Below are 56,464 nucleotides of genomic sequence, written 5' to 3'. Positions count from 1 at the left end.
ATCGGTGGTGTGGAGCCCGTGCATGTGCGCGAACTCGGCGCCGAGCAGATTCAGCTCGACTGCCAGTGCACGCAGTCTGTGCACGGTCCGTATTCCTTCGTTTGGGTCCACGCCATGCAATCTAGTGCGGCTCTTCCTTCGATTGTCTAGTATCTCGATTGTCGAGATAATTCAAGATAATTCTAGGAGGGCCGGATTGTGATTGCTGACGACTTCTTCCACGCCTACGACGCGTTGCTGGACGCCTGGCCTGTGGAGGTGACCGCGGTCGACGTGCCGACGCCCTTCGGGTCGACGCGCGTCAATGTCTGTGGGCCGGAGTCTGGAGAACCGATCCTCCTGCTGCCCGGTGGCGGCGCGACGTCGACGGTGTGGGTGAACAACATCGAGGCGCTATCTCGGCGGCACCGGGTGTACGCGGTCGACGTCATGGGTGATGTGGGCCGTAGCGTGAACGAGGGTGCACCACTACGCACCGTTGACGCACTGTTCGGTTGGCTGGACGAGATACTCGACCACTTCGGGTCGGCTTCGGCGACTGTGGTCGGTCATTCGTACGGTGCGATGATCGCACTGGCATACGCGTTGCACGATGCCCACCGTGTCGATGGCCTGGTGTTGCTGGACCCGACGTCCTGCTTTGCGGGAATGAGCCCGAGGTACCTGCTCCGGGCCGTGCCGTTGTTGATTCAGCCGACCGAAAAGCGGCAACGGAGCCTCATCGACTGGGAGGCCGCCGGCGTCGGCGTCGACGAACGCTGGCTCGACGTCACCACGCTCGGGGCGGCAACCTTCGGGCGCACCGGCCTTGTCGTGCCGCGACGTCCGAGCGCCCGTGCGCTGGAGGGCTTGACGGTCGACACCACGGTGATTCTGGCCGGAGGTAGCCGGGCGCACGATGCAGGGCGGGTGGGGGAGAACGTGCGGCGGACGGTTCCCGCGGCGACTGTCACGACGATCCACGGAACCACCCACCATGCGCTGCCGATGGTTGCGTCGACCGCGGTCGACGCGGCGATCCTGCGCGCGGTGGGCTGACTGGGATCGTGCGCCGGGCGCTAGTATGAGCGGCCGGTAGCTCATCGAGGTTCTACGGAGGTTACGGCGTTGGCGAAGAAGCGGATTCCCGTCGTCATCATTGCTGGGTTCCTCGGTTCAGGGAAGACCACGTTGCTCAACCATGTGCTGCGCAACAATCGCGGTGTCCGGGTCGGCGTCATCGTCAACGATTTCGGGGCCGTGAACATCGATTCGATGATGGTTGCCGGTCAAGTCGACTCCGTGGTGTCGCTGAGCAACGGTTGCATGTGCTGCGCCGTGGACGTGACGGACATGGACGAGATGCTGGACCGTCTCGCGAATCCGACGTCGCAGATCGATGTGATCATCGTGGAGGCCAGCGGACTTGCCGAGCCACGCAATATGATTCGGCTAGTCCTCGGTAGCGCGAACCCGCGCGTGATGTTCGGTGGTCTCGTCGTGATGGTCGACGGCGAGCAGTTCGAGGAGATGTCGGCGCAGCATCCTGACCTCGGCAAGCATGTGACCCTCGCCGATCTGGTGATTCTCAACAAGGCGGATCGGATCGAGGACGATCGCCGAACTGCCGTGCAGGCGATGGTCCGCGACCTCAACGATCGGGTCCCGGTGCTGACCACCGAACACGGGCGGGTCGAGCCCACATTGCTGTTCGACCGCGAGGACGGTCGAGAACCCGCGGCGGGGGAGCAGCTTACCCTCGACCGGCTGCTGTTGGATCAGCCCGACGACTGCGACGCCCACGGTCATTTACATTCCTCCTATGAGGCAGTCGATTTCGATTCGGTCTCACCGATCGACCCGCGGCGCCTCGTCGAGTTCCTCGAGACCAGGCCGGTCGGGATCTATCGCATCAAGGGGTTTGTGCACTTCGCCGTCCCCGGACAGTCGCGCAAGTTCGAGGTGCAGACCGTTGGACCGCACATCCGGTTCACGTCGACGAGGTGGGAGCCTGGTGAAGATCGCAAGACCCGATTGGTTCTCATCGGCGTCGACATCGAAGCCGAGAGCGTGCGAACCCGACTTGCGGGCTGTGTCGTGTCGGCCGGCGAAGAGACGGACCCCGGCGCCATGCTGGGTGTTCATCGCTATACGGTGACGGCGTGACCGAGTCCGCGGGAAGTGCTGAATCGAACGTCGAGCCCGGGCTGTCCGTCTACGACGCGATCCGTCGTCGCCGGGATGTGCGAGCCGAGTTCACCGGGATGCCGATCGCGGCGGACGTCCTCGAGCGCGTCCTGGGTGCCGGTCACTGCGCGCCCAGCGTCGGCAACACGCAGCCATGGGATTTCGTGGTCGTGCGGGACCCCCGCACCCTCGACCGTTTCGCCGACCATGTGGCGGATGCGCGACTCCGCTTCGCGCGGTCGCTGCCCGACGAGCGCAGGCAGACGTTCGACCCGATCAAGATCGAGGGTATCCGTGAGAGCGGAATGGGCGTCGTTGTCACCTACGACCGCAGCCGCGGCGGCGAACACATCCTCGGCAGGCACACGGTCGACGACACCGGGCTGTTTTCGGCGGTCCTCGCGATCCAGAATCTGTGGCTTGCCGCCACCGCAGAGAGTGTGGGTGTCGGGTGGGTGTCGTTCTACGACGAGTCCTACCTCACCGAACTGCTTGGCATCCCCGAGCCGGTGCGCCCCATCGCCTGGTTATGCGTGGGTGATGTCGCTGAGTTCCAGCAGGTGCCGGACCTCGAGCGTCTCGGGTGGCGGGGGCGCCGGCCGCTGGCCGACGCCGTCCACCTCGAAAAGTTTTAGCCCTGGCGGCGGCGTGAACCGCCGGCGGACCGTGAACCGCCGGCGGACGCAGTGTGGGCTCCACCGCCCGCGGGCGAGCCTCCACGTGTGCGCCCGGCTCCTCCCGGGCGGGTCCGACGAGCCCCTCCACCCTGACTGTGGGCGCGCCCGCCCTGGGCGCCGTCCGGTCGTCGGCTTCGTCCGCCGCCGTTCGTAGCCGGAACCGGCTTCGGAGCCGGGGCCACGTGCGCGGCGATGTCGCCGACCAGGTCGAGCACGTGCGCGGAGTCCGCGGTGCTGCGGACGGGTGTCACCTTGATCGCGGCTTTGCGCATCAGGACGGCAAGGTCCTTGCGCTGCTCGGGCAGGACGACCGTGACGACGTCGCCGGCGCTGCCCGCGCGGGCCGTGCGGCCGGAGCGGTGCAGGTACGCCTTGTGTTCGGCGGGCGGATCGACGTGAACGACCAACTCCACGTCGTCGACGTGGACGCCGCGTGCCGCGACGTCGGTGGCCACCAGCACGCGTGCTTCGCCTGCGGAGAACGACGCGAGGTTGCGGTCGCGGGCGGCCTGCGACAGGTTGCCGTGCAGGTCGACCGACGGGATACCCGACTCTGTGAGCTGACGAGCAAGCTTGCGGGCCTGATGCTTGGTGCGCATGAACAGGATCCGGCGTCCGGTGCCGGAAGCCAGGCGCTCGACGAGTTTGCGCTTCGATTCGACGCCGTCGACATCGAACACGTGGTGCGTCATGGCCGCGACGGGCGAGTTCGCCTCATCAACCGAGTGCAGCACCTCATTCTTGAGGAATCGCTTGACCAGCTTGTCCACGCCGTTGTCGAGAGTTGCGGAGAACAGCAACCGCTGCCCTTTTTGGGGAGTCGCCGTGAGGATGCGCGTGACGACGGGCAGGAAGCCGAGGTCGGCCATGTGGTCGGCCTCGTCGAGAACAGTGATCTCGACGGCGTCGAGACTCACGAACTTCTGCTTCATCAGGTCTTCGAGCCGTCCGGGGCAGGCGACGACGATGTCGACGCCGGCCTTGAGCGCGCTCACCTGACGATTCTGGGAGACGCCGCCGAAGATGGTGGTGACCCTCAGGTCGTACGCGGCGGCCAGGGGCTCGAGGACGGCCGTGATCTGCGTGGCGAGCTCGCGGGTGGGAGCTAGAACCAGACCCACCGGACGGCCCGGACGGCGCTTTCCGCCCGACAGTTCACCGGCGAGGCGGGACACCATCGGGATGGAGAAGGCGAGCGTCTTACCGCTGCCCGTCTTGCCCCGGCCGAGCACGTCGCGGCCGGCGAGGGTATCCGGGAGGGTGTCGACCTGGATGGGGAACGGGGAGGCGATCCCCTTGGCAGCGAGGACTCGTACCAGCGGTTCGCGGACTCCGAGGGCTGCGAACGTCGTGGTGGGGGCAGTCGTGTCAGACAAGTAGTCAGGCCTTTCGGGCACAGGGGTGTGCCCAAAGGCCGATGCGGAAGGTCTCCGTCGGGCTCGAGCACAGATTGGCGGCGTTACCGGGTGGCACGCTTCTTCGCCGTAAGAAGAGCGGATGCGGATGCACATCCAACAGGATTCGGATTACCGAACTGAATGCGTTCTACGACGCTGGGTGACCGTTCTGGTCACCTAGTAATGGAGACTCTACCCGGTGTGAGCGGATTGTCGGACCACGCGGTCACAGACCGACCCATTCCGAGGCGCCGTCGGCGAACCTCTGGCGCTTCCAGATGGGTACCTCGTTTTTGATGCGTTCCACCAGTTCGGCGCATGCCGCGAAGGCTGCGGCGCGGTGGGGAGCGGCGACCGCGGCAACGATCGCCAGGTCGCCGATTGTGAGAGATCCCACCCGGTGAACCGCGGCCACCGGTAGTCCGGTCGAGGTCGCCACCTCCTCGCAGACGGTGCGGAGGAAGCGCTCGGCTTCCGGGTGGGCCTGGTATTCCAGCGCCGAAACAGAGTGCCCACCATCGTGATTGCGGACAACTCCGGTGAACACCACAATGGCACCGTGTTCAGGCCCCGCCACGGCGGCGTCGACGGCAGTGGGGTCGAGAGGTTGGTCCGAGATCTGGGCGAGAATGTCACGCATCGTGCGCGCCTCCACCCGCGACCTGAGCGAGGAGGTGGTCGACAAGGGGATCGAGTACGGCCAAACCGTCCCTGACGCCGCCCGGGGAACCGGGGAGATTCACGATGACTGTGCCGTTCGACACACCGGCGAGCCCGCGGCTGAGCGAGGCGTGTGGGGTCACTTCGGTTCCGCGGTTTCGGATGGCGTCTGCGACGCCGGGCAGTTCGCGGTCGAGTACGGCCCTCGTCGCCTCCGGGGTGGCATCTGTAGGTGAGACCCCGGTGCCGCCGGTGCTGATGATCAGCGCTGGTTTTCCGGACAATGCGGCGTCGAGGCCGGCAGCGATCTCTGCGTCGGCGTAGACCAGTGGGCCGCGGATGGTGAAGCCACGCTCCTCCAGCCATGCGGCGATGACCGGGCCGGTCGTGTCTTCTCGCGTCCCCTTTGCGCCGCCGGTCGAGGCGACCAGGACTGCCGCAGATCGCGCTGAGATGGAGGGGATTTCGGAACTCTGATGCTCGCGCGTCCAATGCCCGCGTTTGCCGCCATCCTTGGTGAGCAGGCGGACGCCGTCCAGTGTCGCGGCGGGATCGACGGCCTTGACCATGTCATGCAAGGTCAAGCCGGCCACGGCAACCGCGGTGAGGGCCTCCATCTCGACGCCGGTGGGGCCCTTCGTCTTCGCCGTGGCTTCCATGGTGATTGCGTTGTCTGTGAAGCCGAACTCCAACTTCACCGAGGACAACGCCAGTTGGTGGCACAGCGGAATCAGTTCGGACGTCTTCTTCGCCCCTGAGATCCCGGCGATCCGGGCCGTCGCAAGAACGTCGGCCTTGGGAAGGTCGTCGGCTCGAACAAGTGCAATCACCTCGGGTGTGGTGACCAATTGGCCTGCAGCAACTGCGATCCGGGTTGTCTCTGCTTTCGCGCTCACATCGACCATGCGGGCGCGGCCCTCGTTGTCGAGGTGTGTCAGTTCGCTCACAGCGGAATCACCTTCACGAGTTGGCCGGCGTCGAGCGTGGTGAGGTTGGCGGGAACGTCGACGAGGACGTCCGCCCATGCCATGGCGGCGACGAGATGGGAACCGGGGCCGGAAACGAGTTCGACCCCGGCGTCGGTGCGGCGGGCGCGCAGGAACTGCCGTTTGCCGGGTATGGAGGTGATGGCCGCGGCGAGCGGCAACTCCTCGGGTTCTGTCGGGGGGAGTCCCCCCGCGCGGCGGATCTCGGGACGCGCGAAGACCTCGAACGATACGAGTGTGCTGACGGGGTTCCCGGGGAAGTTCAGCACCGGAACTCCGTCCACCACGGCGGTGCCCTGCGGACCACCGGGTTGCATTGCCACGTGGCCGAACTCGGCACCCAGAGGGGTGAGGGTGTCTCTTACCACCTCGAAGTCGCCCATCGACACCCCGCCCGAGGTCAGGACGAGGTCGGCCGTGGTGGTTGCCTCGGCGAGGAGGGTGCGGAACTCGGCCGTGTCGTCGCCGCTGCGGGTGATCGAGACCACCTCGGCGCCGTTGGCCCGCACACTCGACGCGAGTGCGATGCCGTTGGAGTCGAATATCTCCCCCGGTCTCGGTGTGCTGCCGGCATCCACGAGTTCGGCGCCGGTGGTGATGACGGCGACACGAGGACGGGGACGTACCGGAACTCGTTGTAGTCCAACCGCGGCGAGCACGGCGATGTGCCGGGCCGCGAGGATGTGACCGGCGGCGAGGAGGAGGGTGCCCGTCTGCACATCGCTACCACGCTCGCGCACGAACTCGCCTGCCTCCCGAGTACGAACGATACGGACCTCGCCGTCCGCGGTCTCTGTGTCCTCGACGGGCACGACGGCATCGGCACCGTCGGGGATCGGGGCGCCCGTCATGATCCGGTAGGCGGTGCCGGGGACATGGGTGGCAGGAGTCACCGGGCCTGCCGCGATCACCCCTCGCACCGGCAGAAACGCCGGCACGGCGGTGATGGACGCCGCATCGACTGCGTATCCATCCATCTGAGAATTGCGGAACAGTGGCAGATCGACAGGCGAATGCACGTCCGCGGCCAGGACACGACCGAGGGCGTCGCCGAGAGGAATGTCTTCGGCGGATCGCGTGTGGAGTGCGGCGAGGAGTGCGGCGACGTGCCGGGCATGATCCTCGACCGAGCGTGCGGTCATGATGTTCCTCCGGGCATGGTCACCAATCCTAGGCTGCGGTCGGACACCGACAACCCCATCGCGGCATACTGGACCGATGGAGGTTAACGGCAACTCGATGACGACGGTGGCGATGGGAATCCCAGCCATGCCATCGTCGGCTTCGATCGAGGACAGGCCGGGCGTCGACCACCTCGTCGATCGATTCGGTCGTGTGGCGCGGGATCTGCGCGTCTCCATCACCGAGAAGTGTTCGCTGCGCTGCACGTACTGCATGCCCGAGGAAGGCCTACCCCCCATTCCGGCGCAGAATCTCCTCACCGCGGCGGAGATCGTGCGGCTGGTCGATATCGCCGTAAACCGACTGGGTGTGCGTGAGGTGCGGTTCACCGGGGGAGAACCGTTGATGCGCCCCGACCTCGAGCGGATGATCGCCGGATGCGCCGAACGCGCTCCCGGTGTGCCGCTGTCGATGACCACCAATGCCGTCGGGTTGGAACATCGCGCCCACAAGCTCGCAGAGGCAGGTCTGTCCCGGATCAACGTCTCCCTCGACTCGATCGATCGCGAGCACTTCGCGCGACTGACGCGGCGCGACCGACTGCCCTCGGTGATCGCCGGGATCCGTGCCGCAGCAGAAGCCGGGCTGGCGCCGCTGAAGATCAACGCGGTACTGATGCCCGAAATGCTCAGCGGTGCAGCAGATCTACTGGAGTGGTGCCTGAATGAGGGTGTTGCGCTTCGCTTCATCGAGGAGATGCCGCTAGACGCCGACCATGAATGGGCGCGCGACAACATGGTCGCCGCCGACCGAGTGCTGGCCGTACTCTGTGAACGGTTCACGCTGGTCGAACACGGCAGGGAAGACCCCTCGGCACCGGCCGAGGAGTGGCTCGTGGACGGCGGTCCTGCGACGGTCGGGATCATCGCGTCCGTCACTCGATCGTTCTGCTCGGATTGCGACCGCACCCGGCTCACCGCCGAGGGAACGGTACGGTCGTGCCTGTTCAGTGATCACGAGATCGACCTGAGGGCGGCATTGCGCGGCGGCGCCAGCGACGAAGAACTGGCGCAGTTGTGGCGCGGCGCGATGTGGAACAAGTGGGCAGGCCATGGAATCAACGCGGACGGCTTCGCGCCGCCGCAACGCAGTATGGGAGCAATCGGTGGTTGAGACGTCGGTGACGGGTGTGTCGGTCCGGTACTTCGCGGCAGCAGCGGATGCCGCTGGACGTACCAGGGAAAGCCTCGAACTCCCGGTGACCGCCGATCTCGGCCAGGTGAAATCGGTCTTACTGGCCAAGTACGGCCCCGACATGGAGCGCGTCCTCAAGGTCGCCGCGTTCCTGGTGGATTCCGAGTTGACGCGCGATCTGTCCCGCACGGCGGGCGCGCAGGTGGATGTTCTTCCCCCCTTTGCCGGCGGCTAGATGAGTGGTCAGCGAGCGGATTCGGCCAGCCACTGCTCGAACGTGATCGTTCCGAACTCATTGTCGGGAACTAGATTCAACCCCTCCCGCAGGAATTTGCCCAGCGCCCCCGGAAGTCGGATCTTCGTCACGAACCCGTGGGTACCCGTGGACTTCTTCCACGCCGTGGCGAGGTCATGGGCCGTGCGAACCTCCGGACCTCCGATGGTGATCGGGTCTTGCGGTGCCGTTTCGGTGGACAGAGCGACGTCGACCAGTGCGTGGGCGACGTCTCTGGTGTCGATGGTCTGGAAGCTGGTCTTTGTGAAAGCGGGAATCAGCCCGGTTCGGCTCGCAGGCCCGGCGATCATGGGGATGAAATCGTGGAACTGTGTGGCCCGCACGATCCATGTGTCGATCGGCGAATTCTGGTAGACCAACTCCTGCTGTCGCTTCGCCTGATAGTAGGTGAACGCGCCCCGATCGACGTTGACGATGGAGAGTAGGACGGCGCGTCCGACACCTGCGCCGTCCGCGGTGGCGAGCAGATTTTCGGCACCCCTCTCCAGTACGGCGCGGGTACCGCGGGTCTTGCCATCGGTGGTGTCGACCAGGACATCGACGCCGTCGAGTGCCTCGGCGAGCCCTTCACCGGTGATGAGATCGCCGTGGAAGTGCTCGATCTGTGTTCCCGGCGCACCTCCGTGCCGGCTCAGGACTCGAACCGAATGCCCGCGTGCGAGGAACTCCTTGACCACGTGCCTGCCTGCAACGCCGGTGCCGCCAGCTACTAGTGCCTGAACCATGATGTCACCGCCACCAGGTGTCGAGGGGTGTCACCGGGACCGTGCGTTTGTGTCGGGTGCTCAGGAACATGGTCTCGAGCTTGTGCGCGACGGTGTCCGGCACGTCCTTGCCCTCGAGGTAGTCGTCGATCTGCGAATACGTCACACCGAGCGCCTCCTCGTCGGGGAGTGCAGGCCTGTCGTCTTCGAGGTCTGCGGTCGGAACCTTCTTCCACGTGCTCTCGGGTGCGCCGAGTTCGCGGAGCAGTGCGGCGCCCTGTCGCTTCGACAGGCCAGTGAGCGGAGTGACGTCGACGCCGCCGTCGCCGAACTTGGTGAAGAACCCGGTGATCGCCTCGGCGGCGTGGTCCGTGCCGACGACGAGGTAGCCGAGCTGGCCGGCGATCGAGTATTGGATCACCATCCGCTCGCGGGCCTTGATGTTGCCGCGAACGAAGTCGCGCAACTCACCCCCGTAGTCGAGGATGTCCCGCAACGCCTCTGATGACTCCTTCGTCGTCGCGTCTGCGCCGGGTTTCACATTCACGACCACCGACCGGTCGGGTTCGATGAACCCCAGCGCGATCTGCGCGTCCGATTCGTCCGCCTGCGTGCCGTAAGGCAGTCGGACGGCAACGAACTCGGCGTCGTGACCTTCCTCGCGGAGCTCGGTCGCCGCGAGTTGGGCGAGGCGACCGGTGAGGGTGCTGTCCTGTCCGCCGCTGATACCGAGGACGAATCCCTTGGCCTGGGAGGACAGTAGGTAGTCCTTCAGAAATCCCACACGCCTGCGGATCTCGTCCGCCGCGTCGATAGTGGGCCGGGCACCGAGCTGTTCGAGGATCTGCGCACGTGGATTCGCCATGACCGAACTGTAGCTAGCGTGCATATCGGTCGCGGCGTACGGTCGCGGTTATGAGCCGATCCGACATTCTTGTGGTGGTTGCGACCGAGCCCGAAGCAGCGCATGTTCCGCCCGAGTTCGAGGTTCTGATCACCGGTATGGGCAAGGTGGCCGCCGCCGTGGCGGTGGCGTCCGCGCTTGCCGACTACCCGTCCACGGACAAGCCTCTCGTCGTCAGCATAGGCACTTGCGGCACGTTGCACGAGCAGCGCACTGGCCTGTTCACACCGTCGACTGTGCTGAACCACGACTTCAGCGCTGACGTCCTCAGGTCGTTCGGACACGAGGTGACTGACGTCCTTCACGTGCCGGACGGCGACGGTTCCGTTCTCGCGACCGGGGACCTGTTCGTGTCGGACGCCGGGGTGCGCGACGTACTCGCCGCCAGAGCCGACCTCGTCGACATGGAGGGTTTCGCCGTCGCGTATGCCAGCGCCAACGTCGGCGCGCGGTGCCGACTGGTCAGGCACGTCACCGACGCGGCAGACGACTCGGCAATGGACTGGCCCGACCTCATCGATGCGAGTGCCAAGGAACTCGGGCGCTGGCTCGCGGACCTCTAGTCCGCGGCCCCTCAGCCCGAAGCCAGCAGTATGAGCCCGGACCCGTCTGCGCGGGTCAGGCGCAACGTGTCCGAATGGACGGTGTAGTCCGTCCGTCCGCTCAACGCAGCGAGTACCGCACGCTCGAGGTCGGCCACGTCGGGTGCACATGCCATCCTGGTCGTGGCCCACGGCCCGAACGTGATCGAGCTTTCTTGCACGTCTGCTGTGCCTGTCATCTCGTTGCACCCTGCAAACCCGGAGGCGGAACCGTCCTCGGCGATCAGCAGTCGAGGCGCGACCGTATCCAGTGCGGGGGTCGTCGTGGTCGTGCCTGCTCTGATCAGGCCGGTCACTGTCCAGGTGGTCCCGGTGACCGGCCGGTCCGGTCGTGCGACCTGCTCGTCGGTCAGCGTCACGGACGTGGTGGGGGTGGTCAGGGTCAGGGTGCTCCCGTCGGTGCTCTCGTCTAGGGTCCAATTCGGTTGCGCGTCCAACAAGCGTGCTGCCCAGGCATCCGCACCCGCGGCCTCTCCGGGGCACGCCATTTCAGTCATCACGAGGGGTCCCGCCACGATCTTCCCGTGCGCGAGTTCGACGTCGGCGCTTCCCTGGTTGCAGCCCGCGTCCATCGAGAGACGTCCGGCGTCTGAGAACCCGAGCACGAGTGGCCCGCCACCCGGAATGGAATCGCCCACAACGGAGGTGGAGACGAAGGTGCGGCCCGTCGGGTCCGCCGGTACGGCCTGTTCGTCACCGCTGCACGCGGTGAGCGAGGCGAAGGTCAAGAGTCCGAGGGCGGCGGCGGTGGTACGCATTCTCCTCAGGCTAGACAGGTTGTGTGTCTTCAGGTTCAACATCGGGTGACGCGTCGGACCAGATCCTCCCAGGCAGCCTGGAGTCGCTCGATCGACGCTCCGAGGTCACGCATCTGGTGGAGGACGAGGGTGGCCTCGAGCGGTGCCAGGAGCGAGCAGGCGAGCAGTTCCAGGTCGCCGTCCACCCCGGCTGCACGCAGCAGCGACATCACGTGTGCGATCTGGACGGCCCGGGCGGGGACCGCGAACCGGACTTCGGGTGAGTTCTCCGCGGCCCGTTGCACCTCGCCCTGCACCTCTACCATCGCGATCCGGGCGTATCCGAAGGCGATCAGCCGATCGGCTGGGTCGGCGCCGGGACCAAGCGGTGGGGGCCCGAACATGAACCCCTGCTGCATTTCTTTCTCGGTGTGGTCGAGCAACGATTGCATGAGCCCCGACCGGCTGCCGAACCTCCGGAACACGGTGCCCTTCCCCACACCGGCTGCGCAGGCAACGGCGTCCATCGTGACGGCGTCGACGCCCCGTTCGGCGACCAGACGTGCGGCGGCGTCGAGGAGAAGCCGCCGGTTGCGTGCGGCGTCTCCTCGTTCGGGAGGGCCGATCCCGATCTGAGGGAGAAGCGTCCTGCTGGTCATTTACGCATCTTACCGTCCGCGGGAATATAAGTGGACCGTGGTCCGTTTAGGGTGGTATACATGGCGGCGAACCGCCAATGCCACACACCCCGAAGGAAATAGGAGATGTCAAAGACCACCGTTCTCGCACTCGTCGGCAGCCTGCGTGCCGCCTCCGTCAATCGGCAGATTGCCGAAACTGCCGTCGCCGTCGCCCCGAAGGGCGTCGAGGTGATCGTCTTCGACGGACTCGGAGACGTTCCCTTCTACAACGAGGACATTGACGGCGTGGCGTCGATTCCGGCCGTCGAGGCGCTGCGTGAGGCCGCCGGTCGAGCCGACGCCCTGTTGCTCGTCACCCCGGAATACAACGGCACCATCCCGGCCGTGCTGAAGAACGCCATTGATTGGATCTCCCGCCCCTACGGCACCGGTGCCGTCAAGGACAAGCCGGTCGCCGTCATCAGCGCCTCACCCAGCAACAATGGTGCCCGGTGGGCGCACGAGGACACCCGCAAGGCTGCCTGCATCGCAGGTGGCAAGGTGCTCGAAGACGTCACCCTCGCGATCGGCGGGACCACCGACAAGTTCGCCGGCCGCCACCCGAAGGAGAACTCCGAGGTCGCGCAGCAGGTTGCCGAGGTCGTCACCAGCCTCGTGGACGCCACCAGGCAGTTCGCCGACGCCTGAGGTCGGTTCTCGAGGGACGCCGTCGACGCTAGAGTCCGGCCCTATCCAGGGCCGCGTCGACGGCGTCCCGTACCGAGTCGAAGTCTTTACTCGCTGCCAGGGCAGAGTCCGCGGCGGCTTCTATCTGCTCTCGGACCGCCTCGTATCGTGCGACCCACTCCTCCTTGTTCTCGCGCCAGTACCCGAGGACGTCGTAGCGATCGGCCGGCCAGCCCAAGTCGTGCCGCAGCCAGCGTCGTACCACCCGCGAGACCTTCGCTTCCCCGGCGAACCACACGTAGCCTGGCCCGCTGGGCAGTGGCCAGGATCGCGCCGCCTCGGCGAGCAGGCTGCTCCCGGCGCCGTTGCCGCTCCCGTGCAGCCAGGTCGCGGTCAGCTTTGCATCGGTGACCAGCCTCTGCCGGTCCTCGGGTGTGGTGACTTCTGCGATCACGTGCACCCGGTCCGAACTCGGCATCTCCTCGAGGATCCGGCTGACGGCAGGCAGGGCCGCCATGTCGGCGAGGAGGAGTTGCCATCCCGCGTCGGAGGGAGGGTCGTACCAACCTGAGGCGGTGGAGAATCCGAGCGTCTCGCCCGGCCGCGCTCGCGCTGCCCAGAGCGCCGCCGTCCCGCCCGCATGAACGGCGAAATCGATGTCCATCTCCAGGGCATCCGCGTCCCAGCGGCGCACGGTGTAGCTGCGTTTCTCGGTGCCGTCGGGCGGGAACGCGAGGAGGAGGCGCTCGTCCGGCGTCCCACTGGATTCGAATCGGCTGAGATCTCCGCCCGCGAGGGTGATTCTCTGCATGTTGGGCGTCACCCTCCTTGTGCGCACCACGGGCGCCGACCAGTCGGGGCGTTCGGGGGAGTCGTCGGGCATGCGCTCAAGTTACCGGCCGCACAAGGCTGTGCGGACTACGTGCCGGCCGCCGGAGTCGCCGATGCCAACCGGCCTGCCGACGTGACGTAGGCACCCTGAGTTTTCAGTGCACGAGCCTGGGTCGAAGAGATGACCTGCATCACTACAAAAATGTGATGTGCGACACGCCGATGTGAACGCGAAAATTGCGGTCTGCGGGATGGAGACCAGGGAATTTCATCTATGTGACTCACAACATCTCGGGTTAAGTGTTTCTGTCAGCCACTAGGTGTAGTGTCTTGAGCACTGGGAGACCGCAACGGGACCTTGCTCGGTGAGCATCTCCAGTGGGGGTTGTCACCATCTCAGGTAAAGGAATCTCAGTGCGCGCCGAACACACACTTCGTCAGCTCCATTCGGCAGTGGAAAGAGGGACTTAATGAGCATCACCGTCTACACAAAGCCCGCTTGCGTTCAGTGCAATGCCACTTACCGTGCCCTCGACAAGGAGGGTATCGAGTACTCCGTTGTCGACATCACCGAAGACCCCGAAGCCCGCGATTACGTCATGGCACTGGGGTACCTGCAGGCGCCCGTGATCGTGGCGGGTGACGATCACTGGTCGGGTTTTCGCCCCGACCGGATCAAGACCCTGTCGTCCAACGCTGCTTGAAGCGAGGCGATCGCACCGTCCGAGGCCGAGGGCAACCCCGTCCAAGGCGGCAGTAACCGGTAGTACTAGTCCAGATGGTGGAAAACCGATGACATCGCTGGTGTACTTCTCCAGCGCCTCGGAGAACACGCACCGATTCGTCCAGCGGCTCGGGCTGCCTGCGACGCGCATACCCATCCACGACCGCGAAGGCACCTTCGAGGTTCATGAACCCTATGTGTTGATCCTCCCCACGTACGGTGGCGGAACAACCGCGACAGGTCGTGACACGAGCTACGTCCCGAAGCCTGTCATTCGATTTCTCAACAACACGAACAACAGGTCGCTGATCCGAGCAGTGATCGCGGCAGGAAACACCAATTTCGGTGAATCCTATTGCTTTGCAGGAAACATCATTTCTCAGAAATGCCACGTTCCCTACCTCTACCGCTTCGAACTCATGGGCACAGCCGAGGACGTCGAACGGGTCAGGGCAGGTCTGGGTGAATTCTGGGATCACTTAGACGAGGAGCACGAGCAGTGGCGCCGACCATCACAGACACCATCGACGCGGGGAGCGTAGAGCGAGACATGCGCGGTGGAGATTCGACGAACGGTCTCGATTACCACGCACTCAACGCGATGCTCAACCTGTACGGCCCGAACGGGGAGATCCAGTTCGACAAGGATGTCGCTGCGGTCCGGCAGTATTTCCTGCAGCACGTCAACCAGAACACCGTCTTCTTCCACGACCTGGACGAGAAACTCGACTACCTCGTGGAGGAGAACTATTACGAGCCCGAGGTTCTCGACCAGTACTCGCGCGCGTTCGTGAAGACGCTGATCGAGCACGCCTACTCCAAGAAGTTCCGCTTCCCGACGTTCCTCGGCGCCTTCAAGTACTACACCTCGTACACGCTCAAGACGTTCGACGGCAAGCGTTACCTGGAGCGATTCGAGGACCGCGTCTGTATGGTCGCGCTGACCCTCGCTGCGGGTGACGAGGAACTGGCCGTCAAGCTGGTCGACGAGATCATCGCCGGGCGGTTCCAGCCGGCCACGCCCACGGTCCTCAACTCCGGTAAAAAGCAGCGAGGCGAGCCCGTCTCCTGCTTCCTGCTGCGCATCGAAGACAACATGGAGTCCATCGGTCGCTCGATCAACTCCGCCCTGCAGCTCTCCAAGCGCGGCGGCGGAGTCGCGTTGCTGCTCACCAATGTTCGTGAGCACGGAGCCCCGATCAAGAAGATCGAGAACCAGAGTTCGGGTGTCATCCCGATCATGAAGCTGCTCGAGGATTCCTTCTCTTACGCCAACCAACTCGGCGCGCGCCAGGGCGCCGGCGCGGTGTATCTGCACGCCCACCACCCGGACATCTACCGCTTCCTCGACACCAAGCGCGAGAACGCCGACGAGAAGATTCGCATCAAGACGCTGTCCCTGGGCGTCGTGATCCCGGACATCACGTTCGAGCTCGCGAGGAAGAACGAGGACATGTATCTGTTCTCGCCGTATGACGTCGAGCGCATCTACGGTGTCCCGTTCGCGGACGTCAACGTCACCGAAAAGTACTACGAGATGGTCGACGACAAGCGGATCCGCAAGTCGAAGATCAAGGCGCGCGAGTTCTTCCAGACCATTGCCGAGCTGCAGTTCGAGTCGGGCTACCCGTACATCATGTTCGAGGACACGGTGAACCGGGCCAATCCGATCGAGGGAAAGATCACCCACTCGAACCTGTGCTCGGAGATCCTGCAGGTCTCCACGCCGTCGCTGTTCAACGACGACCTCTCGTACAACAGGGTCGGCAAGGACATCTCCTGCAACCTGGGTTCGCTGAACATCGCGAGGGCCATGGACTCGCCGGACTTCGCGCAGACCATCGAGGTGTCGATCCGCGCGCTCACCGCCGTATCGGACCAGACACACATCTACTCTGTGCCGTCGATCGAGCAAGGCAACAACGACTCTCACGCCATCGGCCTCGGGCAGATGAACCTGCACGGGTACCTGGCCCGCGCGCGGATTTTCTACGGCTCCGACGAGGGCATCGACTTTACGAACATCTACTTCTACACCGTGGTGTTCCATGCGGTGCGGGCATCGAACCAGATCGCGATCGAACGCGGATCGCACTTCAAGGGCTTTCCTCAGTCGAAGTACGCGTCCGGCGAGTACTTCGACAGGTACACCGATCAGGTGTGGGAGCCGAAGACGGAGCGGGTGCGGCAGCTGTTCGCCGAGTCCAGTGTGCACATCCCGACGCAGGACGACTGGCGCGAGTTGAAGGCGTCCGTACAGAAGTACGGCATCTACAACCAGAACCTGCAGGCCGTCCCACCGACAGGGTCGATCTCGTACATCAACAACTCCACCAGTTCCATCCATCCGGTGGCGTCGAAGATCGAGATCCGCAAGGAGGGCAAGATCGGTCGCGTCTACTACCCGGCACCGTACCTGACCAACGACAACCTGGAGTACTACCAGGATGCGTACGAGATCGGGTACGAGAGGATCATCGACACCTACGCTGCCGCCACCCAGCATGTCGACCAGGGGCTGTCTCTGACGTTGTTCTTCAAGGACACTGCCACCACCCGCGACATCAACAAGGCGCAGATCTACGCGTGGCGCAAGGGCATCAAGACGCTGTACTACATCCGGTTGCGTCAGATGGCGCTAGAGGGGACCGAGGTGGAGAACTGTGTCTCGTGCATGCTGTGATACCCGACTAGCACTTCTGGGATGGGGGTGACTGTGACGATGGCGACAGGTGGTGTGATCTACGGGATTCGGCTGCGGTCGGAGTTCGACTACCGCTATGTCGGTCTGACGACCAATTCTGCGCATTTCCGGTTGCGTCAGCACCTAGAGGCTGCCGCCGGAGGCCGCAAGACTCCGTTCTACGACTGGCTCCGGAAGCAGGACCGCAATGAGGTCGTAGTCGACGAACTCGATTGGATCGAGGGACTCGACAAACTCGGCGAGGCCGAGATCAGCTGGATTGCACATCTCCGGCGTGACGGTCAGCCGCTGCTCAACTTGTCGCAAGGAGGACTAGGGCCGACCGGCGTCGTATGGACCGATGAGATGCGAGAGGCCGCCCGTGTTCGTTCCACAGGTCGGGTTGGGATCAGCCGATTTGCTGAGGAGAATCCGTTCTACGGGCGCAAGCATTCCGACGCTCAGCGTACGAAGTGGTCTCTCGAACGGAAGGGTTCGAACAGTGGATCCGTCAATCCGAATCATGGAAAGTTCGGGAGTCTCACCCGAGCTTCGGTCATGTCATATCGGAGGAATCTCGTCTGCGACTTTCCGAACGGAGGCGGGGCGCAGGGAACCCTAACTTCGGGCAACGAGCAAGCGAAGAGACGCGCGCAAAGATGTCAGCGGTCCGAAGGGGGCGGCCGATGCCCTCTAGTAAGCGCAATGCTCTCACACGCCATCACACGAACAAGGGCGCCTTCAAGGGTACGTGTCAGTACTGCATCGAGGATGCAGCCAAAACCAACGACGAGTGAAGAAAGTGACAGCTGCTATGCGTGACAAGCTCAAGCTGGTGAGTCGCGTTTCCGCGATCAACTGGAACCGCGTTCAGGACGAGAAGGATGCCGAGGTGTGGGATCGTCTCGTCGGAAACTTCTGGCTGCCCGAAAAGGTGCCGGTGTCCAACGACATTCCGTCGTGGGGCACGCTCACCGCGCAGGAGCAGCAACTCACGATGCGGGTGTTCACCGGGCTCACGCTCCTCGATACCATTCAGGGCACCGTGGGCGCCGTCAGCCTCATCCCTGACGCCATCACCCCGCACGAAGAAGCGGTGTACACCAACATCGCATTCATGGAGTCGGTGCACGCCAAGAGCTACAGCTCCATCTTCTCGACGCTGTGCTCCACCCGCGACATCGACGACGCCTTCCGCTGGTCCGAGGAGAACCGGAACCTGCAGCGCAAGGCCGAGATCGTCATGGACTACTACCAGGGGGACGAGCCTCTCAAGCGCAAGGTGGCGTCCACCCTGCTCGAGAGCTTCCTGTTCTACTCGGGCTTCTATCTGCCGATGTATTGGTCTTCGCGGGCGAAGCTCACCAACACCGCAGACCTGATCCGCCTCATCATCCGTGACGAGGCCGTCCACGGGTACTACATCGGCTACAAGTACCAAAAGGGCCTCGAGCAACTCACCCAGGCCGAGCGCGATGAGCTCAAGAACTACACGTTCGAGTTGCTCTTCGAGCTCTACGACAACGAGGTCGACTACACCCAGGATCTCTACGACGAAGTCGGGCTCACCGAGGACGTCAAGAAGTTCCTGCGGTACAACGCAAACAAGGCGTTGATGAACCTCGGCTACGAGGGACTGTTCCCGAAGGACGAGACGGACGTCAACCCGGCGATCCTGTCGGCGCTCTCACCCAACGCGGACGAGAACCACGACTTCTTCTCCGGCTCGGGCAGTTCCTACGTCATCGGCAAGGCAGTCAACACCGAAGACGAGGACTGGGACTTCTAGCCTCTGTCCGAGGTCTGACCCAATGTCACATCGGTTCAGTTCAACTGCACCGGTGTGACATTGGGTTAGGTTTGGCAGTGCAGCCCTGCGCTAGGAGTGTATGAATCGGCGCCATCCTCCGGAGGCGCTGGGAATCCGAAGCGGAGGCGGGCCTGGGAGTTGTTGGAAAGTCACACGCGTGCTTCCGTACGCGTGTCCGCGCTCGCCGATGTAGTAGTAGCCGAACCTGTTGGCGCTTTCGTTCATTCGGGCAACGGTGATGGTGTATTTGCGCGGGTCGACGGTGACGACCGGCTTCCCAGCGTCGAGCAGTGTGGCGAATTGGGCTTCCTGAATATCTGGATCGGGAGCCCTTGCCTTGCCCCACCAGGCCAGCAAACGGTGGTCGAGTCGAAACGAGGATACGAGAAAGTAACTGATCAACAGAACGATCCCGACGACCAGCACCGCGACACCAAAGGGATTCGATGTGGTTTCGGTCTGTGTGGCAGAGAGTTGGGTCACTTGGGCATGGCAACTCGTGCACTCATCAAGGCGTATGCCAACGAAGGTGAGGTTGTTGCCGTCGAGCGCTGTCAGAATCGGTTGCATCACGTCAGCTGGACGATCTTATCGTGCATGGGTTTCTGTCCTGTCGTGTTCGTGCCTGGCTCGATATAGTCGGCGGAAGTAGTAGTACGTTCGGTCGGAGCCGTTGTATCTGTGTCGTTTCCCCCAGGCAAAGACATAGCCTCGTTCGTAGGCGATGGCAGCCAATTGCGGAGGGGAGACACGTTCGTCCCCGAACGTGATGACGATCTCTCGGCCATCGAATAGATTCGCTAGCGGGTGGAGTCGATTGTTCATCGGGGGTCCTCGTTCCGGTGTGTGAGCGGCTCGGCCGGGTTCGGTGTGCTGTCGACCCGAATGCCATCGACCATGCTCATCGCGACCGGCAGAAAGTGGTGCCAGTATTCGCGGGCAGATGTGCTCATGTCGAAGACGAGGAGACTGTTCCCATCCGGTGTGGGCAGGATCGCTTGGAAGGTGTCGGTGGGGATCTCGATGGATTCACCGGTGACGGTCACGTCGGCGGGAAGCCGAAAGCGACCGCATCGGAGTATCAACACCGCTGGGCCACCGCCGAGATCGCGATACTGGACTGTGGCGTGCGGGTTCTGCTGGGAGAGAACCTGGGCGATCGCTCGGGCTGATTCAACCCTTGACTCGAGGTCGTAAAGTTCGGGGCCGCCATCGCCGAGTGGTCTTGTGGAAAGGGTGACTGTGACGCACACCCTTGCGTCGGTCTCGGGAAGGGCCAGTTGGCCTGCGAGGATCGTGCCATTGCTTCGAAGCATGTCGCCCGTGGCCAGTAGCGCCTCGACTGTGGTAGCAGGGTCGGCTGATCCTCGATCGGCAAGCGTGGCGATCGACTGCGCAGCTTCGACTCTGGAGTCCAGATCGCCAGCAGTCGGGATACGCGCGAACCCTGGCGGAAGACTGAGCGTGATATTCACAGCTTGTCACCCACAACATAGATCATCGACTCGACCATCAGTCTCGTCACGGTTTCGACCGCCTCTTCTGGCGGAGGGACATCGAATAAGAGGTACTCGTCGACATCCTCGAAAATGTTCGTCACGCCGTCCTCGATGCCCAACCTCTGCACCACTGCAGAACCGCCCAGGATAGGAACTTGACTAGCCCCGGAGAGGTTGACACCGACTTTGCCCAACTTGTCGGCTTGTGCGGCGAAGGTGGACGTATCCGCCCAATCTCCCGTGCTCCTGGCGGCCTTAGCTGCAGCTTCTGCACCCGCGGCCCCAGCGTCGAGCAGTTTGCTGGCCCCGCCCGGTGCGACCCCCACGGTGTCCAGGGCAAGGGTGGTCCACGGGACGTCAGCGCCGGCGGCTTTCGCGAGCGCGTGACCGGCGAGTGCGGCGGCGCCCAAGCCCAAGGAAAGAGTCGCCAGGGGGCCGGACACGAATGGAATCCCCGCGGTGATGAACGCCGCAGCCCCGAGAACTGTGCTCATAGTGGACAGCGCGTTCGAGATCTCGTTGATGGCATCGGCGTTGTCCTGGATAAACTTCCAGATGTCGGCGGCGAGATCCCCGATGCCGTCGAGCACGGCGTTGAGGGCATTGTCGAGGAAATCGAGCATTCCCTCTTCTGGTGCGTCCCGGCTGGCGGCGTCGAGGGCGCGGGCGGTGAGTTCGACGAGTTCGCGGTGGAGCCGGGCCAGTGATTCGGCCCGCTCGATGATTGCGTCGAGTTCGCGATGCGCGCGTTGAAGCCGGTACATCGCGGAGTCGAGACGAGACTGGGCCGCGGCGAGCTGCCCCGGATCTCTGTAGGTCCGGTTCGCTTCGAGCAAACCGGGATCGCCTTGGGCGCTCTCCAGGTTCCGCTTCGCCGCACATGCGAGATCTTCGAGGCCCCGACCGTTCCTTTGGAACGAAGAAAGGTCGTCGCTCCAATCACCGAGCACTCGGCTCGCCTTGAGTAGTGCGTCTCCCGCAGTGTCGAGATGGCCGGGGAGTTCGCCGACTTGATTCCGAAATGCCTCGGCAGCCGTGCCGCGCCAAATGCCATAGGAATGGCCGGTCCCGCGAAGGGAGTCCTTCGCGGCCTCGAGTTTGCTTGCCAATTCACCCAGTTCGGACGACAGACGCCCGACCACGCCGGGGTTGCCGGGTGCCGGATCGAATCCCAGGCATGGATACGCGGGAGAGGTGATCGGGCCTTTGGCCAACCCGGACAGAGGATTGGCCGCAGATGGTTGCGTCACCATGCGGACCCCAGGTTCAGGCTGGAGCCCTGAATCGGGCGTGATACCTGGGGCTGACCGGAGTCTGTTCCGGGGCCCGCGTCAGTACCGGGCGAAGCCGCCCCTGGATCGGGAATGCAGTTGTTGACGGAATTGAGCGCCTCCGCGTTGAGTTGCTCCTGGAGCGCGTAGAGGTCCCGCGTCGCCTCGAGTCCGGTGACCATCTTCGCCGTCGAGTCGGCGATCTGTTCGATTCCGTACCTCCACCGGTCACGGAAGTTTGCGGCAGCGCGATCGAGGTCTGCGCCGCCCAGATCGCTGCTGTCGGCGTCGGCCAGCCTGTTGTTGGCGGCCGTCATTTCGGTTGCTGCGGTGTCCAGCGTGCTGATCAGCCCACCGAACGCCTCGATATCGAGATATAGATCCCCCGACAAGACTTCCCCCCGATTTGGCTGTTGACCCAGACACGCTACAACAACTGTCGGCCGGACGGACAAACGGGAGCAAGGGGGATCTTCATCGGCCTACGGCCTATACCCGTGGCCTCAGCAACGGTGCCGAGAGTTCGAGCAGCAGATGTTCTAGTCGACGTACGCGTTGAGTGTGTCCCTCAGGTCGGTGAGAACCGCGCGCGCTGCGACGAGCCCGTTGCCGGACCAGATGCCGTCTGCGACGGCGAAGACCCTGCCGTCCTCGGCTGCCCCGAGGTTTTCCCAGTCTTTCCCGGACATGACGTCCTCGGCATGAGCCTTGCTTTCGTCATCGAAGATGACGTAGACGAGGTCACCCTCCACTTGCTCGAGTTCGTCGTCGGGGAGGGCGGCCGTGGCAGACCCGTCCAGATCCTGATACGCCGGTCTGCGCACACCGGCATCGGCGAGGACTTGTCCGGCGAAGCTTGCGGGACCCTGGATATAGAGGCCGTCGGAGTCGAATCGCACGACCGACGCCTGCGTCTGGGACGAGTCGATGTCGATTCCCAGTTGGGCCGCGTCCTGCTGATATTGCTCGAGTTGGGCCCTGGCAGCGTCGGCGCGCCCGAGAGCGTCGCCCGCGAGAAGGAACTGTGTTTTCCAGAACACGGGATCCGAGCCGACGTAGACAGTGGGTGCCACTGCGCTGATCGCGGTGTACAGGTCGTCCGCGGCAGGACTCGATCCGAGAATCAGATCCGGGTTTGCCTGCGCGACCAGATCGACGTTCGGGTGGTCGACCGGACCGATGCTCGCAATATTCGAGATGCCGGTACCCAGGTAGCTGGGTTGCGCTGTGTCCCCGTCGCCGACCGCGGCCCCGACGACCCGCTCCCATAGTCCGAGCGAGCACACAGCATCCAGGGCTGCACTGTCGAGCACCACGATGCGCTGGGGGTCGGACGGCACGTCACTCTCACCCGCCGTGTGCGCGACGTGGTGCGTGCCGCCGCCGGCGAGGGCGGCGTCCACCGGCGTCTGTGGGGCACAGGCGGTGGTGGTGTCCCGGTCTATGCCCACCACCCCCGCGCCCGCGATCTTCGTGGTCGTTCGGATGATCGTGCTCGCGTCGTCGTCGGATGGCTGCGAACAGCCGGCGAGAGCGAACACGGCAGTCGCGGCGACGAGACCGGCGAACGCGCGGCGGGCGGTCGAAACTGTGGCGAGGGACAATTCAGCAGCTTCCTGTGTGTGCGGGCGCGTTCAGGTTAGCCGCTGAGCTTGTCCACACCGACGGCGTCCGGCAGAACGTCGACGGTGAGTGAACGGGAGGTCGTGTCCTGGGTGATCGCGCCCGACGCGCCGGACCGTCATGGAAACCAGTACTCCCGGACAGGATAACCACTGTTCATGGACGTTCCAGTGCGCTCTGAGTTCAGGTAAGTACGACACAGGGTAGGACCCAGTCGGCGGTCTCTCTGGGCACCGTCTACGATTCGATGAGCGCAAGCCAGAGACCGTTCGCCTCGCAGTCGGGGCCGGACGCGCATTCAGGAGGATCAGTGACTGCCGTAGCGCCCCAGCCAGTCCCCGAGATAGCTGCAGCCAGGCCTTACCCGCCGCGGCAGGGACCCAAGGGCTCGTTCATCTACAAAATGATTACGACCACCGATCCCAAGGTGCTCGGAATTCTGTACTTGGCGACCTCGATCGCGTTCTTCCTCATCGGCGGCGTGATGGCCCTGCTGATGCGCGCCGAGCTCGCCGTGCCAGGCATGCAGTTCTTGTCGAACGAACAGTACAACCAGCTGTTTACCATGCACGGCACGATCATGCTGCTGCTCTACGCGACGCCGATCGTGTTCGGATTCGCCAACTACATCCTGCCGCTGCAGATCGGCGCCCCTGATGTGGCGTTCCCGCGGCTCAACGCGTTCAGCTACTGGCTGTACCTGTTCGGTGCGATCATCACGACCGCCGGATTCATCACCCCAGGTGGCGCGGCGGACTTCGGCTGGACCGCGTACACGCCCCTGACGAGCGCGCTGCACTCGCCGGGCGTCGGAGCGGACCTTTGGATCATGGGCCTCGCGGTCGCCGGCCTTGGCACCATCCTCGGTGGTGTCAACATGATCACCACGGTCATCTGCCTGCGCGCCCCCGGTATGACGATGTTCCGGATGCCGATCTTCACCTGGAACATCTTCATCACCAGCATTATGATTCTGCTGGCGTTCCCGCTGCTGACCGCCGCCCTCCTGGGCCTGTTCGTCGACCGGCATCTCGGTGCCCACATCTTCGACCCGGCCACCGGCGGCGTGCTGCTGTGGCAGCACCTGTTCTGGTTCTTCGGTCACCCAGAGGTGTACATCATCGCCCTGCCGTTCTTCGGCATCGTCTCGGAGATCTTCCCGGTCTTCAGCCGCAAGCCGGTGTTCGGATATACCGGCCTGGTCTACGCGACCCTCGCCATCGCGGCGCTGTCGATCGCGGTGTGGGCTCACCACATGTACGCCACCGGCGCCGTGCTGCTGCCGTACTTCTCGTTCATGACGTTCCTGATCGCCGTGCCGACAGGTGTCAAGATCTTCAACTGGATCGGCACCATGTGGAAAGGGCAGTTGACGTTCGAAACGCCGATGCTGTTCTCGGTCGGCTTCCTCATCACGTTCCTCTTCGGTGGTCTGTCCGGCGTCATCCTCGCGAGCCCGCCACTCGACTTCCACGTCACGGACACCTACTTCGTAGTTGCTCACTTCCACTACGTGGTCTTCGGAACCGTCGTGTTCGCCACCTATGCGGGTATCTATTTCTGGTTCCCCAAGATGACCGGCCGCATGATGGACGAGCGCCTGGGCAAGTGGCACTTCTGGACCACCTTCATCGGGTTCCACGGCACGTTCCTCGTTCAGCACTGGCTGGGTAACGAAGGTATGCCGCGCCGGTACGCCGACTACCTGCCGTCCGACGGCTTCACGTTCCTGAACTCGTTCTCCACTGTGTTCGCGTTCGTGCTCGGCGCCTCCACGTTGCCGTTCATCTGGAACGTCTTCAAGAGTTACCGGTACGGCCAAGTCGTCACCGTTGACGACCCGTGGGGGTACGGCAACTCCCTCGAGTGGGCCACCAGTTGTCCGCCGCCGCGCCACAACTTCACCGAACTGCCGCGCATCCGCTCGGAGCGCCCAGCGTTCGAACTGCACTACCCGCACATGGTCGAGCGGATGAAGGCGGAGGCGCACGTCGGTCCCGGTCACGGTGGCAAGCAGTCCAGCACCGTGCTTGAACAGGATCGCAACGAGTCGCTGACAGCAGGCGACGAAGAGGACCGCGGAACCGACTCCGGCCGCTGACCCAAGAATGTTTCGGAAAGGCCCCGCCCCAATATTGGGCGGGGCTTTTCACTTGGCACAATAGGTGTCGGACCAGCCGTGTGAGCAACATGATCGGAGTTCTTTGGTGGGTGCAGTTGACACCACTGTTTTGGTGACCGTGACCGGGCCTGACCGGCCCGGCGTCACCTCGGTGCTCTTCGCGGCGCTCTCCCGCCACGAGGTGAGCCTCCTCGACGTGGAGCAGGTCGTGATCCGGGGCCGACTTACCCTCGGAGTCTTGGTGGCCTGCCCTGAGGACGGGGAGGCTCTACACGAGGAACTCGAAGAGGCGATGGCCACCGTTGGGATGTCGGTGGACGTAGAGATCGGTGCAGATCCTGGTCGGCAGTCGCTGTCCAGCCACGCAGTAGTTGTCCTCGGCAGTCCGGTATCCGCCCGTGCGATGCGCTCGGTGGCGCGTGAGATGGCGACGCTGGGAGTCAATATCGACTCCATCCGTGGTGTCGCCGACTACCCGGTGACCGGCCTCGAACTCCTCGTAAGTGCTCCCGGCACGGCGGAGGCTGACAAGAGCCTGCGCACCGTGCTGGCCGCGGTGGCCGCTCGCGAGAACGTCGATATTGCCGTCGAGCGTGGGGGGCTGGCGCGCCGGGCCAAGAGGCTCATAGTGTTCGACGTCGACTCCACCCTGGTTCAGGGTGAGGTCATCGAGATGCTCGCGGCCCGCGCAGGAGTGGAGGACGAGGTCCGCGCCGTCACCGAGGCGGCAATGCGGGGTGAGATCGACTTCGCCGAATCGCTGCACCAGCGTGTCGCCACCCTCGCCGGTCTCGACGCCTCCGTCATCGACGACGTGGCAGATGGCCTCGAGCTGATGCCGGGCGCGCGAACCACCATCCGCACTCTGCACAGGCTCGGCTTTCGGTGCGGTGTGGTGTCGGGCGGTTTCCGGCAGGTCATCGAGGGGTTGGCCCACGAACTCGAACTCGACTTCGTGCAGGCCAACACCCTTGAGATCGTGGATGGCAAACTCACTGGACGGGTGGTCGGTGACATCGTCGACCGGGCCGCGAAGGCTACGGCGCTGCGCAATTTCGCCAGCCAAGTCGGCGTGCCGATGGAACAGACCGTGGCGGTCGGCGACGGAGCCAACGACATCGACATGCTCAATGCCGCCGGTCTGGGAATTGCGTTCAACGCGAAGCCTGCGCTGCGGGAGGTTGCTGACACTGCGCTGTCGCACCCATTCCTCGATGCTGTGTTGTTCATCCTCGGTGTCACCCGTCATGAAATCGAGGCTGCGGATGCGGTGGATGGCCTGGTCAGGCGGGTTCCGCTGTCATGACGGAAACGCGTCGCGATGGGCTCGCCGAAGAGTCCGGTGCCGACGCCCTGTGGGAAACGCGTCACGCTCACCTTGCGGCCGGACACGGGGGCCGGCCTGACCCGGGCGATCCGTCGCAGGTCCTCGCCATGCCGATCGTGCTGCACATTCCCAAGGCCGAACCCCCACCCCGTAGTGCGCTTCTCGAGGCTGCCGCCACCGCGGTGGTGGCGCTGTGTCTCGATGCTCGCGTGGGAGAGAACGAGGAGGGTGCGCCCGGGCCGTGGCGGGAAGACTACCTCGCCTGGGTCGGTTCCCGTATGCGCAAGGTGTCTCGCAGGGCGCGGGGAGCGCAATGGCAGGCCGCGCAGGAGGTGGACGGGATCACCGTCGACGTCGGTGGTGCGCAGGCCCGTGCCCTGGTGCCCGGCGCGGTCGGCGCACTAGATCCCCGTGTGAAGAAAATGCAGGTCGGGGGAACTGATTTCGACCACGATGATCCCGGTGAGATCCCGGACGGTGTGCCGGTGCTGTGGACCAACTCTGCCCTGGACATGACGGTGGGAAAGGCTGCAGCGCAGGTCGGCCACGCGTCGATGCTGCTCGCCGCCGCAATGAGCACCGAACGCGCACGTAGGTGGGCCGCCGACGGATACCGTTGCGCCGTGCGCGACGCGGACGGCGAATCCTGGGAAGCGTTGACGATGGAGGTGGCGCGGGGTGGGGCGATCGCCGTCCGGGACGCGGGCTTCACCGAGGTGGCTCCCGGATCGATGACCGTGATCGCCTGCCCCTGAGCTTGGTTCCGGCGCCTGATTCGAAAATGAGATGAGGTGCCTGCCCACAGTCCAGTGTCTGCGTTCTGGCTATGGGGTGCGGCAGGTCCGCACAGGACACTGACGGTCATGCTTGCTCGACGTTTGACCGCTCTTTTCGCCGGACTGTGGCTGTACGGCTTCTCCATGGCCCTCATGATCACGGCCGGGTTGGGCCTGGACCCGTGGGACGTGTTTCATCAGGGGATCGCAGGTCGCACTCCCCTCAGTTTCGGCACGGTAACCGCGCTGACCGGCGTCGGGGTCCTCCTGCTGTGGATCCCCATCCGCCAGAAGCCCGGGTTCGGCACGATCGCCAACGTGTTGGTGATCGGCGTCTCGGTGGACACGTCTCTCGCGTTCCTCGATCCCGTCGACTCCCTGGTCGTGAGGATCGCCATGTTGCTCGGTGGCGTCGTCCTCAACGCTTTCGCGACAGTGCTGTACATCGGTGCCGGAATGGGCCCGGGGCCGAGGGACGGCCTCATGACCGGACTGGTGGCGCGAACCGGCCTGTCGGTGAGGGTGATTCGGACGTCGATCGAGGTCGTGGTCCTTTCCATCGGATGGTTGCTCGGCGGCACCGTGGGGGTGGGCACCGTGGTCTACGCTCTCGGGATCGGCCCGCTGATCCAGTTGATGATGCGGTTCGGCAACATCTATCCAACGGTGCGGAAGACGAGCAGCGTCGGGCCGGACAGTGTGATCGTCGAGTCTCCCGAGATCGGACCGCCAGCGGCCGGTGCGCCGTCGGGTGAAGTCGAGTCGAACTCGGTGAGTAAGAATCCGTAGAACCATTCGGGACACCCCAGGGTGATGTCGATGGGTCCGCCCGAGTGGAAGACGAGAAGCCGGCTGTCGTCGGTGAGCGCGAAACCGTCCTCGGTGTGGGAGCGGATGTCGGATCCGTCGATCCACGCCTGGAGGGTGCGGCCAGACTCGTCGTACCACCCGCGATCGTCCATCTCCTCGCCGTCCGCACCGAACCAGACAAGGTCAGAATGTCCGGTGGGTGTGCGCCTGCCCTCGAAGAACTCCGGCTGACGGAGGGCGGGGGAGGCGCGACGGAGGTCGAGGGCGCGGGTCACGAACGCGGTGAGAGTTCGGTCCCGAGTGCCCCAATCGAGCGGCCATGCATCCTCACTCGGGGTGTGTTCGGGAACGCAGTAGGCGTTGTTGTTTCCGCCGAGGGTGTGACCGAACTCGTCGCCTGCGGTGAGCATCGGGGTACCGGTCGACAGTGCGAGCGTGGCGAGCAGTGCGCGGACGTGCCGCGAACGCGCGGCGATGATCTCCACGTCGTTGGTCGGGCCTTCGACGCCGTGATCGACCGAGTCGTTGTGATCGGCGCCATCCCGGTTGTCGTCGCCGTTGTCCTCGTTGTGTTTGCGGGTGTACGACACGAGGTCCGCGGCGGTGAACCCGTCGTGCGCCGTCACGAAGTTGACGGAGGCCCACGGTCGCCGGTCTGCGAACAGATCCTCCGATCCCGTCAGTCGAGAGGCAAGGTCGCGCACCCCCGTGTCGCCATTCCAGAACCGCCGAACAGTGTTGCGGTACTGGTCGTTCCACTCCGACCACTGAGTTCCGAAATCGCCGACGTGGTACCCGTCCGGGGTGGCGTCCCACGGTTCGGCGATCAACTTGCAGCGGGAGAGAGCAGGATCCGCGGTGATTGAGGAGAACACTGAAGAGCGGCAATCGAATTTTCCACCGGCGGGGCGGCCGAGGGCGGAGGCGAGGTCGAACCGGAAGCCGTCGACACCCATCTTCTGAGCCCAGTAGCGCAGACTGTCCCCGATCATCCGGACGGTGATCGGGGATTGCGCGTCGACCGTGTTCCCGCAACCGGTGAGGTCGATGTCGCGTCCCTCGGTGTCGAGGAGGTAGTAGCCAGGGGCATCGAGACCGCGCCAACTGAGACTGATGCCGTCGACACCCTGCTCACAGGTGTGGTTGTAGACGACGTCGAGAATCACCTCGATGCCCGCGGCGTGCAGTGCGTCGACCATGATGCGAAATTCGGTGATCTCTGCACCCGGTTCCACCGCATAGCCGGGGTGCGGAGCGAAGAACGCAGCAGTGGAATAGCCCCAATGGTTGCGCATACCGCGCGAGCGCACCGTGGCCTCGGTGAGGTGTGCATGGACGGGCAGCAGTTCGACCGCGGTCACTCCGAGTCGGACGAGATGACCGATCACGGCGGGCTCGGCGAGTCCGAGGTAGGTGCCGCGGTACCGGGACTGCACGTCGGGGTGGCGCGCGGTGAACGATCCCACATGGAGTTCGTAGACAACGGTTTCCTCCCAGGGCCTTTCGATCCGCGGACCGGATGTCGGTGTGTGGTCGGCGGTCACGAGGGACAGCGGTGTGTGCCCCAGGCTGTCACGATGTGAGGGCCCACCGAACGGGTCGCCGTCGTGTGAGACCAGGGCTTCGTGGTCGCCTAGTCCGCCATTCATGCGCCTCGCCCAGGGATCGAGGAGCAACTTGGCGGGATTGAGACGCAAGCCGTGCGAAGGATCCCACCGCCCGTGCGCGCGGTAGCCGTACTTCTGCCCATCGCCGACGCCCTCGACGACGCCGTGCCAGATGCCGTACGTACGCTGTGTCAGATCGATTCGGGTCTCGTCGCCAGTCTCCGAAATCAGGCACACTTGTACCAATTCCGCGTCCGGGGCGTGGACGGCGAACCGCGTACTCGCGCCGTGCACCTGTGCTCCCAGGGGAAACGGGGATCCGGGCAGTCGTAGGCTCGGCGGAGTCGATGGACTATCGCCGCGGCGCGAATCGATGCGAGACGACACCTAATCGATCCTGCCGCGAATGCTCGGAAGATGTGCGGGAAGATGAATGCGTGCATGAACCTGATCCCGATCTTCTCATCGAATTCGACGATGTTTACCTCCGTCGCGGGGGCAACACCCTTGTCGGCCCGGTTACCTGGAAGGTGGAACTCGACGAGCGGTGGGTCGTGCTCGGACCGAACGGGGCAGGTAAGACGTCGTTGCTACGGATCGCGGCCGCCGAACTGCATCCCACGAGTGGCCGCGCCCACATCCTGGGCGAACGACTCGGCCGCGTCGACATCAACGAACTGCGTCCTCGGATCGGACTGTCTTCCTCGGCGTTGGCCAATCGTGTGCCTGCGGAAGAGGTGGTGAGTGATCTCGTCGTCTCGGCCGGCTATGCCGTACTCGGGCGCTGGCGTGAGCGCTACGACGCCATGGACACCGACCGCGCCGTCGAAATGCTCAAGAGCCTTGGCGCCGACCATCTCTCCACGCGCACCTATGGCACTCTTTCCGAGGGTGAGCGCAAGCGGGTGCTCATTGCCCGCGCTCTGATGACGGACCCAGAACTGTTGCTGCTCGACGAACCCGCCGCCGGCCTCGATCTGGGCGGACGCGAGGAACTCGTGGCCCGTCTCACCGACCTCGCCGCCGATCCGGACGCCCCGGCGACGGTCCTCATCACGCACCACGTCGAAGAGATCCCGCCGGGATTTACCCACGCGCTACTCCTCGATGAGGGCCGGGTGGTCTCACAGGGCCTGCTGGATCAGGTCATCACGGCTGAAAACTTGAGCGAAGCTTTCGGCCAGCCGATCAGCCTCGACAAGGTAGACGGCCGATTCTTTGCTCGCCGGACCCGCGCTCCGGGGGCTCGTCACGGCTGACGGTACACATGGGGCCCATCACAGCGGGGGTCCAGCGGCGACAGGCGTCACCGGTGGCGTAGGTTCCAGAAATATGGTCTCGAAGCAAGAGCGGACACCCCGGGCGCACCCCGAGGTGACGCCGAAGGATGCGTCCACAGTCATCCTGATCCGTGATGTCGCCGTCGACGCAGCGCCTTCCGGTATCGAGGTGTTCCTCCTCCGTCGTGTTCAGGGAATGGCGTTCGCTGGTGGAATGACGGTGTTCCCCGGTGGTGGGGTCGATCCGTCGGATGCCCTGGCCGAAGTCGGCTGGGCCGGCCCGCCCGTCGAGTGGTGGGCCGAACGGTTCTCCACCGATCCGGCACTCGCCAAGGCTCTCGTTTGCGCAGCGGTGCGCGAGACGTTCGAGGAGTGCGGTGTCCTCCTGGCAGGACGGAGTGTGGACACGGTGGTCGAGGACACGTCGCAATACGCGCAGGCGCGCGTTCGACTCGAGAAGCGCGAACTGTCGTTCAGCGACTTCCTCGAGCGCGAGAACCTCGTTCTGCGGGCAGATCTCCTGCGGCCCTGGGCCAACTGGATAACTCCGATCGGTGAGGGGCGCCGTTACGACACACGCTTCTTCGTCGCCGCAGCCCCGAACGGTCAAATTGCAGACGGCTTGACGTCGGAGGCGGAGGCGGTGACGTGGCAGAGTCCTGCCGCCGCGCTCGCACACTGGCAGGGGGGCGGCAGCATTCTGCTGCCGCCGACTTGGAGCCAACTCGACGCGCTCAGCTCCTTCGGTTCGGTCGCCGAGGTCCTAGCCGCGGAACCGGAGATCCCGGTGATTCTTCCGACGCTGATCACTGACGAGGAACCGATCCGGGTCGAGTTCCCGGGGCAGGACGGCTACTACGAGGCCGGCCCGCATCCGTGGTCGCTCCGCGACTGATCCTGCGCCGTCGCTCCGCGACTGATCCTGTGCCGTCGGCCCGCGAAACGGCGTCGAATGTAGGCAAGTAATCTCTCCCTCATGGCTGAGTTCGTCACCCTCGAGGTATCCGAAGGCATCGGTACGATCCGGCTCGCGCGGCCCCCGATGAACGCGCTGAACCGTCAGGTTCAGCAGGAGTTGCGGGGGGCGGTGCGCGAGGCGACCGTCAACTCCGACGTCAAGGCCGTCATTGTCTATGGCGGCGAGAAGGTTTTCGCCGCAGGCGCGGACGTCAAGGAAATGGCCGAGATGGATTTCGTCCGGATGACCGACGTGATCGGCGACCTTCAGTCCGACCTCGCGGCCGTGTCCGAGATCCCGAAGCCCACCGTTGCTGCCATCACCGGTTACGCGCTTGGCGGCGGGCTGGAGATCGCGCTGTCAGCCGATCGCCGCATCGCGGGTGACAACGCCAAACTCGGCGTGCCGGAGATTCTGCTCGGCATCATCCCTGGTGGCGGCGGAACTCAGCGTCTGGCCCGGCTGATCGGACCGTCGAAGGCCAAGGATCTGGTGTTTACCGGTCGGTTCGTCGACGCCGAGGAGGCTTTGGCGATCGGGTTGATCGACGAGGTCGTGGCCCCGGACGACGTGTACGAGGCGGCGCGCAAGTGGGCGTCGCAGTTCACGAAGGGTGCCGGTCGCGCTCTGGCTGCGGCCAAGGTCGCCATCGACCGTGGCCTGGAGGTCGACCTGAACAGTGGCTTGGCGGTCGAGCGGCAACTGTTCGCCTCGCTGTTCGCCACCAGGGACCGCACGATCGGGATGGAATCGTTCATCGAGAACGGCCCAGGTAAGGCGCGGTTCACTGGCGAGTAGTCTGGAGCCCGAAAAACTAGAACCTGTTCAGCGTTACCACCGAGTAGGATTTGCCGCATGACTGCAAGCGCCCATGACGACCCCGCTCCTCACCCGCACGCCACCGCCGAAGAGGTACAGGCTGCGCTGAAGGACACCAAGCTCGCCCAGGTGCTCTATCACGACTGGGAAGCCGAGACGTACGACGAGAAGTGGTCGATCTCGTACGACGAGAGGTGCATCGACTATGCGCGCGGGCGTTTCGACGCCGTCGCGGGGGATCAGCCGCTACCTTACGAGCGGGCGCTCGAACTGGGCTGCGGTACCGGATTCTTCCTCCTCAATCTGATGCAGGGTGGCGTCGCGAAGACCGGTTCGGTCACCGACCTCTCGCCCGGCATGGTCAAGGTCGCGCTGCGTAACGCCGATAGCCTGGGACTGTCGGTCGACGGTCGCGTCGCCGACGCCGAGACCATCCCGTATGACGACGACACTTTCGACCTCGTTGTGGGGCACGCCGTCCTGCATCACATCCCGGATGTGGAGCAGTCGCTGCGCGAGGTCTTGCGTGTACTGAAGCCCGGTGGGCGCTTCCTCTTCGCCGGTGAGCCCACCACGATCGGAAACTTCTACGCCCGCTGGCTCGGCCGTGCGACGTGGGAGGCCACCATCCGAGTCACCAGGCTGCCCTTCCTCGCCGATTGGCGACGCCCGCAGGCGGAACTGGACGAGTCCTCGCGCGCGGCGGCGCTGGAGGCCGTCGTTGATTTGCACACGTTCGACCCGGGCGACCTCGAGACGATCGCGAAGTCAGCCGGCGCAGTGCAGGTTCATGCCGCCACCGAAGAATTCGCGGCTGCTCTGCTCGGTTGGCCGGTCCGCACCTTCGAGTCCGCAGTGCCCCCCGAGAAGCTGGGTTGGGGCTGGGGACGGTTCGCATTCAACGGCTGGAAGACGCTGAGTTGGGTCGACGAGAAGGTTCTGCGACACGTGGTGCCGCGCAAGTTCTTCTACAATGTCATGATCACTGGTATGAAGTCCGGCAACTGAATTGGGCTATGCGTTCACTCCCGGAGATGTGAAGTTCCTGCAGAGTCCTGACGGGACAGCGGCGCTCGCGGAGATGGACGGCTACACACTGAGCACGTCTACGCGCCTGGCCGATATCGGCCAGGCGCGTAGACGTTTCGGATCGTATGTGGCGGTGCTGGTGGAGACGGTGATGCTGCGCCGCAAGGCTGCGGCCAAACTCCCAGGCACCGAGGAATGGTTCTTCACCGACGACGCCCTACAACAGTCGACACCACGCGCGGTGGCCACGCACCGTGCGCAGCGCCTGCGGGACCGGGACGTCCACGACGTCACCTGTTCCATCGGCGCTGAACTCGATGCGGCGGTCGGGACGGCCGCGACCGTCATCGGTAGCGATATCGACCCGGTTCGCCTCTTGATGGCCCGGCACAATGTACCCGGGGCGACCGTTCTCCGAGCCGACGCGCTTGTCCCGTGTACCCGCGACACAGTCGTGCTTGCGGATCCGGCCCGGCGATCCGGTGGCAGGCGAACGCACGACCCGGCCGCGCTCGAGCCACCACTGCCCGACCTGATCGAGGCGTACCGTGGCCGTGATCTGGCGGTGAAGTGTGCTCCGGGACTCGATTTCGACCGACTTGGCTGGGCCGGCGAAGTGGAGGTGGTCTCGCTCGACGGCGGTGTACGCGAGGCGTGCTTGTGGTCGCCGGGACTGTCCGGTGCCGATGTCACCCGGCGGGCGAGTGTGCTCGCCTCGGATGGGTCGGCGTGGACGGTGACGGACGCCGAAGATGACGAGATCCCTGAACGTTCGCCGGGCCGGTGGATTATCGATCCAGACGGGGCGGTCGTCCGTGCGGGTCTGGTTCGTCACTACGCCGCACGGCACGGTCTGTGGCAATTGGACCCCCGAATCGCCTATCTCACCGGCGATTCGGTGCCCGAGGGCGCGCGCGGGTTTCGCGTTCTCGACCGAGTCAAGTACTCGGAGAAGTCTTTGCGCCAGGAATTGGTGCGCCACGATTGCGGCATCGCGGAGATTCTCGTCCGCGGTGTGGACGTCGACCCCGCGGTCCTGCGTCCGCGCTTGAAATTGCGCGGAAGTCGTTCGCTCAGCGTGGTGATCACGCGGATCGGTCGCGCGGGGGTCGCCTTCGTCTGCGAACCCACGCCGGTGAAGTCCCCGCGGGTCAGCGGAGGACGAACAGTTCGCCGATCAGCGTCGGAGTGAGGACTTCACCCTTGGGCCCGATGGACGTGCCGACGGTGAACCCTTTCGCGCCAGGCAGGGTGTCCTGGTCGACGATCTCGCCGGTCTGCGTGTCGAACGTGATCATTGCCAGCCCGTCCGTGCCTTCGCGGACCACCGCGTAGCCCGTCGAGCCGGCGGTTTGTGCAGGGACGCCCAACTGCAGCAGATCCTTCTGCTCCCAGACGAGTTCGGCGTGGTCGCCCTCGTCCCGCAGGGCAAGGAGGTGACCGTTGGCGCCGCCGGCGGGGATGATCAGACCGTCCGCAGACGTCGAGGGGCTACCGGCTGCGGCGAACCCGATGTCATAGCTCCACTTCGGATCGCCGGTCGCCGTATCGAGGGCCCACAGCTTGCCCTCGTTGTCGTTGGCGTAGACGACGGAATTGTCGCCGGACAGACCAGGGCTGGATGCGCTCCCACCCGGCAGCGCGTCGGTGGACCACTCCGGTGTGATCGCTGGATTGTCGCCACCGGAGTACTTCATCGCGACGAGTTCCGCCTCCGGCGCATCGGGCGGGAAGAACGTGAAGTAGAACTTGCCGGTCTCGAGGTCGATCGCAGGCATGTTGGCCACGGGGCAGTCAGGCGATCCGAAGAAGCAGCTGTCCAGACCCTGGTCGTCGGGAATGATGTCGACGTCCGCGCCTTCGGTGAAGGATGGCGGCGGGATCAGGTCGTAAGGTGCCATGACCTTCTGCCCGTTCTGCGTGTTCACGACGTTGATCTGGCCGAGCTGGGTGATGAACAGGAGGTTGCCGTCTCCGGTGAACTGCGCGGACAGCGGCGTCCCGACCACCGGTGTGCGCCAACGCAGCTGGCCGTGCTCGTTGAACGAGTTGATGGCACCGTTTTCGCCGACGTAGACGTTGGCGGCGCCGTCCACGATCGGGGTGGACGCCACGACACCCGGCCCGAGTTCGCGGCACCAGCGCTTCCGGCCGCTTTCCATCTGGAAGGAGAAGAGATTGCAGCCCTGCTCGGTGCGGGCTGTGAGGAAGATCTGGCCGCTGGCGGCCACTGACGCGTAGTTCGCCACAGGTCCGCCGATCGGGCGCGTCCAGGCGAGGGAGATGTCCCGGGAACCGGTGACCGGACTGGTGTCGCTGTTGCGGGCGTCGGCGTGCATGCCCGGCCATCCGCCCGCCGAGAAGACGTCGTCGACCTGCGTTCCGCTGCTGCACGCGCTGAGGACGACAGCCGAGATGGTCGCCAGCGCCACTGCTGACGAACGTAGGACCCGCCGCATTAAATCTCCTCGTCTTCGATCACGCTCGGCTCAGAGACTATCTGGCCGAGGCTGCCACAGTGGTCTCACCCCGGTGTCGGAAGCCCGGGCACACCTGCGCGAGTGGCCGCGGGGTGGACGTAGGCTGGCGGGCTATGACGAGCATGTGGGGCGCACCGCTGCGTACGAGGTGGCGAGGATCCAGGCGAACTGACAGCGAGCAGGCCCGCTTCCTGACGCTCGCCTCGCTCCGGTGGGTGCTGGCGAACAAGGCATACACGCCGTGGTACCTGACGCGGTACTACCGGCTCGCGAAGTTCAAGCTCGCGAACCCGCACGTAATCGTGCGCGGCATGGTGTTCCTGGGGAAGCGGGTGGAGATCCATTCGACTCCCGATCTGTCCCGGCTCGAGATCGGCCGTTGGGTGCACATCGGCGACGGCAATGCCATCCGCTGCCACGAAGGTTCGCTGCGTATCGGCGACAAGGTTGTGTTCGGCAAGGACAACGTCGTGAACACGTACCTCGACATCGAGATCGGCGCGTCGACGCTGGTAGCCGACTGGTGCTACATCACCGACTTCGACCACCGCATGGACGACGTGAACGTCCCGATCAAGGATCAAGGCATCGTGAAGGGCCCGGTCCGCATCGGTCCAGACACCTGGGTCGCGGCGAAGGTCACAGTCCTGCGCAATACCCGTGTGGGGCGTGGTTGCGTCCTCGGCGCCCACGCCGTCGTGAAGGGCGACATCCCGGACTTCAGTATCGCCGTCGGATCGCCCGCCCGGGTAGTGAAGAACCGTCGGGCCGAGTGGGAGGCGGGCGCATCCGAGCGGGCGAAGTACATTGCGGCCCTCGAGGACATTGCGCGTAAGAAGGCCGCCCAGGATAACTGAGCCCGGGGATCAGCGACCGGGAAGCGGACGCTCGGGAACTTCCGGCCTGGCCAACGGGTGTCTCACTCTGCGCTTCGCGCCCGCGTAGACCTGCACGGTCTCCTCGGCGACCTTGTGCCAGTCGAAGTCAGCGGTGAGACGGTCACGCGCGGCCACCGCGCGCTGCTGCGTTGCCGCCGGGTCGTCGAGGGCTTCCCGCACCGCGGATGTGAGACCGGCAACGTCGCCCGGTTGGAACGACATGCCGGTCTCCCCGTCGACCACTGCTTCACCGAGTCCGCCTGCCGTGGACGCCACCAGCGGGGTTCCGGCGGCGGCGGCCTCGAGCGCGATGATGCCGAACGGTTCGTAGCGGCTGGGCAGGACGATGGCGTCGGCGCCGTGCAGCCAGCCGAGCAGTTCGATGTGGTCGAGGTTGCCGAGGAAGTTCGCGGAGCGTGCGACCCGATGGGTGCGGGCCAAGTGATGGAGCCAGTCGAATTGGGTGCCCTCGCCGGCGATCGACAGCGTAGTGCCAGGGTGGCTGCGGCGGATGCGGGGGAGCGCGGCGATGGCGTCCTGGATGCCCTTCTCGTATTCGAGACGTCCCACGAAGAGTAGCCGGGGCGGCCCAGAGCGGGGCGCGCGTTCACGGAAGTTCCATGCGGTGAGGTCGATTCCGTTGCGGATCACCGTGATCGGCGGCAACTGCGGCCCGTACAAGGTGGTCACCTCGTCCTGCATGGACGCCGAACACGTGATGAGCGCATCGGATTCGTTGGCCAGCCACCACTCCACCGAATGCACCTGGCGGTTGATCCGACCAGACACCCAGCCGCTGTGCCGGCCGGCTTCGGTGGCATGCAATGTGGAAACCAGTGGTACGTCGTAGAATTCGGCCAGCGCGATTGCGGGATGTGCGACGAGCCAGTCGTGCGCGTGTACGACGTCCGGATGCCAGCCCTCTCCGACGCCCGGCTTGTGCAGTGCGATACCGGCCCGCACCATTGCGTGCCCCATCGCGAGGGTCCATGCGAGCATGTCTTCGCCGAACACGAAGTGCGCCGGATCCTCGGCGACCGCGACAACGAGGACACCCTCCTCGATGTGAGTGACCGTCGGATGAGTTGACGCGTCGGTACCCGAAGGGCGGCGGGACAGCACCACGACTTCGTGGCCCGCGGCAGCGAGTTCGGCGGCGAGGTGGTGTACATGACGGCCGAGACCGCCGACCACCACCGGTGGGTACTCCCACGACACGATCAGGATCTTCACGAGGCCCCTCCGGTGAACTTGTCGGCGGTGAACTTGTCGGCGGTGAACTTGTCGGTGGGGGGCAGACGACGCGCATCGAGACCCGGGAACAGTCCGTCGGCCCGGTTCCACCCCTCAGCCAGTCGCGAGGCGGCCGCATCCTTGCCCGACGAGAGCGCGGCGGCGATCTCTCGTGTGGCATGAGCGTGTTTGTGGGCCCGGTCGCGGGCGTACCCGGCCGCCGAATCCTTGCTGACCATGAAGGCCCAGTCGCTCGACACCGTCATGAGTGCCTCTCGTAGTATCTGATCGTTCACCCGGCTGCGGAGTTCGGGCCGGCCCGGCACCGAATCGGCCCCCCGCGCCTTGTCTACCGTCTCCATGGCCGTCGAGACCACTTCGGAGTTGAGCTGAACCAGGTCGGAGACCTGGTCGCCGGCCCACACCCGCCAGTCCTTGCCGGACCCCCATGAGGAGTTCTCCAGGTGGACGGGGTCGCCGACGTAGCCCTGCTGCCGGGCGTCCTCGAGGGTGCCGACCCGGACGCCGGCTGCGGGCAGTGCGCGCAGCACCTTCTCCAGCCATTCCGGGCCCTCGTGCCACCAGTGCCCGAACAGTTCGGTATCGAACGCTGCGACGACGAGTGCGGGACGTCCGATGCGCTCGGATTCGTCGCGGAGTCGCCGGCGGACGGTGGCGACGAAATCGGCTGCGTGTCGGTCGACCGCCACCGAAGCGAGGGTGGGGTCGTAGGGCGCCTTCTTCGTGGAGTCCACCCCGCGACCCGTGACCCGCGCCGGTTTGAGTCCGGTGGCGTGGTCGTAGGTGTGGAAATCGCGGTACGAACCGTGGCCTGGGTACCCGGATTTCGGCGACCACACGCGGTAGCTCACCTGCAGATCGCGGCCGAACGCGACGACGTCGGACTCGCGAACTGGGCGCCCGAGCGAGGTGTCACCGCGCAGGGCGGGGCCGTCGACCATGAAATGTGTGACGCCGGCCTGCGCGTACCCGGTCTCCATGCCCGGTGTGTACCCGCATTCGGGTCCCCAGATGCCGGTCGGTGTGCAGTTCCAGCGGGTGCGGGCATCGGCGAGGCCTTCGCTCAGGGAGAACGCTCGCAATCGCGGATCGAGCAGTGGCTGGAACGGATGAGCAAGGGGACCGCCGAGCAGTTCGAACGCTTCGCGGTCGAGGAGATCCCGCAGGACGGGCGAACCGCCGTGACGCCACCGCAACTCGAAATCCACGAGTGCGGCAGCGGAGGCGCGGTGCTCCCGCGCGCCGAGATCGCGTTGTGCGTTGTCGGGCATCCCGGCGGCCTCGTGCGCGCGGATCTGCCAGTTCCCGAGCCAGTGGTGCATTCCCGCCAAGCTGTGGGGATCATCGAGTTGAGCCGCAAGGACCGGCGTGATGCCGAGAGTCAGCAGATGGTTGCGACCCTCGTCGGACAGTCTCCGCAGCATTGCGGTGAGGGGGAGGTACGACGCCGCCCACGATTGGTACAGCCACTCCTCGCCCACGGGCCAACGGCCGTGGTTGGCGAGCCAGGGCAGGTGTGAGTGCAGAACCAGGCAGAACATGCCCGGTTCCGGTTCTTGGCCCGCCCCGGTGCGGTCGGTGAACTGGGTCACCGAACCGGAGCCTTCACCGCGATGGCCACCAAGTCGAGGCTGGCGTCGATATCGCCCTTGCGCAGCGTGAAGTCGTCGACGGTGATGCCCTCGACGTCGCGAGTCAACTCCTCGGGCCAGGGTTCGCCCGCGAGCGCTCGGTCGATCTGGGCGCCGATGAACGAACCACCGTGTTTGGCGTCGAGCGCCTTCAGCCGTTCTCCGTGATGGACACCGGTCATGAGCGAGACCGTGAATCCTGTCTCCTCGAGGAGTTCGGTCAACTCGGCGGCGTCGAGTTCGCGGGTGTGGAACGGATTGAGAGGAGTGTCACGGCCCGGCGAGAAGGTGATGCGATTGGGCGTGCTGACAAGCAACTCGCCGCCAGGAGACAACACACGGAAGCACTCGCGCAGGAATTGAGCCTGGTCCCACAGGTGCTCGATGACCTGGAAATTGACGACGATGCCGACGGAGGCGCCGCCAAGGGGAAGTTCGGCCAGGTTGCCGTGCAGCATCTCGACGCGGGGGTAGCGCGTCCTGATGTGCTCGACCGCGGTGGCGTCGTAGTCGAGACCGGTGACATGCTGCGCCACATCAGCAATCATGTTGGCTCCGTATCCTTCTCCTGCCCCGGCCTCGAGTACCTTTTGTCCAGCGCAGCGGGGGAGGAGTTCGCGGTAGACCACTTCGTGCCGCCGGAACCAGTAGTTCTCCTCGGGGATTCCCGGCACGGTTCGCTCACCGGTCAGAGGTAGTTGCTCGTCTCCGAGCGGGGGCAGCGGTGCGTCCTCGCGGTCGCTGACAAATGATTCGCTCACCGCTGGGAGGTTAGTGCCCCAGTAGGACCGTTCATCCAGGTGGTCTACATCACAGCGGCGAAATGCGCCTTGGGCCGTTAAGGTGAACGAGGCTTTCCCGCATGTTACTGAGCAGTAACTTAACGTGGGGTAATCTTTTGCACAGCAATCGTGCGCGAGACATCGCCGGCGCGGGCTCGGCCCACGCGGCGCCTCGCGATAACCACGCAAGAACACACAGGAGGTCGACGAAGACCCATGACGAACATCGTTGTTTTGATCAAGCAGGTCCCCGACACGTGGTCCGAGCGCAAGTTGACCGACGGTGACTACACGCTTGACCGTGAGGCCGCCGATGCCGTGCTCGACGAGATCAACGAGCGCGCCATCGAGGAAGCGCTCCTGATCAAGGAGGCGCAGGCCAAGGAGGGCCAGGACGGCGAGGTGACCCTCCTCTCCGCAGGTCCGGACCGTGCCACCGACGCCATCCGCAAGGCCCTGTCGATGGGTGCCGACAAGGCAGTGCACATCAACGACCCTGCCCTGCACGGTTCCGACGCGGTGCAGACCGCCTGGACCCTGGCCGCGGCGCTCGGACAGATCACGTTCGACAACGAAGAGCCCGCCGACCTGATCATCGCCGGCAACGAGGCTACCGACGGCCGCGTGGGCGCAGTCCCGGCCATCATCGCCGAGTACCTGGGCATCCCGCAGCTCACACAGCTGCGCAAGCTCACCGTCGGGGACGGCACCGTCACCGGTGAGCGCGAGACCGACGAGGGCGTATTCGGCCTCGAGGCGAGCCTGCCTGCCATCGTGAGTGTCACCGAGAAGATCAACGAGCCCCGCTTCCCCTCCTTCAAGGGCATCATGGCCGCGAAGAAGAAGGAAGTTCTCGTCTACTCGCTGGCCGACCTCGGTGTCGACCCGGACACCGTCGGTGTCGCCAACGCGGGCACCACCGTCACCGCCTCCACCCCCAAGCCCCCGCGTACCGCTGGTGAGCGCATCGCCGACGAGGGCGACGGCGGCAGCAAGATCGCTGCCTACCTCGTGGGCCAGAAGATCATCTGATCGCGCCCCGCTACAGACCAGCAGACACACACAGGGAGAGTTAGACATGGCAGAAGTACTGGTGCTCGTCGAGCACGCAGAGGGTGCGCTGAAGAAGATCAGCACCGAACTCATCACCGCTGCCCGCGCGCTCGGTGAGCCGGCCGCAGTGGTTACCGGTGCCGCCGGAACCGCGGACAAACTGGCCGAGGGTCTCGCCGCCGCGGGTGCAGGCAAGATCTACATCGCCGAGTCGGACGACATCGACGGCTACCTGGTCACCCCGAAGGTCGACGTCCTCGCATCGCTCGTCGAGTCGGCCGCCCCGGCTGCGGTCATCACCGCCGCCAGCATCGAGGGCAAGGAGGTCTCCGGACGTCTTGCTGCTCGTATCGGCTCCGGCCTGCTCGTCGACGTCGTCGACGTCAAGTCTGACGGCGGCGCGGTGCACTCCATCTTCGGTGGCGCGTTCACCGTCGAAGCGAAGGCCAACGGGGACGTCCCCGTCATCTCTGTCCGCCCGGGTGCCATCGAGGCGAAGCCCGAAGCGGGCGCAGGCGAGAAGGTCACCGTCGAGGTCCCGGCTCAGGAAGAGGGCGCGGTGAAGATCACCTCGCGCAATCCGATCGTCGGTGGGGATCGGCCCGAGCTCACTGAGGCGACCGTGGTCGTTTCCGGTGGTCGGGGCGTCGGAAGTGCCGACAAGTTCTCGGTCGTCGAAGAGCTTGCCGATTCGCTGGGTGCTGCTGTCGGTGCCTCACGCGCCGCGGTCGACTCGGGCTACTACCCGGGCCAGTTCCAGGTCGGCCAGACCGGCAAGACGGTCTCCCCGCAGCTGTACATCGCGCTCGGCATTTCCGGTGCCATCCAGCACCGCGCCGGCATGCAGACGTCGAAGACCATCGTCGCCGTGAACAAGGACGAGGAAGCCCCGATCTTCGAGATCGCGGACTTCGGAATCGTCGGCGACCTGTTCAACGTCGCCCCGCAGCTCACCGAAGCGGTCAAGACCCACAAGGGCTGATCCGTACCGGTACCCCGGCCCCGTTTCCCCGTCGTGGGACCGGGGCCGGGCGTCGTAACTTTGTGTGCCGTTCACTTGTTGCTGCACTCAGTTGTTGCCGCACTCAGTTGTCCACGCGGGCTCTCGCCGCACGCGACATCCTCGATCTGCTGCAGGACGCGGTCGGGGCGGTCGGCGGCGGCATCGAGACGACGCGGCGCCTGGGCTATCCTGGTCAGGCCATGACCTCTGTTCGCAGCACCAATTCTTCCGTCTATCTGGACCACGCAGCCACCACCCCCATGGTGCCCGAGGCCGTCCGGGCGATGACCGACATCTTCTCGACTGTGGGGAATGCGTCCTCGTTGCACGGGTCCGGGCGTGCCGCTCGCCGTCGCGTCGAAGAGGCCCGCGAGTCCATCGCCGCCGACCTCGGCGCCAGACCGTCCGAGATCATCTTCACCTCCGGCGGCACCGAGAGCGACAACCTTGCGGTCAAGGGAATCTTCTGGGCCAGACGCGCCGCCGACACCGCACGGGTGCGGATCCTGGCCAGTTCCGTTGAGCACCACGCCGTTCTCGACGCCGTGGAATGGCTCGAGAAACACGAGGGCGCGCGGGTCACCTGGCTTCCGGTCGATGAGATGGGCCGCGTGTCGCCGGAGACGCTGCGCGATGAACTTGCGGTCTGCGCGGACGAGACGGCGCTGGTCACGATCATGTGGGCCAACAACGAGGTCGGTACCATCATGCCGATCAGCGAACTCGCCGCGGTCGCTGCAGAGTTCGACGTACCCCTTCACAGTGATGCCGTCCAGGCCGTCACCCACGTGCCCGTCGACTTTGCCGCGAGCGGGCTGTCGGCGCTCAGTATCGCCGCGCACAAGGTCGGCGGCCCTCAGGGCGCCGGTGCGCTGTTACTGGGACGGCAGGTTCCGTGCATTCCGCTCCTACATGGCACGGGTCAAGAGCGCGATCTGCGTTCGGGTACCCCTGACACAGCGGGCGTCGTGGGTATGGCGGCGGCGCTGCGTCACGCGACCACAGATCTTGTCTCGCACGCGGCGGACCTGACGGCGCTGCGCGACCGGTTGATCGACCGCATCGGCGAGGTCGTTCCGGGTGCGGTGCTGAACGGACCGGTCGGCAGTGCGCGCCTGCCCGGCAACGCGCACTTCACGTTCCCCGGCTGTGAGGGCGATTCGCTATTGATGCTGCTCGACGCCGCGGGCATCGAATGTTCTACGGGTTCGGCGTGTACGGCGGGTGTGGCCCGAGCGAGCCACGTCCTGACGGCGATGGGCGTGGATTCGGTGGCTGCACGGGGATCGTTGCGGTTCTCGTTCGGTCACACGTCGACGGTCGCCGACGTGGACGCGGTGTTAGCGGCGTTGCCGCAGGTTGTGGAGCGGGCCCGTGCTGCTGGGCTCGCCGATGTCGGAGCGCGTGGAGGGGATCGTTGATGCGAGTACTGGCGGCCATGAGTGGTGGAGTCGATTCCGCCGTTGCAGCGGCACGGGCTGTCGCTGCAGGCCACGACGTGGTGGGCGTGCATCTGGCGCTGTCCGCCGAACCGGGTACCTTGCGGACGGGATCCCGCGGGTGCTGCTCGAAGGAGGACGCCGGCGACGCCCGGCGCGCCGCAGATGTGCTCGGAATCCCTTTCTATGTTTGGGATTTCGCGGACCGATTCAAAGAAGACGTGATCGACGACTTCGTGGCCTCGTATGCTGCGGGCGAGACGCCCAATCCTTGCCTGCGGTGCAACGAGAAGATCAAGTTCGCGGCACTCGCGGATCGTGCGATTGCCCTCGGATTCGAGGCGGTGGCCACGGGGCACTACGCGCAACTCGAGGACGGGGTGCTGCGCCGGGCGGTCGACGCAGACAAGGATCAGTCGTATGTTCTGGGCGTACTGACGACCGAGCAGTTGTCGCGGGCGATGTTCCCGGTGGGGGACACACCGAAGGAACAAATCCGGCAGGAGGCCGCCGAACGCGGTCTCGCGGTCGCGAACAAGCCAGACAGCCACGACATCTGTTTCATTCCATCCGGCGACACCCGAGCGTTCCTCGGCGCCCGGATCGGTGTCCGTCCGGGAAGTGTCGTCGACGCCGATTCCGGTGAGGTGCTCGCGGAACACGAGGGCGTGCACGGGTTCACGATCGGTCAGCGCAAGGGCCTCGGTGTGCAGGGCCCAGCAGCAGACGGGCAGCCGCGGTATGTGACGTCCATCGAGCCCGAAACCGGCACCGTCCGTGTGGGTTCTGCCCGCAGCCTCGAGGTGCACTCGATAGCGGCGGAGCGGGCCGTGTGGACGTCGGGCCGCGTGCCGGATGCACCGATCGAGTGCACAGTCCAGGTTCGGGCCCACGGCGGGCTCGCCGACGCGGTCGCGGAAGCGGTCGACGGCGGCATCGCCATCTCTCTGCGCGAACCTCTGACCGGTGTGGCGAAGGGGCAGGCCGTCGTTCTGTACCGGACCGACCCCGTGGGCGACATCGTTCTGGGCAGCGGAACCATCTCGGGTACCGAAGCGTGAGTGAACACACAAGGACGCAGGCTATCTCATTGGCCGGGGCCGTCACCGGTGTCGGCTCGTGGCCGGGGGTGGACGCCCGCGAATCGTCGACGATCGTCCTCGGCGAACTGGGAAGGCTCCCGCATCTGGTCGAGCTACCTGCTCGCGGACTCGGCGCGGACATGATTGGGCGCGCCAGCGCCCTGCTCGTCGATCTCCAACTGGACGTGTCCACGACCGCGTATCGGGTGGTGTCTCGTCGGGGGTCCGTCGCGAAGCGTGCGATCGACCTGTTGAATCAGGATCTCGACGCGATCGAGGAGGCTTGGGAGAGCGCGGGCCTCGTCGGCGCCGACCACGTCGTCAAGGTGCAGTCGGTGGGACCCCTCACACTGGCGGCCGAAGTTGAACTCGGCACTGGCCACCGTGTACTCACCGATCCCGGAGCTGTTCGTGACTTTGCGGAATCGCTGGGCGAGGGTCTCGCGCGGCACGCGGCGGAGGTCACCCGTCGCCTCGGAGCGCGGGTGCTGATCCAGGTCGACGAGCCTCGACTGCCCGCAGTGTTGGCGGGCACGCTGTCCGGTCGTACCCGCCTCGAGACGGTTCGGGCCGTGCCCGAACCGGAGGCTCTTGCCACACTCGAGGCGACCCTCTCGGGATCTGGCGGTGTCACCATGGTCCACTGTTGTTCCGCGGGTCTGCCGTTCGACCTTCTGCACCGCAGCAGTGTGTTGGGCGTGGGCCTCGACGTGTCGCAGTTGGCCTCCGCCGACCTCGATGGCATCGGCGAGCTGCTCGATTCGGGTAAGGAACTCGCTCTGGGGCTCGTCCCCACCGCCGCGCCGGCGACCCCGGCCACCTGGCGTGATCTGGCCAAACCTGCGGTGACGCTGATCGACCGGCTGGGATTTGCGCGTACCACGCTGCGGACCCAGGTCGCGGTAACGCCGGCGTGCGGGCTCGCTGGGGCAGGTGAGTCCTGGAGTCGTGAGGCGCTGAAGTTGTGCGCAGAGGTGAGCAGCGCGTTCACCGATGACCCCGAATCCCTCTGAGTCCGGCGTTCGGGGCCGTCCGAACCCGCTAATCTTCGAGGGTGAGTGAATCGACCGAAGCCCCCACGCCGGCGCCCGGAGCCGTACGCGAGCAATGGAACGAGCTGGCAGAGGAGGTGCGCCAGCACCAGTTCCGTTACTACGTCCGCGACGCGCCCACCATCTCCGACGGAGGGTTCGACGCGCTGCTCGGTGAACTGAAGGACGTCGAGAACCGATACCCCGACCTGCGGACGCCAGATTCGCCGACGCAACTCGTCGGGGGCGGTTTCGCAACCGACTTCAGCTCCGCCGACCACCTCGAGCGGATGCTGAGCCTCGACAACGTCTTCGACGCAGACGAACTGAGGACCTGGATCGCCCGGGTCGAGCAGGAGACCGGACCCGAACTGCACTACCTGTGCGAGGTCAAGATCGACGGTGTCGCACTGAACCTGGTCTACGAGAACGGTCGCCTCGTGCGCGCCGCGACGCGCGGCGACGGGCGGACCGGCGAGGAAGTGACGCTCAACGCGCGGACAATCGACGACATTCCGGAGAAGCTCACCGGCACAGACGAATACCCGGTACCGGTGCTCCTCGAGGTGCGTGGTGAGGTGTTCTTCCGGCTCGAGGACTTCGCGGCACTCAATGCCGCGCTCGTCGAAGAAGGCAAGCCGCCGTTTGCGAATCCTCGGAACTCCGCCGCCGGGTCGCTGCGCCAGAAGAATCCGGCCGTCACGGCTCGCCGCCGCCTCGGGATGATCTGCCACGGACTCGGCCGGATCAACGGGTTCGAACCCGTTTCCCAATACGACGCGTACACCGCGCTCGCAGCGTGGGGACTGCCGGTGTCCACCCACACCGCGCGCGTCACCGGCGCGGCCGCCGTCGCGGAGAAGGTGCGGTACTGGGGCGAGCACCGCCACGACGTGGAACATGAGATCGACGGTTTGGTGGTGAAGGTTGACGAGACGTCCCTCCAACGCCGACTGGGCTCCACGTCGCGGGCACCGCGTTGGGCGATCGCTTACAAATACCCTCCGGAGGAAGCGACCACCAAGCTGCTCGACATCCGGGTCAATGTTGGGCGTACGGGCCGGGTCACCCCGTTCGCCTACATGGAGCCCGTCACGGTCGCAGGATCCACGGTCTCGCTTGCGACATTGCACAACGGATCCGAGGTCAGACGCAAGGGCGTGCTCATCGGCGACACCGTCGTACTCCGCAAGGCCGGCGACGTGATTCCCGAGGTTCTCGGGCCCGTGGTCGAGTCCCGAACCGGTGACGAGTACGAGTTCGTGATGCCGACGCACTGCCCGGAGTGTAATACGCTCCTGGCTCCCGCCAAGGAGGGGGACGCGGACATCCGCTGCCCCAATCAGCAGTACTGCCCCGCGCAACTGCGCGAGCGCGTGTTCCATGTCGCGGGCCGCGGCGCGTTCGATATCGAGGTGCTCGGCTACGAGGCGGCCGCGAGCTTGCTCGAGGCGCAGGCGATTGGAGACGAGGGTGACCTGTTCTCCCTCACGGAGGCCGATCTCCTGAAGACGACGCTCTTCCGCACCAAGGCAGGCGGGCTGTCGGCCAACGGTCGCCGACTGCTCGACAACCTCGATTCCGCCAGGGACAAACCGCTGTGGCGGGTGCTGGTCGCCCTGTCGATCCGCCATGTAGGTCCGACGGCGGCGCGCGCATTGGCGGGAGAATTCGGGTCGCTCGAGCGCATCCGCAGCAGTTCCGTCGAGGAACTCGCGGCGGTGGACGGGGTCGGCGGCACCATTGCCGCAGCCGTTGCCGAATGGTTCGGGGTCGATTGGCACCTGCGGATCGTGCAGAAGTGGTCGGCATCCGGTGTTCGCATGGAAGATCAACGGGACGAATCGATTCCGCGCACTCTCGAAGGCTTGTCCATCGTCGTCACAGGCTCTCTGGAGACGTTCTCGCGGGATCAGGCGAAGGAAGCGATCCTCATTAGGGGTGGCAAGGCGGCGGCTTCGGTATCGAAGAAGACGGCGTTCGTCGTGGTCGGGGAATCGCCGGGTTCGAAGCACGACAAGGCCGTCGAACTCGGGGTGCCGGTCCTGGACGAGGGGGGCTTTCGTCGACTGCTCACGAGCGGCCCGGAGGCGGTCGCAGACACGGAAGTGTGACCGGAACCTCGGGTCCGCAGTTTGGGCGGGTGAGCTGGTCCTGTCATAGTTCTGGCCATGATCGAAATTCGGAATGTGACCCCGGAGGACTACGAGGCCGTCGCCGACCTCACGGTGATCGCGTATGTGGGCGGCGGATTCGTCGAGGCGCACGATCCGTACACCGACCAACTCCGCGACACAGCCAAGCGTGCGGAGAAGGCGGACGTCAGAGTAGCCGTGCTGGAGGGCCAAATCGTGGGATCCGTGACGATCGCGGAGCCGGACTCGCCGTACGCCGAGGTGGCCGAACCAGGTGAGCTCGAATTCCGGATGCTCGCGGTGTCATCCGACGCCCAAGGGGCCGGGGTCGGCACCGCTCTGGTGCGTGACGTGCTACAGACGGCCTACGATCGCGGCGACCGTGCGGTCGTGATGTCCACCATGTCGGATATGGAGGCGGCCCGCCGCATCTACGACCGCAACGGATTCGTACCTGCACCCGATCGCGATTGGACACCGGTTCCAGGAGTCGAGCTGACCGTGCTGGTGTGTGAGATCGTCTGAGGTGCGTCGCGACGGGCCCGGTCAGCTGACGGACACTGATCAGCTCAGGACGGTCGCAATGATGCCGGCGAGATAGCCCAGCCGGGCGATTTCGGACGGGCGGAATTCCGGTCCACCGGGTCGTCCGAGCATCAGCACGCGGCCGGTCGTGCCGAGGGGAGCCGCGGCGAGCGTGGTGTCCATGTCACGCCACGATTGGGGCACCCAGTCGCCCTCGCCGTCGAGTACGGTGGGCTTCTCGAGCGGCATCCACGGGATGCCAGTGGCCTGGGTCTCCGGGGCTCCCGAGCTGCCGACCACGCGGTACACGCCGTGGGGGCCGAGATCGGCCACTGCGGACCAGCCGACCCGGAGTACACGCGCCGCACCGTCGACGAGGATCTGCAGACGATCGTCCGTGGCGGCGGCCACCTCGTCGATCAGTTCGAGCTCTCGGTGGGTGTCGAGGATTCCGGCGTAGGGGCGGATGGAGTCGACGCTGACGCCCGGCAGATTCTCGGCCGCGGTGATGAGAGTGTCGGGAAGAGCTCCCGGCTCGACGTCGACCACGAGGTCGTCGATGGCGAATCCGGCACCCCGTTCCACGACGTCGAACGACAGAATGTCAGCACCCACCGAGCCCAGCGCCACGGCGAGAGAGCCGAGGCTACCGGGTCGGTCGGGAAGCTGGACGCGAAGCAGATACGACACGTGCTTCCCTTTCGCCACGAGATGGACGCGGGCGTTCCCGCGGCCCCCGCTACTGACCATCTTTGCACTTGCGTTCATCGACTATGCGGTCTCCCCTTCGGCTTCGCCGGAGTGGTCGAGGTGATTCGCAGGTCGCGTGCGGTTCGAGTCCGTGCGGTTCGAGTCCGCGCTGGTCGAGCCACTGACCACCAGGTTGCGGCGCTGGCTGCACGACCGATCGGGCCACGCTCTAGGCTGAGGCGGTCATTGTGTACGTCCGAACCGAAGGAGTCCCGCGGTGCCTGCCATCTCCCGTGACGAGGTCGCGCACCTCGCGCGGCTGTCTCGACTCGCCCTGACCGACGCCGAACTCGACGAGTTCGCCGGACAGTTGGACTCGATTCTCAGCCACGTGAAGGTGGTCACCGAAGTGTCGGCCGAGGACGTTCCTCCGATGGCGAATACGAACGCAGTCACCAATGTGACCCGTCCCGACGTGATCGTTCCCGGTCTCACACACGAGCAGGCGCTGTCCGGCGCTCCCGCCGTGGAACAGGATCGCTTTGCCGTGCCGCAGATTCTGGGAGAGGGCGAATGAGCGCCGAACTGACCACCCTCGACGCAGCAGATCTCGCGTCGAAGATCCACCGCCGCGAGGTGTCGTCCGTCGAGGTCACCCAGGCGCATCTGGACCGGATCGCCGAAGTCGACGGTGAACTCGGCGCCTTCCTGCACGTCGCGGGCGAGCAGGCCCTCGTGTCGGCCAATGACGTGGACAGCGGCCTCGCCGCCGGTGACGACCCGGCCTCACCGCTGGCCGGCGTGCCGTTGGCGCTCAAGGACATCTTCACCACCACGGACATGCCCACCACGTGCGCCTCGAAGATTCTCGAGGGCTGGATCGCGCCGTACGACGCCACGCTCACCAGCAAGCTTCGCGCCGCTGGAATTCCGATCCTTGGCAAGACCAACCTCGACGAGTTCGCGATGGGATCGTCTACCGAGAACTCCGCATACGGTCCGACCCGCAATCCGTGGGACACCTCCCGTATTCCGGGTGGGTCGGGCGGTGGCAGCGCGGCGGCGCTCGCATCCAGGCAGGCTCCACTCGCGATCGGAACCGACACCGGCGGATCGATCCGTCAGCCCGCCGCCGTCACCGCGACAGTCGGCACCAAGCCGACCTACGGCACAGTCTCCCGTTTCGGTCTCGTCGCGTGCGCGTCCTCTCTCGATCAGGGTGGTCCTTGCGGCCGCACGGTCCTCGACACGGCGCTGCTGCACGAGGTCATTGCCGGTCACGACCCGCGCGACTCCACTTCCATCGACGCCCCGGTCCGCCCGGTGGTCGCAGCGGCGCGTGAGGGTGCCGGCGGGAACCTGAAGGGCGTGAAGGTGGGTGTGGTCAAGGAATTGCACTCCGACAGCTACCAGCGTGGTGTGATCTCGTCGTTCGACGCCGCCGTCGCCCAGCTCACAGAACTCGGCGCCGAAGTCACCGAGGTGTCGTGTCCGAACTTCGAGTACGCGCTCGCGTCGTATTACCTGATCCTGCCGAGTGAGGTGTCGTCCAACCTTGCCCGCTTCGACGCGATGCGCTACGGATTGCGGGTCGATGAGGGCGGCATGAGCGCCGACCAGGTGATGGCCGCGACGCGTGCCGCGGGCTTCGGCCCGGAGGTCAAGCGCCGCATCATGATCGGCACGTACGCGTTGTCCGCGGGCTACTACGACGCCTACTACGGTCAGGCTCTCAAGGTACGGACTCTCATTGCCCGCGACTTCGACAAGGCGTACGAGAAGGTGGACGTTCTGGTCTCGCCCACCAGTCCGTTCACCCCGTGGAAACTGGGGGAGAAGGTCGGCGATCCGCTCGCGATGTACCTCTCGGACCTGTGCACGCTGCCGACGAACCTGGCGGGCCACTGCGCGATATCGGTTCCATCGGGATTTTCCGCCGACGACGGTCTGCCGGTCGGTCTGCAGATCATGGCCCCCGCGTTGGCCGACGAGCGGTTGTACCGGGTCGGTGCCGCCTACGAGGCCGTTCGCGGTCCCATCGGGGCGCCGAGCTAGTCCGATCGGCTTGCCGAGTTAGGTGCAGTCAGGCAACGCAGTGCCCTGTTCGGTCCCGTACCGATGTCCGTGTCCGGCTGAGAAGTTCAACGCGGATATCAGGTCGACGCTCGTCTGTAGAAATGTGATGCCCGGAATCCACTGGGGTACCGGCGCATCCCGTCGTGCGAACGAGAGGTCGGGACGGTGCAGGATCAGGTCGGGGGACCACCACACCACTGGATCCGAGGTGTTCGCGAGGACCGTCGCACCGGCCGTCGAGACGGATCGGGCGGGTGGCCCCGCCCACAGGGCTCCGCACGCCTGTCGATTCCGCTGGCTGGGTTCCGCGAAAATGGCGCTACCGCCCACTGATCCGAGACTCTGGCCGTAGAGGTAGAGCGCAGGACGGAGTCTGTCAGCGGGTAGGTCGGCGATCCGGTCGGCGATGGCGTCAAACAGCGCCGCGGCCGATTCGTCTGCGGCGGAACGGGTGAATATGAATGTCATCCAACTCGGCAGGTGCGAGTACTGCATTCCGACGATCGCGACGTCCCCACCGAAGCGCTCCTCGAATCCGTCAGTGGCGTTCTCGTCAATCCATCCCGAACCGGTCGGGACGGTGACGACGATGGCTGACCGAGCAAATCCGCCGACCCGCTCGAGCTCCGACACTGCCAGTTCCGCACGCGATTCGACGTTCGATGCCGAGTTCATGCCGACATAGGTGCGAATGCTCGGCGACTGGTCACCGGCGGCCACGAACCGCCGACCCTGCCGCCCGAGCGACTCCCAGGTAATCGCGGAATCGGGGCCGCCGGACACGCCACCGGACATCGGCCGCTGCAGTGACACGTCGACGAAGGCGTCGGCGTCACTGTAGGACTGCGACGTCATCGCCCACAATGCGGGCCCCGCGACCAGTTGGAACCCGGTCACGAGAACGACTACCGTGGCGGCGCTGCCAATCCAGCCGAGGCGCCGGGCTACAGCGGCGGTGGCTCTTCCGATTCCGACGACGATCAGGAATGTCACTGTGGCACCGAGGAGTGTGCGCAGCCAGTACTCCGGACCGACGGCCGGCATGCCCATGGCTGCGCGCAACGAGTCCTGCCAGTGGTCGGCGAGCACCATCGTCCAGGTCACGGCGATCATGGATCCGATCAGGACCAGGAGTCGCACCGACTCGCGCGGAGTGTGGTGGTCACGCGAGTATTTGACGAGCCGCGCCAGTCGGCGGAGGACGATCACGATGCCGAGACCGGCGGCCGCGAGGGTGCCGCTGAACACGGCCTGGGTCAATACGTCACGGGGAAGAAGTGACGGAGCGAGCGACGTGAGCGCCAAGCCGGTGACGGCGATCGTGGAGGAGACGCGCGGGAGTGCGGAGATCGGAGTCGTCGTGGCAACTGCGCGACGCGACAGGAGCGGTGTGGCTCGCGGATGACTGTGTGCGGTGCTCGGTCCAGGGCCGAATAGAACGCTTGTGGTCATGTCATGGCCCCGGCGGGCCGTGGACGTCGGCGCAGTAGCCACGCCGCACCGGCCAGGAGCGCCGCTCCACCGCCGACAAGTCCGTAGCTCAGCCCTGATTCGGTGATCGGCGTCGAATAGCCTTGGCGCCAGCTATTTCCGGCGACGGCGGTGGTGGCGATGTTTGCCATCACGAAGCACTTCGTCCTGGCCTGCTCGCCGACGCGGGCCTCGCACGCCGCATGCATTCGCTGATCGAGTTGTGTGTCCAGGCTCTTGCGTGCCCATGGGCCCAGTTCTGCGCCGGATCGTGACGCGTAGCGCAGTAGGTCGTAGCCGAGGTCGTGTGCCTTGCAGGAGGTGTCGAACTCGATCGGCAGCGGCACGGGCGACGAGCACTCGCCGTCCGGGTTGACGAGTATTCCGTCGATTCGGAGCGGTGTGTACCCCATCACTGAGTCGAAGTGCGTGGGAATCGAGTGCGTGGCGAGATTATCGGTTGAGGTGAGCGCGCGCACTGCCGCCGACGCGGTGGCATCCTCGTGCAGAGGTGGGCTCGCAGCGCCGATGCCGGCGAATCCGGTCGTGGTCAGTAGTGCCGTCGCGGCGATTGCCACCGCGGTCCAAGTCGTCTTGCGTGTCCCCGTCGTTCGCATGACGACGACGTTATGAATATGGGTTGCGCAGTCACATCACACTGGAGTCCGGTTCGAAACCTCGCTTCGTGGTGCCAGCGGGCCGGCGGCCCATACCTGGGAGCTAGGTAGACATGGACCCGGGGTGTGAGGACATGCCGCGACGACAGTTTCTACTGTCAACAGTGTGGACATGAAGACGCGCACTCGGAGAGACGCAGTAGGTCAATGGTTGAACGTGGCAATTGTCGTGGTCACGGCGATTTTGTTCGCCGTGGCGTGGCCGACATTGCACTTGACCCATCAGGTCAGCCCTCCCATCCAACCGTTCGTCGCGGCACTTGCGGCGTTCCCGTTCCTGCTGATCCGGGCGAATCCGGCACTGGCCTGGGCTGTGTCCGCTGTGTCCGCTCTCGTGATTCCGCAGGTCTTCGCACTGCAGGAGGGTTACGACTATCCGTGGCAGGTAGTCCATATCCTGGTGATGCTCGCGTTGCTGGCCGCGGTCAGTGTGCGGGCGGCCCTTCCTGTCGTGGGTGTGGCGTGGATTTCCACCGTGTTGCTGTTCCTCGCCGACATGCCGGGTACCAGCGGCCGCGGATGGACCGTCGGTCTCACCGCGACCGTCGTCTTCTGTCTGCTTATCCGCTGGCTGCTGCTCTCGCGCCGGCAACTCGCGCAGCAGGAGGGACTGAGCGAATTCGAGCGCACTCGTCGGACGATCCTCGAGGAGAAGACACGCATCGCCCGTGATTTGCACGACGTTGTCGCGCACCACATGTCGATGGTCGTGGTCCAGGCGCAGAGCGCGCCGTACCGCATCGCCGGAATGTCGGACGAGACACGCGCGGAATTCGAATCGATCGGTGCCGCAGGACGCGCGGCCCTGAACGAGGTTCGCGGACTGCTCGGAGTTCTTCGTAGCGACGGTCAACTCGCCGAACTTGCGCCACAGCCCGGGGTCCAGCAGATCGGCGAGTTGCTCGAGGGCACTCGCAGGGCGGGTATCCCGGTTGTGTGGCACGTCGACGGAGAGCCGAGCCGACTGCCGGAGTCTGTCGGTCTCGTGATGTACCGGATTCTTCAGGAATCCCTGGCCAACGCGGCGAGGCACGCACCCGGTGCGGATGTTCTCGTTGACATCGCGTACTCGAGTCCCGCGACACTCTCCGTCGTGAACGGCTCGTCACCGCGAGCCGATTCTGTCCCAGCCGCGGAATCATCGGGCGGACAAGGGATCATCGGAATGCGTGAACGCGCGCACGCCGTCGGAGGCGTGTTCGCCGCCGGGCCGCGCGCCGACGGCGGGTTCGAGGTCACTGTGACGTTCATGTCCTCAGCGGTGTAGGCCGGCCGGTAGGTTGGCGCACAGGCCGGGCGGGGCCGGGGTCTTGGGTCTGGGTCTCGGTCCTTTCCGCAGGTACGGACTCGGTCACCCTGTCCTTGGCGGTGGTCAGTGATCTCTCCAACATCGCCAAACGATACGAGGGGATAGCTGAGAGGCTCGGTCTGGACGAACTTGCAGCAGTCAATGCCGACTTGGACGTCTTGGTCGATCGAATCTTGCGATCTTGGGTGATATCTCAGCTCGAGATGAAGGCCGGAGCAGACAGAGACAAGAACGATTTCCTTGTTGAGATGCTCATAGGCGACTATCTGGATCGGAAGCCGGTACCGGCCGACAAGTCCGATGAACTCGATTTGCTGTATATGAGATGGCTGACAGGTCGCGCGTCGGATGAGATCAGCCCACAGGTAGAACACCAGTTCGCCACACGGTGGCAGCAGGCCAAGAACAAGGAAAAGAAGCCGAGATGACGACCCACCTCTCCCCCTCTCTCAGTCAGAAGCTCGAGCGGATGCGCGACTTCTACCACCACCGCAACGAACCCCGGCTGTCGCTTCAAGCGGTGGCCACGATGGCCGGGAGGCATCTCTCCCGGCCGGTGCCTGCGGAATTGCTCGAGAAAGCGGCGTCCGGGGAGGTGCGTGAGCTGCCGCGAGACGTGGCCGATGCCCTGTGCGATGCGATGGGCACCGACCGGTCGTACCTTCAACCCGGATCCGGTCTCGATATCGACCTAGACCAGCGCCTACGCCTGTGGATCGAGATTCGGGACCGGGGCATCGACCATTTCGCGGCGCGCGCGACGAGCGTCACCCGAGACGAGCTCGAGGAGCTCATCGCTCACATCCAGACTATGCCGCTTGCCGCAGACGACAACGCGAAAGCTACACGCGGCTGAACTTCAGCCGTAGTCCCTTCGGCCGCAAGGTCAGTGTCTCCTCAACCGTGAGCTCGTAGCCGGGCTCCGGTTCGATGTCGAAGCGCTGCGCGAGAGTGGCGAGAGCCAAAGTCATCTCATGCAGCGCGAACTGGCGGCCGATGCACGATCGGATGCCGGTACCGAATGGCTTG

At 65.2% G+C, this 56,464-nt stretch carries 57 protein-coding genes and 1 pseudogene (1 of these 58 cut by a window edge); 33 read left to right on the top strand and 25 right to left on the bottom strand.

The features are described from left to right. Positions 1-120 carry the 5' portion of a MarR family winged helix-turn-helix transcriptional regulator gene (locus tag RM2_RS17980; RefSeq protein WP_072690909.1) on the bottom strand. 405 nt of this gene lie to the left of the window's left edge, so 120 of the gene's 525 nt are visible here — the first part of the coding sequence; the start codon lies at positions 118-120; its stop codon lies beyond the left edge, outside the window. 75 nt (positions 121-195) lie between these two features. On the opposite strand from RM2_RS17980, the gene RM2_RS17975 reads away from it, so the two are divergent. From RM2_RS17975 to bluB, 3 genes are all read left to right on the top strand, one after another. Next, positions 196-1,038 carry an alpha/beta fold hydrolase gene (locus RM2_RS17975; protein ID WP_072690908.1) on the top strand — a complete coding sequence of 281 codons (843 nt, stop codon included), beginning with the start codon at positions 196-198 and terminating at the stop codon, positions 1,036-1,038. Positions 1,039-1,107: 69 nt separating this feature from the next. Next, a complete protein-coding gene (locus RM2_RS17970; RefSeq protein WP_072690907.1) occupies positions 1,108-2,145 on the top strand; it encodes a CobW family GTP-binding protein in 1,038 nt (345 codons plus the stop codon). After that, a complete protein-coding gene (gene bluB / locus RM2_RS17965) occupies positions 2,142-2,801 on the top strand; it encodes a 5,6-dimethylbenzimidazole synthase (protein ID WP_072690906.1) in 660 nt (219 codons plus the stop codon). Before RM2_RS17970 ends, bluB begins: the two co-directional genes overlap by 4 nt. Here bluB and RM2_RS17960 read toward each other — a convergent pair. The 4 genes from RM2_RS17960 to RM2_RS17945 all read right to left on the bottom strand — a co-directional run bounded on the left by RM2_RS17960 (position 2,798) and on the right by RM2_RS17945 (position 7,028). Further along, on the bottom strand, positions 2,798-4,219 hold the full coding sequence (locus RM2_RS17960; protein ID WP_072690905.1) for a DEAD/DEAH box helicase: 1,422 nt from the start codon (positions 4,217-4,219) through the stop codon (positions 2,798-2,800). The genes bluB and RM2_RS17960 overlap by 4 nt on opposite strands. A gap of 247 nt (positions 4,220-4,466) precedes the next feature. Continuing rightward, on the bottom strand, positions 4,467-4,880 hold the full coding sequence (locus RM2_RS17955; RefSeq protein WP_072690919.1) for a molybdenum cofactor biosynthesis protein MoaE: 414 nt from the start codon (positions 4,878-4,880) through the stop codon (positions 4,467-4,469). Further along, the gene (gene moaCB, locus RM2_RS17950) at positions 4,873-5,847 is read right to left on the bottom strand and encodes a bifunctional molybdenum cofactor biosynthesis protein MoaC/MoaB (RefSeq protein ID WP_072690904.1); all 975 of its coding nucleotides are present in this window, start codon (positions 5,845-5,847) and stop codon (positions 4,873-4,875) included. Before moaCB ends, RM2_RS17955 begins: the two co-directional genes overlap by 8 nt. Beyond that, positions 5,844-7,028, bottom strand: coding sequence for a molybdopterin molybdotransferase MoeA (locus RM2_RS17945; protein ID WP_072690903.1), 1,185 nt, complete (start codon positions 7,026-7,028; stop codon positions 5,844-5,846). The genes moaCB and RM2_RS17945 overlap by 4 nt, the downstream gene beginning before the upstream one ends. Positions 7,029-7,125: 97 nt before the next feature. Between RM2_RS17945 and moaA the strand changes: the two genes are divergently transcribed. After that, positions 7,126-8,181: a GTP 3',8-cyclase MoaA gene (moaA, locus tag RM2_RS17940; protein WP_072690918.1), complete on the top strand. Its 1,056-nt coding sequence runs from the start codon at positions 7,126-7,128 to the stop codon at positions 8,179-8,181. 7 nt (positions 8,182-8,188) lie between these two features. Further along, positions 8,189-8,437 (top strand): MoaD/ThiS family protein, encoded by a 249-nt coding sequence (locus RM2_RS17935; RefSeq protein ID WP_084721863.1) that lies wholly within the window; start codon positions 8,189-8,191, stop codon positions 8,435-8,437. Between the two features lie 8 nt (positions 8,438-8,445). Here the strand turns inward: RM2_RS17935 and RM2_RS17930 are convergent, their stop codons facing one another. Next, positions 8,446-9,222, bottom strand: a complete 777-nt coding sequence (locus tag RM2_RS17930) for an SDR family oxidoreductase (RefSeq protein ID WP_072690901.1) — start codon at positions 9,220-9,222, stop codon at positions 8,446-8,448. A gap of 4 nt (positions 9,223-9,226) precedes the next feature. Beyond that, complete coding sequence (gene nadE / locus RM2_RS17925; RefSeq protein ID WP_072690900.1) at positions 9,227-10,066, bottom strand: NAD(+) synthase; 840 nt, start codon at positions 10,064-10,066, stop codon at positions 9,227-9,229. A 50-nt stretch (positions 10,067-10,116) separates the two neighbouring features. On the opposite strand from nadE, the gene RM2_RS17920 reads away from it, so the two are divergent. Further along, positions 10,117-10,668 carry a nucleosidase gene (locus RM2_RS17920; protein ID WP_072690899.1) on the top strand — a complete coding sequence of 184 codons (552 nt, stop codon included), beginning with the start codon at positions 10,117-10,119 and terminating at the stop codon, positions 10,666-10,668. An 11-nt stretch (positions 10,669-10,679) separates the two neighbouring features. Here RM2_RS17920 and RM2_RS17915 read toward each other — a convergent pair whose 3' ends face one another. Together RM2_RS17915 and RM2_RS17910 are read right to left on the bottom strand one after the other, a co-directional pair. Continuing rightward, positions 10,680-11,465, bottom strand: coding sequence for an META domain-containing protein (locus RM2_RS17915; protein WP_072690898.1), 786 nt, complete (start codon positions 11,463-11,465; stop codon positions 10,680-10,682). 35 nt (positions 11,466-11,500) lie between these two features. Further along, a complete protein-coding gene (locus RM2_RS17910) occupies positions 11,501-12,103 on the bottom strand; it encodes a TetR/AcrR family transcriptional regulator (protein ID WP_072690897.1) in 603 nt (200 codons plus the stop codon). 105 nt (positions 12,104-12,208) lie between these two features. Here RM2_RS17910 and RM2_RS17905 point away from each other — a divergent pair, with 105 nt between their 5' ends. After that, positions 12,209-12,772 (top strand): NAD(P)H-dependent oxidoreductase, encoded by a 564-nt coding sequence (locus tag RM2_RS17905; RefSeq protein ID WP_072690896.1) that lies wholly within the window; start codon positions 12,209-12,211, stop codon positions 12,770-12,772. A 28-nt stretch (positions 12,773-12,800) separates the two neighbouring features. Here the strand turns inward: RM2_RS17905 and RM2_RS17900 are convergent, their stop codons facing one another. Continuing rightward, complete coding sequence (locus tag RM2_RS17900) at positions 12,801-13,634, bottom strand: siderophore-interacting protein (RefSeq protein WP_072690895.1); 834 nt, start codon at positions 13,632-13,634, stop codon at positions 12,801-12,803. Between the two features lie 418 nt (positions 13,635-14,052). Between RM2_RS17900 and RM2_RS17895 the strand changes: the two genes are divergently transcribed. The 3 genes from RM2_RS17895 to nrdE all read left to right on the top strand — a co-directional run bounded on the left by RM2_RS17895 (position 14,053) and on the right by nrdE (position 16,989). Beyond that, positions 14,053-14,286, top strand: coding sequence for a redoxin NrdH (locus tag RM2_RS17895; RefSeq protein WP_072690894.1), 234 nt, complete (start codon positions 14,053-14,055; stop codon positions 14,284-14,286). A gap of 88 nt (positions 14,287-14,374) precedes the next feature. Further along, complete coding sequence (gene nrdI / locus RM2_RS17890; protein ID WP_072690893.1) at positions 14,375-14,848, top strand: class Ib ribonucleoside-diphosphate reductase assembly flavoprotein NrdI; 474 nt, start codon at positions 14,375-14,377, stop codon at positions 14,846-14,848. An 8-nt stretch (positions 14,849-14,856) separates the two neighbouring features. Continuing rightward, positions 14,857-16,989 (top strand): class 1b ribonucleoside-diphosphate reductase subunit alpha, encoded by a 2,133-nt coding sequence (gene nrdE, locus RM2_RS17885; protein WP_139277823.1) that lies wholly within the window; start codon positions 14,857-14,859, stop codon positions 16,987-16,989. 144 nt (positions 16,990-17,133) lie between these two features. On the opposite strand, the gene RM2_RS25345 is transcribed toward nrdE, so the two are convergent. Next, positions 17,134-17,277, bottom strand: coding sequence for a hypothetical protein (locus tag RM2_RS25345; RefSeq protein ID WP_245814031.1), 144 nt, complete (start codon positions 17,275-17,277; stop codon positions 17,134-17,136). Between the two features lie 526 nt (positions 17,278-17,803). On the opposite strand from RM2_RS25345, the gene nrdF reads away from it, so the two are divergent. Further along, positions 17,804-18,778, top strand: coding sequence for a class 1b ribonucleoside-diphosphate reductase subunit beta (nrdF, locus tag RM2_RS17875; protein ID WP_072690891.1), 975 nt, complete (start codon positions 17,804-17,806; stop codon positions 18,776-18,778). A gap of 90 nt (positions 18,779-18,868) precedes the next feature. Here nrdF and RM2_RS17870 read toward each other — a convergent pair whose 3' ends face one another. The 5 genes from RM2_RS17870 to RM2_RS17850 all read right to left on the bottom strand — a co-directional run bounded on the left by RM2_RS17870 (position 18,869) and on the right by RM2_RS17850 (position 23,173). Then, positions 18,869-19,282 carry a hypothetical protein gene (locus tag RM2_RS17870; RefSeq protein WP_139277820.1) on the bottom strand — a complete coding sequence of 138 codons (414 nt, stop codon included), beginning with the start codon at positions 19,280-19,282 and terminating at the stop codon, positions 18,869-18,871. Between the two features lie 338 nt (positions 19,283-19,620). After that, a complete protein-coding gene (locus RM2_RS17865; RefSeq protein ID WP_072690889.1) occupies positions 19,621-20,274 on the bottom strand; it encodes a hypothetical protein in 654 nt (217 codons plus the stop codon). Beyond that, positions 20,271-21,551: a putative T7SS-secreted protein gene (locus RM2_RS17860; protein ID WP_072690888.1), complete on the bottom strand. Its 1,281-nt coding sequence runs from the start codon at positions 21,549-21,551 to the stop codon at positions 20,271-20,273. The genes RM2_RS17865 and RM2_RS17860 overlap by 4 nt, the downstream gene beginning before the upstream one ends. Then, positions 21,545-21,961, bottom strand: coding sequence for a hypothetical protein (locus tag RM2_RS17855; RefSeq protein ID WP_072690887.1), 417 nt, complete (start codon positions 21,959-21,961; stop codon positions 21,545-21,547). Before RM2_RS17855 ends, RM2_RS17860 begins: the two co-directional genes overlap by 7 nt. Before the next feature lie 147 nt (positions 21,962-22,108). Then, positions 22,109-23,173, bottom strand: a complete 1,065-nt coding sequence (locus tag RM2_RS17850; protein ID WP_072690886.1) for an iron-siderophore ABC transporter substrate-binding protein — start codon at positions 23,171-23,173, stop codon at positions 22,109-22,111. 329 nt (positions 23,174-23,502) lie between these two features. On the opposite strand from RM2_RS17850, the gene ctaD reads away from it, so the two are divergent. From ctaD to yczE, 4 genes are all read left to right on the top strand, one after another. Next, positions 23,503-25,293 carry an aa3-type cytochrome oxidase subunit I gene (gene ctaD, locus RM2_RS17845; RefSeq protein WP_072690885.1) on the top strand — a complete coding sequence of 597 codons (1,791 nt, stop codon included), beginning with the start codon at positions 23,503-23,505 and terminating at the stop codon, positions 25,291-25,293. Positions 25,294-25,399: 106 nt separating this feature from the next. Further along, positions 25,400-26,620, top strand: a complete 1,221-nt coding sequence (gene serB / locus RM2_RS17840; protein WP_072690884.1) for a phosphoserine phosphatase SerB — start codon at positions 25,400-25,402, stop codon at positions 26,618-26,620. Then, complete coding sequence (locus RM2_RS17835) at positions 26,617-27,396, top strand: aminoacyl-tRNA hydrolase (RefSeq protein ID WP_072690883.1); 780 nt, start codon at positions 26,617-26,619, stop codon at positions 27,394-27,396. Before serB ends, RM2_RS17835 begins: the two co-directional genes overlap by 4 nt. Positions 27,397-27,504: 108 nt before the next feature. Further along, positions 27,505-28,206 carry a membrane protein YczE gene (gene yczE / locus RM2_RS26085; protein ID WP_445009102.1) on the top strand — a complete coding sequence of 234 codons (702 nt, stop codon included), beginning with the start codon at positions 27,505-27,507 and terminating at the stop codon, positions 28,204-28,206. 14 nt (positions 28,207-28,220) lie between these two features. Here yczE and glgX read toward each other — a convergent pair. Continuing rightward, positions 28,221-30,221: pseudogene (gene glgX, locus RM2_RS17825) on the bottom strand (glycogen debranching protein GlgX); the annotation flags it as partial. Between the two features lie 50 nt (positions 30,222-30,271). Between glgX and RM2_RS17820 the strand changes: the two are divergent. From RM2_RS17820 to RM2_RS17800, 5 genes are all read left to right on the top strand, one after another. Beyond that, on the top strand, positions 30,272-31,093 hold the full coding sequence (locus tag RM2_RS17820; protein ID WP_072690917.1) for an ABC transporter ATP-binding protein: 822 nt from the start codon (positions 30,272-30,274) through the stop codon (positions 31,091-31,093). A 73-nt stretch (positions 31,094-31,166) separates the two neighbouring features. Further along, positions 31,167-32,009 (top strand): NUDIX hydrolase, encoded by an 843-nt coding sequence (locus RM2_RS17815; protein WP_072690881.1) that lies wholly within the window; start codon positions 31,167-31,169, stop codon positions 32,007-32,009. Between the two features lie 81 nt (positions 32,010-32,090). Next, positions 32,091-32,870 (top strand): enoyl-CoA hydratase/isomerase family protein, encoded by a 780-nt coding sequence (locus RM2_RS17810; protein WP_072690880.1) that lies wholly within the window; start codon positions 32,091-32,093, stop codon positions 32,868-32,870. A 57-nt stretch (positions 32,871-32,927) separates the two neighbouring features. Further along, positions 32,928-33,899 (top strand): class I SAM-dependent methyltransferase, encoded by a 972-nt coding sequence (locus RM2_RS17805; RefSeq protein ID WP_072690879.1) that lies wholly within the window; start codon positions 32,928-32,930, stop codon positions 33,897-33,899. Between the two features lies 1 nt (position 33,900). Further along, positions 33,901-35,112 (top strand): THUMP-like domain-containing protein, encoded by a 1,212-nt coding sequence (locus RM2_RS17800; RefSeq protein WP_072690878.1) that lies wholly within the window; start codon positions 33,901-33,903, stop codon positions 35,110-35,112. Here the strand turns inward: RM2_RS17800 and RM2_RS17795 are convergent. Then, positions 35,072-36,379: an outer membrane protein assembly factor BamB family protein gene (locus tag RM2_RS17795; RefSeq protein ID WP_072690877.1), complete on the bottom strand. Its 1,308-nt coding sequence runs from the start codon at positions 36,377-36,379 to the stop codon at positions 35,072-35,074. The two genes, RM2_RS17800 and RM2_RS17795, sit on opposite strands and share 41 nt — an antisense overlap. 134 nt (positions 36,380-36,513) lie before the next feature. On the opposite strand from RM2_RS17795, the gene RM2_RS17790 reads away from it, so the two are divergent. After that, positions 36,514-37,257 carry an acyltransferase gene (locus tag RM2_RS17790; protein ID WP_072690876.1) on the top strand — a complete coding sequence of 248 codons (744 nt, stop codon included), beginning with the start codon at positions 36,514-36,516 and terminating at the stop codon, positions 37,255-37,257. A gap of 9 nt (positions 37,258-37,266) precedes the next feature. Here the strand turns inward: RM2_RS17790 and RM2_RS17785 are convergent, their stop codons facing one another. From RM2_RS17785 to RM2_RS17775, 3 genes are read right to left on the bottom strand one after another with little or no spacing between them, the layout of a single operon-like run. After that, positions 37,267-38,511 (bottom strand): glycosyltransferase family 4 protein, encoded by a 1,245-nt coding sequence (locus RM2_RS17785; RefSeq protein ID WP_072690875.1) that lies wholly within the window; start codon positions 38,509-38,511, stop codon positions 37,267-37,269. After that, a complete protein-coding gene (locus RM2_RS17780; RefSeq protein WP_245814030.1) occupies positions 38,508-40,124 on the bottom strand; it encodes a 1,4-alpha-glucan branching protein domain-containing protein in 1,617 nt (538 codons plus the stop codon). Before RM2_RS17780 ends, RM2_RS17785 begins: the two co-directional genes overlap by 4 nt. Next, positions 40,121-40,924 (bottom strand): class I SAM-dependent methyltransferase, encoded by an 804-nt coding sequence (locus RM2_RS17775; protein ID WP_072690874.1) that lies wholly within the window; start codon positions 40,922-40,924, stop codon positions 40,121-40,123. Before RM2_RS17775 ends, RM2_RS17780 begins: the two co-directional genes overlap by 4 nt. A 237-nt stretch (positions 40,925-41,161) precedes the next feature. Between RM2_RS17775 and RM2_RS17770 the strand changes: the two genes are divergently transcribed. The 7 genes from RM2_RS17770 to RM2_RS17740 all read left to right on the top strand — a co-directional run bounded on the left by RM2_RS17770 (position 41,162) and on the right by RM2_RS17740 (position 49,213). Then, positions 41,162-41,977, top strand: coding sequence for an electron transfer flavoprotein subunit beta/FixA family protein (locus RM2_RS17770; RefSeq protein WP_072690873.1), 816 nt, complete (start codon positions 41,162-41,164; stop codon positions 41,975-41,977). Positions 41,978-42,023: 46 nt separating this feature from the next. Beyond that, complete coding sequence (locus RM2_RS17765; RefSeq protein ID WP_072690872.1) at positions 42,024-42,980, top strand: electron transfer flavoprotein subunit alpha/FixB family protein; 957 nt, start codon at positions 42,024-42,026, stop codon at positions 42,978-42,980. Between the two features lie 221 nt (positions 42,981-43,201). After that, positions 43,202-44,422: a cysteine desulfurase family protein gene (locus RM2_RS17760; protein WP_072690915.1), complete on the top strand. Its 1,221-nt coding sequence runs from the start codon at positions 43,202-43,204 to the stop codon at positions 44,420-44,422. Next, the gene (gene mnmA / locus RM2_RS17755; protein WP_072690871.1) at positions 44,422-45,501 is read left to right on the top strand and encodes a tRNA 2-thiouridine(34) synthase MnmA; all 1,080 of its coding nucleotides are present in this window, start codon (positions 44,422-44,424) and stop codon (positions 45,499-45,501) included. The genes RM2_RS17760 and mnmA overlap by 1 nt, the downstream gene beginning before the upstream one ends. Beyond that, on the top strand, positions 45,498-46,535 hold the full coding sequence (locus RM2_RS17750; protein ID WP_072690870.1) for a methionine synthase: 1,038 nt from the start codon (positions 45,498-45,500) through the stop codon (positions 46,533-46,535). The genes mnmA and RM2_RS17750 overlap by 4 nt, the downstream gene beginning before the upstream one ends. Before the next feature lie 41 nt (positions 46,536-46,576). After that, the gene (gene ligA / locus RM2_RS17745; protein ID WP_072690869.1) at positions 46,577-48,667 is read left to right on the top strand and encodes an NAD-dependent DNA ligase LigA; all 2,091 of its coding nucleotides are present in this window, start codon (positions 46,577-46,579) and stop codon (positions 48,665-48,667) included. A gap of 57 nt (positions 48,668-48,724) precedes the next feature. Further along, a complete protein-coding gene (locus RM2_RS17740; protein WP_072690868.1) occupies positions 48,725-49,213 on the top strand; it encodes a GNAT family N-acetyltransferase in 489 nt (162 codons plus the stop codon). 39 nt (positions 49,214-49,252) lie between these two features. Here RM2_RS17740 and RM2_RS17735 read toward each other — a convergent pair whose 3' ends face one another. Beyond that, a complete protein-coding gene (locus RM2_RS17735) occupies positions 49,253-49,903 on the bottom strand; it encodes an ACT domain-containing protein (RefSeq protein WP_072690914.1) in 651 nt (216 codons plus the stop codon). A gap of 277 nt (positions 49,904-50,180) precedes the next feature. Here RM2_RS17735 and gatC point away from each other — a divergent pair, with 277 nt between their 5' ends. Together gatC and gatA are read left to right on the top strand one after the other, a co-directional pair. After that, entirely contained in the window at positions 50,181-50,480 is a 300-nt protein-coding gene (gene gatC, locus RM2_RS17730; RefSeq protein WP_072690867.1) for an Asp-tRNA(Asn)/Glu-tRNA(Gln) amidotransferase subunit GatC, read from the top strand. Then, on the top strand, positions 50,477-51,958 hold the full coding sequence (gatA, locus tag RM2_RS17725) for an Asp-tRNA(Asn)/Glu-tRNA(Gln) amidotransferase subunit GatA (RefSeq protein WP_072690866.1): 1,482 nt from the start codon (positions 50,477-50,479) through the stop codon (positions 51,956-51,958). Before gatC ends, gatA begins: the two co-directional genes overlap by 4 nt. 18 nt (positions 51,959-51,976) lie before the next feature. Here gatA and RM2_RS17720 read toward each other — a convergent pair whose 3' ends face one another. After that, positions 51,977-53,431, bottom strand: coding sequence for an alpha/beta-hydrolase family protein (locus RM2_RS17720; RefSeq protein WP_072690865.1), 1,455 nt, complete (start codon positions 53,429-53,431; stop codon positions 51,977-51,979). Further along, the gene (locus RM2_RS17715) at positions 53,428-54,066 is read right to left on the bottom strand and encodes a hypothetical protein (RefSeq protein WP_072690864.1); all 639 of its coding nucleotides are present in this window, start codon (positions 54,064-54,066) and stop codon (positions 53,428-53,430) included. The genes RM2_RS17720 and RM2_RS17715 overlap by 4 nt, the downstream gene beginning before the upstream one ends. Before the next feature lie 172 nt (positions 54,067-54,238). On the opposite strand from RM2_RS17715, the gene RM2_RS17710 reads away from it, so the two are divergent. The 3 genes from RM2_RS17710 to RM2_RS17700 all read left to right on the top strand — a co-directional run bounded on the left by RM2_RS17710 (position 54,239) and on the right by RM2_RS17700 (position 56,291). Further along, positions 54,239-55,393: a sensor histidine kinase gene (locus tag RM2_RS17710; RefSeq protein ID WP_072690913.1), complete on the top strand. Its 1,155-nt coding sequence runs from the start codon at positions 54,239-54,241 to the stop codon at positions 55,391-55,393. A 101-nt stretch (positions 55,394-55,494) separates the two neighbouring features. Next, positions 55,495-55,863, top strand: coding sequence for a hypothetical protein (locus RM2_RS17705; protein ID WP_072690863.1), 369 nt, complete (start codon positions 55,495-55,497; stop codon positions 55,861-55,863). Beyond that, positions 55,860-56,291 carry a hypothetical protein gene (locus RM2_RS17700; RefSeq protein WP_072690862.1) on the top strand — a complete coding sequence of 144 codons (432 nt, stop codon included), beginning with the start codon at positions 55,860-55,862 and terminating at the stop codon, positions 56,289-56,291. The genes RM2_RS17705 and RM2_RS17700 overlap by 4 nt, the downstream gene beginning before the upstream one ends. Here the strand turns inward: RM2_RS17700 and RM2_RS17695 are convergent. Next, positions 56,278-56,464, bottom strand: a 187-nt coding sequence (locus tag RM2_RS17695) for a cytochrome P450 (RefSeq protein WP_139277819.1), incomplete at its 5' end; no start/stop codon positions are given. The genes RM2_RS17700 and RM2_RS17695 overlap by 14 nt on opposite strands.

Source organism: Rhodococcus marinonascens NBRC 14363, assembly GCF_001894885.1.
GTDB lineage: Bacteria > Actinomycetota > Actinomycetes > Mycobacteriales > Mycobacteriaceae > Rhodococcus_F > Rhodococcus_F marinonascens.
This window is presented reverse-complemented; position numbering and strand designations above follow the sequence as displayed.

Excerpts from the sequence above, each read along its gene's own strand:
- RM2_RS17720 (WP_072690865.1), bottom strand. The coding sequence starts at position 53,431 with ATGACCACAAGCGTTCTATTCGGCCCTGGACCGAGCACCGCACACAGT.
- RM2_RS17895 (WP_072690894.1), top strand. The coding sequence starts at position 14,053 with ATGAGCATCACCGTCTACACAAAGCCCGCTTGCGTTCAGTGCAATGCC.
- RM2_RS17710 (WP_072690913.1), top strand. The coding sequence starts at position 54,239 with ATGAAGACGCGCACTCGGAGAGACGCAGTAGGTCAATGGTTGAACGTG.
- RM2_RS17805 (WP_072690879.1), top strand. The coding sequence starts at position 32,928 with ATGACTGCAAGCGCCCATGACGACCCCGCTCCTCACCCGCACGCCACC.
- RM2_RS17770 (WP_072690873.1), top strand. The coding sequence starts at position 41,162 with ATGACGAACATCGTTGTTTTGATCAAGCAGGTCCCCGACACGTGGTCC.
- RM2_RS17700 (WP_072690862.1), top strand. The coding sequence starts at position 55,860 with ATGACGACCCACCTCTCCCCCTCTCTCAGTCAGAAGCTCGAGCGGATG.
- RM2_RS17955 (WP_072690919.1), bottom strand. The coding sequence starts at position 4,880 with ATGCGTGACATTCTCGCCCAGATCTCGGACCAACCTCTCGACCCCACT.
- RM2_RS17920 (WP_072690899.1), top strand. The coding sequence starts at position 10,117 with ATGAGCCGATCCGACATTCTTGTGGTGGTTGCGACCGAGCCCGAAGCA.
- nrdF (WP_072690891.1), top strand. The coding sequence starts at position 17,804 with ATGCGTGACAAGCTCAAGCTGGTGAGTCGCGTTTCCGCGATCAACTGG.
- RM2_RS17765 (WP_072690872.1), top strand. The coding sequence starts at position 42,024 with ATGGCAGAAGTACTGGTGCTCGTCGAGCACGCAGAGGGTGCGCTGAAG.
- RM2_RS17760 (WP_072690915.1), top strand. The coding sequence starts at position 43,202 with ATGACCTCTGTTCGCAGCACCAATTCTTCCGTCTATCTGGACCACGCA.
- RM2_RS17930 (WP_072690901.1), bottom strand. The coding sequence starts at position 9,222 with ATGGTTCAGGCACTAGTAGCTGGCGGCACCGGCGTTGCAGGCAGGCAC.
- nrdI (WP_072690893.1), top strand. The coding sequence starts at position 14,375 with ATGACATCGCTGGTGTACTTCTCCAGCGCCTCGGAGAACACGCACCGA.
- nadE (WP_072690900.1), bottom strand. The coding sequence starts at position 10,066 with ATGGCGAATCCACGTGCGCAGATCCTCGAACAGCTCGGTGCCCGGCCC.
- RM2_RS17835 (WP_072690883.1), top strand. The coding sequence starts at position 26,617 with ATGACGGAAACGCGTCGCGATGGGCTCGCCGAAGAGTCCGGTGCCGAC.
- RM2_RS17905 (WP_072690896.1), top strand. The coding sequence starts at position 12,209 with ATGTCAAAGACCACCGTTCTCGCACTCGTCGGCAGCCTGCGTGCCGCC.
- RM2_RS17815 (WP_072690881.1), top strand. The coding sequence starts at position 31,167 with ATGGTCTCGAAGCAAGAGCGGACACCCCGGGCGCACCCCGAGGTGACG.
- RM2_RS17900 (WP_072690895.1), bottom strand. The coding sequence starts at position 13,634 with ATGCCCGACGACTCCCCCGAACGCCCCGACTGGTCGGCGCCCGTGGTG.
- nrdE (WP_139277823.1), top strand. The coding sequence starts at position 14,857 with ATGCGCGGTGGAGATTCGACGAACGGTCTCGATTACCACGCACTCAAC.
- mnmA (WP_072690871.1), top strand. The coding sequence starts at position 44,422 with ATGCGAGTACTGGCGGCCATGAGTGGTGGAGTCGATTCCGCCGTTGCA.
- RM2_RS17795 (WP_072690877.1), bottom strand. The coding sequence starts at position 36,379 with ATGCGGCGGGTCCTACGTTCGTCAGCAGTGGCGCTGGCGACCATCTCG.
- RM2_RS17860 (WP_072690888.1), bottom strand. The coding sequence starts at position 21,551 with ATGGTGACGCAACCATCTGCGGCCAATCCTCTGTCCGGGTTGGCCAAA.
- RM2_RS17715 (WP_072690864.1), bottom strand. The coding sequence starts at position 54,066 with ATGCGAACGACGGGGACACGCAAGACGACTTGGACCGCGGTGGCAATC.
- yczE (WP_445009102.1), top strand. The coding sequence starts at position 27,505 with ATGCTTGCTCGACGTTTGACCGCTCTTTTCGCCGGACTGTGGCTGTAC.
- RM2_RS17945 (WP_072690903.1), bottom strand. The coding sequence starts at position 7,028 with ATGACCGCACGCTCGGTCGAGGATCATGCCCGGCACGTCGCCGCACTC.
- RM2_RS17810 (WP_072690880.1), top strand. The coding sequence starts at position 32,091 with ATGGCTGAGTTCGTCACCCTCGAGGTATCCGAAGGCATCGGTACGATC.
- RM2_RS17915 (WP_072690898.1), bottom strand. The coding sequence starts at position 11,465 with ATGCGTACCACCGCCGCCGCCCTCGGACTCTTGACCTTCGCCTCGCTC.
- gatA (WP_072690866.1), top strand. The coding sequence starts at position 50,477 with ATGAGCGCCGAACTGACCACCCTCGACGCAGCAGATCTCGCGTCGAAG.
- moaA (WP_072690918.1), top strand. The coding sequence starts at position 7,126 with ATGACGACGGTGGCGATGGGAATCCCAGCCATGCCATCGTCGGCTTCG.
- RM2_RS17790 (WP_072690876.1), top strand. The coding sequence starts at position 36,514 with ATGACGAGCATGTGGGGCGCACCGCTGCGTACGAGGTGGCGAGGATCC.
- RM2_RS17740 (WP_072690868.1), top strand. The coding sequence starts at position 48,725 with ATGATCGAAATTCGGAATGTGACCCCGGAGGACTACGAGGCCGTCGCC.
- RM2_RS17910 (WP_072690897.1), bottom strand. The coding sequence starts at position 12,103 with ATGACCAGCAGGACGCTTCTCCCTCAGATCGGGATCGGCCCTCCCGAA.
- RM2_RS25345 (WP_245814031.1), bottom strand. The coding sequence starts at position 17,277 with ATGTGCAATCCAGCTGATCTCGGCCTCGCCGAGTTTGTCGAGTCCCTC.